Origin of the sequence: Thiothrix unzii (genome assembly GCF_017901175.1) — a bacterium.
Lineage (GTDB): Bacteria > Pseudomonadota > Gammaproteobacteria > Thiotrichales > Thiotrichaceae > Thiothrix > Thiothrix unzii.
This window is the reverse complement of record NZ_CP072793.1, coordinates 1,312,338-1,370,008: the sequence shown is the minus strand read 5'-3', so window position 1 is coordinate 1,370,008 and position 57,671 is coordinate 1,312,338. Positions and strand designations below refer to the sequence as shown.

The 57,671-nt window shown below is 51.8% G+C and carries 55 protein-coding genes (2 of these 55 cut by a window edge); 34 read left to right on the top strand and 21 right to left on the bottom strand.

What is annotated here, in order from left to right:
- The 4 genes from J9260_RS07015 to J9260_RS07000 form a co-directional block, all read left to right on the top strand.
- Window positions 1-1,286: the final stretch of a glycoside hydrolase family 94 protein gene (locus J9260_RS07015; protein ID WP_210220306.1), read on the top strand. It extends 7,300 nt beyond the left edge of the window; the window shows 1,286 of its 8,586 coding nt (coding positions 7,301-8,586); the start codon falls outside the window, past its left edge; its stop codon occupies window positions 1,284-1,286.
- Between the two features lie 134 nt (window positions 1,287-1,420).
- The gene (locus J9260_RS07010; protein ID WP_210220305.1) at window positions 1,421-1,711 is read left to right on the top strand and encodes a sll1863 family stress response protein; all 291 of its coding nucleotides are present in this window, start codon (window positions 1,421-1,423) and stop codon (window positions 1,709-1,711) included.
- A 143-nt stretch (window positions 1,712-1,854) separates the two neighbouring features.
- Entirely contained in the window at window positions 1,855-2,079 is a 225-nt protein-coding gene (locus tag J9260_RS07005) for a CsbD family protein (protein WP_210220304.1), read from the top strand.
- A 17-nt stretch (window positions 2,080-2,096) separates the two neighbouring features.
- Window positions 2,097-2,417 (top strand): hypothetical protein, encoded by a 321-nt coding sequence (locus J9260_RS07000; protein ID WP_210220303.1) that lies wholly within the window; start codon window positions 2,097-2,099, stop codon window positions 2,415-2,417.
- A gap of 84 nt (window positions 2,418-2,501) precedes the next feature.
- On the opposite strand, the gene J9260_RS06995 is transcribed toward J9260_RS07000, so the two are convergent.
- The gene (locus tag J9260_RS06995) at window positions 2,502-2,666 is read right to left on the bottom strand and encodes a hypothetical protein (protein WP_210220302.1); all 165 of its coding nucleotides are present in this window, start codon (window positions 2,664-2,666) and stop codon (window positions 2,502-2,504) included.
- Window positions 2,667-2,755: 89 nt separating this feature from the next.
- Between J9260_RS06995 and J9260_RS06990 the strand changes: the two genes are divergently transcribed.
- The 6 genes from J9260_RS06990 to J9260_RS06965 all read left to right on the top strand — a co-directional run bounded on the left by J9260_RS06990 (window position 2,756) and on the right by J9260_RS06965 (window position 9,608).
- Window positions 2,756-2,968, top strand: a complete 213-nt coding sequence (locus J9260_RS06990; protein ID WP_210220301.1) for a glycine zipper 2TM domain-containing protein — start codon at window positions 2,756-2,758, stop codon at window positions 2,966-2,968.
- 148 nt (window positions 2,969-3,116) lie between these two features.
- Complete coding sequence (locus tag J9260_RS06985; protein ID WP_210220300.1) at window positions 3,117-3,953, top strand: transglutaminase-like domain-containing protein; 837 nt, start codon at window positions 3,117-3,119, stop codon at window positions 3,951-3,953.
- A complete protein-coding gene (locus J9260_RS06980) occupies window positions 3,934-5,163 on the top strand; it encodes an efflux RND transporter periplasmic adaptor subunit (protein WP_210220299.1) in 1,230 nt (409 codons plus the stop codon). Before J9260_RS06985 ends, J9260_RS06980 begins: the two co-directional genes overlap by 20 nt.
- A complete protein-coding gene (locus J9260_RS06975; RefSeq protein WP_210220298.1) occupies window positions 5,160-6,389 on the top strand; it encodes an ABC transporter permease in 1,230 nt (409 codons plus the stop codon). The genes J9260_RS06980 and J9260_RS06975 overlap by 4 nt, the downstream gene beginning before the upstream one ends.
- Window positions 6,382-7,101, top strand: a complete 720-nt coding sequence (locus J9260_RS06970) for an ABC transporter ATP-binding protein (RefSeq protein ID WP_210220297.1) — start codon at window positions 6,382-6,384, stop codon at window positions 7,099-7,101. The genes J9260_RS06975 and J9260_RS06970 overlap by 8 nt, the downstream gene beginning before the upstream one ends.
- Window positions 7,098-9,608, top strand: a complete 2,511-nt coding sequence (locus tag J9260_RS06965; RefSeq protein ID WP_210220296.1) for a cation-translocating P-type ATPase — start codon at window positions 7,098-7,100, stop codon at window positions 9,606-9,608. The genes J9260_RS06970 and J9260_RS06965 overlap by 4 nt, the downstream gene beginning before the upstream one ends.
- Here J9260_RS06965 and J9260_RS06960 read toward each other — a convergent pair.
- From J9260_RS06960 to J9260_RS06945, 4 genes are read right to left on the bottom strand one after another with little or no spacing between them, the layout of a single operon-like run.
- Complete coding sequence (locus tag J9260_RS06960) at window positions 9,574-9,888, bottom strand: chaperone modulator CbpM (RefSeq protein WP_246499675.1); 315 nt, start codon at window positions 9,886-9,888, stop codon at window positions 9,574-9,576. The genes J9260_RS06965 and J9260_RS06960 overlap by 35 nt on opposite strands.
- Window positions 9,889-9,891: 3 nt before the next feature.
- Window positions 9,892-10,776: a DnaJ C-terminal domain-containing protein gene (locus J9260_RS06955; protein ID WP_210220295.1), complete on the bottom strand. Its 885-nt coding sequence runs from the start codon at window positions 10,774-10,776 to the stop codon at window positions 9,892-9,894.
- A gap of 21 nt (window positions 10,777-10,797) precedes the next feature.
- Complete coding sequence (locus J9260_RS06950; protein ID WP_210220294.1) at window positions 10,798-11,238, bottom strand: host attachment protein; 441 nt, start codon at window positions 11,236-11,238, stop codon at window positions 10,798-10,800.
- A gap of 59 nt (window positions 11,239-11,297) precedes the next feature.
- The gene (locus J9260_RS06945) at window positions 11,298-11,864 is read right to left on the bottom strand and encodes a hypothetical protein (RefSeq protein ID WP_210220293.1); all 567 of its coding nucleotides are present in this window, start codon (window positions 11,862-11,864) and stop codon (window positions 11,298-11,300) included.
- Window positions 11,865-12,043: 179 nt separating this feature from the next.
- Between J9260_RS06945 and J9260_RS06940 the strand changes: the two genes are divergently transcribed.
- Complete coding sequence (locus J9260_RS06940) at window positions 12,044-12,595, top strand: DUF1269 domain-containing protein (protein WP_210220292.1); 552 nt, start codon at window positions 12,044-12,046, stop codon at window positions 12,593-12,595.
- Window positions 12,596-12,607: 12 nt separating this feature from the next.
- On the top strand, window positions 12,608-12,973 hold the full coding sequence (locus J9260_RS06935; RefSeq protein ID WP_210220291.1) for a hypothetical protein: 366 nt from the start codon (window positions 12,608-12,610) through the stop codon (window positions 12,971-12,973).
- Between the two features lie 8 nt (window positions 12,974-12,981).
- Here the strand turns inward: J9260_RS06935 and J9260_RS06930 are convergent, their stop codons facing one another.
- Window positions 12,982-15,165: a patatin-like phospholipase family protein gene (locus tag J9260_RS06930; RefSeq protein ID WP_246499673.1), complete on the bottom strand. Its 2,184-nt coding sequence runs from the start codon at window positions 15,163-15,165 to the stop codon at window positions 12,982-12,984.
- Between the two features lie 171 nt (window positions 15,166-15,336).
- On the opposite strand from J9260_RS06930, the gene tal reads away from it, so the two are divergent.
- The 3 genes from tal to J9260_RS06915 are packed head-to-tail and all read left to right on the top strand — an operon-like array spanning window position 15,337 to window position 19,659.
- A complete protein-coding gene (tal, locus tag J9260_RS06925) occupies window positions 15,337-16,428 on the top strand; it encodes a transaldolase (protein ID WP_210220289.1) in 1,092 nt (363 codons plus the stop codon).
- Window positions 16,429-16,442: 14 nt separating this feature from the next.
- Window positions 16,443-18,824, top strand: a complete 2,382-nt coding sequence (locus J9260_RS06920) for a phosphoketolase family protein (RefSeq protein ID WP_210220288.1) — start codon at window positions 16,443-16,445, stop codon at window positions 18,822-18,824.
- The gene (locus J9260_RS06915) at window positions 18,811-19,659 is read left to right on the top strand and encodes a transglutaminase family protein (RefSeq protein WP_210220287.1); all 849 of its coding nucleotides are present in this window, start codon (window positions 18,811-18,813) and stop codon (window positions 19,657-19,659) included. Before J9260_RS06920 ends, J9260_RS06915 begins: the two co-directional genes overlap by 14 nt.
- On the opposite strand, the gene J9260_RS06910 is transcribed toward J9260_RS06915, so the two are convergent.
- Window positions 19,656-20,498, bottom strand: a complete 843-nt coding sequence (locus J9260_RS06910) for an ankyrin repeat domain-containing protein (protein WP_210220286.1) — start codon at window positions 20,496-20,498, stop codon at window positions 19,656-19,658. The genes J9260_RS06915 and J9260_RS06910 overlap by 4 nt on opposite strands.
- A 149-nt stretch (window positions 20,499-20,647) precedes the next feature.
- Here J9260_RS06910 and J9260_RS06905 point away from each other — a divergent pair, with 149 nt between their 5' ends.
- From J9260_RS06905 to J9260_RS06885, 5 genes are all read left to right on the top strand, one after another.
- Window positions 20,648-21,868: an argininosuccinate synthase gene (locus tag J9260_RS06905; protein ID WP_210220285.1), complete on the top strand. Its 1,221-nt coding sequence runs from the start codon at window positions 20,648-20,650 to the stop codon at window positions 21,866-21,868.
- Window positions 21,869-21,874: 6 nt separating this feature from the next.
- On the top strand, window positions 21,875-22,078 hold the full coding sequence (locus J9260_RS06900; protein ID WP_210220284.1) for a SlyX family protein: 204 nt from the start codon (window positions 21,875-21,877) through the stop codon (window positions 22,076-22,078).
- Complete coding sequence (locus J9260_RS06895; RefSeq protein WP_210220283.1) at window positions 22,078-22,761, top strand: class I SAM-dependent methyltransferase; 684 nt, start codon at window positions 22,078-22,080, stop codon at window positions 22,759-22,761. The genes J9260_RS06900 and J9260_RS06895 overlap by 1 nt, the downstream gene beginning before the upstream one ends.
- A 144-nt stretch (window positions 22,762-22,905) precedes the next feature.
- The gene (locus J9260_RS06890) at window positions 22,906-23,235 is read left to right on the top strand and encodes a DUF423 domain-containing protein (RefSeq protein WP_246499671.1); all 330 of its coding nucleotides are present in this window, start codon (window positions 22,906-22,908) and stop codon (window positions 23,233-23,235) included.
- A gap of 16 nt (window positions 23,236-23,251) precedes the next feature.
- The gene (locus J9260_RS06885; protein ID WP_210220281.1) at window positions 23,252-24,004 is read left to right on the top strand and encodes a metallophosphoesterase; all 753 of its coding nucleotides are present in this window, start codon (window positions 23,252-23,254) and stop codon (window positions 24,002-24,004) included.
- A 1-nt stretch (window position 24,005) separates the two neighbouring features.
- On the opposite strand, the gene J9260_RS06880 is transcribed toward J9260_RS06885, so the two are convergent.
- A complete protein-coding gene (locus J9260_RS06880; RefSeq protein WP_210220280.1) occupies window positions 24,006-24,497 on the bottom strand; it encodes a Fe-S cluster assembly transcription factor in 492 nt (163 codons plus the stop codon).
- A gap of 195 nt (window positions 24,498-24,692) precedes the next feature.
- Complete coding sequence (locus J9260_RS06875; RefSeq protein ID WP_210220279.1) at window positions 24,693-25,136, bottom strand: DUF1249 domain-containing protein; 444 nt, start codon at window positions 25,134-25,136, stop codon at window positions 24,693-24,695.
- 60 nt (window positions 25,137-25,196) lie between these two features.
- On the opposite strand from J9260_RS06875, the gene J9260_RS06870 reads away from it, so the two are divergent.
- A complete protein-coding gene (locus tag J9260_RS06870) occupies window positions 25,197-26,834 on the top strand; it encodes an alpha-D-glucose phosphate-specific phosphoglucomutase (protein WP_210220278.1) in 1,638 nt (545 codons plus the stop codon).
- Window positions 26,835-26,962: 128 nt separating this feature from the next.
- On the opposite strand, the gene J9260_RS06865 is transcribed toward J9260_RS06870, so the two are convergent.
- Genes J9260_RS06865 through carA form a run of 5 tightly spaced genes read right to left on the bottom strand, consistent with a single transcriptional unit; the run spans window position 26,963 to window position 33,166 of the window.
- Complete coding sequence (locus tag J9260_RS06865) at window positions 26,963-27,691, bottom strand: adenosylcobinamide-GDP ribazoletransferase (protein WP_210220277.1); 729 nt, start codon at window positions 27,689-27,691, stop codon at window positions 26,963-26,965.
- 17 nt (window positions 27,692-27,708) lie between these two features.
- Window positions 27,709-28,314 carry a histidine phosphatase family protein gene (locus J9260_RS06860; protein ID WP_210220276.1) on the bottom strand — a complete coding sequence of 202 codons (606 nt, stop codon included), beginning with the start codon at window positions 28,312-28,314 and terminating at the stop codon, window positions 27,709-27,711.
- Window positions 28,314-28,799 (bottom strand): transcription elongation factor GreA, encoded by a 486-nt coding sequence (gene greA / locus J9260_RS06855; protein WP_210220275.1) that lies wholly within the window; start codon window positions 28,797-28,799, stop codon window positions 28,314-28,316. The genes J9260_RS06860 and greA overlap by 1 nt, the downstream gene beginning before the upstream one ends.
- Window positions 28,800-28,803: 4 nt before the next feature.
- Window positions 28,804-32,034, bottom strand: coding sequence for a carbamoyl-phosphate synthase large subunit (carB, locus tag J9260_RS06850; RefSeq protein ID WP_210220274.1), 3,231 nt, complete (start codon window positions 32,032-32,034; stop codon window positions 28,804-28,806).
- The gene (carA, locus tag J9260_RS06845; protein ID WP_210220273.1) at window positions 32,027-33,166 is read right to left on the bottom strand and encodes a glutamine-hydrolyzing carbamoyl-phosphate synthase small subunit; all 1,140 of its coding nucleotides are present in this window, start codon (window positions 33,164-33,166) and stop codon (window positions 32,027-32,029) included. The genes carB and carA overlap by 8 nt, the downstream gene beginning before the upstream one ends.
- A 266-nt stretch (window positions 33,167-33,432) precedes the next feature.
- On the opposite strand from carA, the gene J9260_RS06840 reads away from it, so the two are divergent.
- From J9260_RS06840 to J9260_RS06800, 9 genes are all read left to right on the top strand, one after another.
- On the top strand, window positions 33,433-34,152 hold the full coding sequence (locus J9260_RS06840) for a GntR family transcriptional regulator (protein ID WP_210220272.1): 720 nt from the start codon (window positions 33,433-33,435) through the stop codon (window positions 34,150-34,152).
- Window positions 34,100-34,996, top strand: coding sequence for a methylisocitrate lyase (prpB, locus tag J9260_RS06835; RefSeq protein WP_210220271.1), 897 nt, complete (start codon window positions 34,100-34,102; stop codon window positions 34,994-34,996). The genes J9260_RS06840 and prpB overlap by 53 nt, the downstream gene beginning before the upstream one ends.
- Window positions 34,997-35,011: 15 nt before the next feature.
- On the top strand, window positions 35,012-36,160 hold the full coding sequence (prpC, locus tag J9260_RS06830; RefSeq protein WP_210220270.1) for a bifunctional 2-methylcitrate synthase/citrate synthase: 1,149 nt from the start codon (window positions 35,012-35,014) through the stop codon (window positions 36,158-36,160).
- Window positions 36,161-36,299: 139 nt separating this feature from the next.
- On the top strand, window positions 36,300-38,903 hold the full coding sequence (gene acnD / locus J9260_RS06825; RefSeq protein WP_246499670.1) for a Fe/S-dependent 2-methylisocitrate dehydratase AcnD: 2,604 nt from the start codon (window positions 36,300-36,302) through the stop codon (window positions 38,901-38,903).
- Between the two features lie 129 nt (window positions 38,904-39,032).
- Window positions 39,033-40,211 (top strand): 2-methylaconitate cis-trans isomerase PrpF, encoded by a 1,179-nt coding sequence (gene prpF / locus J9260_RS06820; protein ID WP_210220269.1) that lies wholly within the window; start codon window positions 39,033-39,035, stop codon window positions 40,209-40,211.
- Window positions 40,212-40,233: 22 nt separating this feature from the next.
- The gene (locus J9260_RS06815; protein WP_210220268.1) at window positions 40,234-42,123 is read left to right on the top strand and encodes a propionyl-CoA synthetase; all 1,890 of its coding nucleotides are present in this window, start codon (window positions 40,234-40,236) and stop codon (window positions 42,121-42,123) included.
- A 173-nt stretch (window positions 42,124-42,296) separates the two neighbouring features.
- Window positions 42,297-43,793 (top strand): type I restriction-modification system subunit M, encoded by a 1,497-nt coding sequence (locus J9260_RS06810; RefSeq protein ID WP_210220267.1) that lies wholly within the window; start codon window positions 42,297-42,299, stop codon window positions 43,791-43,793.
- Window positions 43,790-44,929: a restriction endonuclease subunit S gene (locus J9260_RS06805; RefSeq protein WP_210220266.1), complete on the top strand. Its 1,140-nt coding sequence runs from the start codon at window positions 43,790-43,792 to the stop codon at window positions 44,927-44,929. Before J9260_RS06810 ends, J9260_RS06805 begins: the two co-directional genes overlap by 4 nt.
- 140 nt (window positions 44,930-45,069) lie before the next feature.
- A complete protein-coding gene (locus J9260_RS06800; protein WP_210220265.1) occupies window positions 45,070-48,528 on the top strand; it encodes a DEAD/DEAH box helicase family protein in 3,459 nt (1,152 codons plus the stop codon).
- Between the two features lie 17 nt (window positions 48,529-48,545).
- Here J9260_RS06800 and folK read toward each other — a convergent pair whose 3' ends face one another.
- The 7 genes from folK to J9260_RS06765 all read right to left on the bottom strand — a co-directional run bounded on the left by folK (window position 48,546) and on the right by J9260_RS06765 (window position 54,584).
- Complete coding sequence (folK, locus tag J9260_RS06795) at window positions 48,546-49,037, bottom strand: 2-amino-4-hydroxy-6-hydroxymethyldihydropteridine diphosphokinase (RefSeq protein ID WP_210220264.1); 492 nt, start codon at window positions 49,035-49,037, stop codon at window positions 48,546-48,548.
- On the bottom strand, window positions 49,034-50,317 hold the full coding sequence (gene pcnB / locus J9260_RS06790) for a polynucleotide adenylyltransferase PcnB (RefSeq protein WP_210220263.1): 1,284 nt from the start codon (window positions 50,315-50,317) through the stop codon (window positions 49,034-49,036). The genes folK and pcnB overlap by 4 nt, the downstream gene beginning before the upstream one ends.
- Window positions 50,318-50,415: 98 nt before the next feature.
- The gene (rimI, locus tag J9260_RS06785) at window positions 50,416-50,877 is read right to left on the bottom strand and encodes a ribosomal protein S18-alanine N-acetyltransferase (protein ID WP_210220262.1); all 462 of its coding nucleotides are present in this window, start codon (window positions 50,875-50,877) and stop codon (window positions 50,416-50,418) included.
- Window positions 50,867-51,352, bottom strand: a complete 486-nt coding sequence (locus J9260_RS18650; protein WP_246499668.1) for a uracil-DNA glycosylase — start codon at window positions 51,350-51,352, stop codon at window positions 50,867-50,869. The genes rimI and J9260_RS18650 overlap by 11 nt, the downstream gene beginning before the upstream one ends.
- A gap of 311 nt (window positions 51,353-51,663) precedes the next feature.
- Complete coding sequence (locus J9260_RS06775) at window positions 51,664-53,214, bottom strand: 2-isopropylmalate synthase (RefSeq protein WP_210220261.1); 1,551 nt, start codon at window positions 53,212-53,214, stop codon at window positions 51,664-51,666.
- A gap of 203 nt (window positions 53,215-53,417) precedes the next feature.
- Window positions 53,418-54,335, bottom strand: a complete 918-nt coding sequence (locus J9260_RS06770) for an SPFH domain-containing protein (RefSeq protein ID WP_210220260.1) — start codon at window positions 54,333-54,335, stop codon at window positions 53,418-53,420.
- Window positions 54,336-54,344: 9 nt separating this feature from the next.
- Window positions 54,345-54,584, bottom strand: a complete 240-nt coding sequence (locus J9260_RS06765) for a helix-turn-helix domain-containing protein (protein WP_210220259.1) — start codon at window positions 54,582-54,584, stop codon at window positions 54,345-54,347.
- A gap of 181 nt (window positions 54,585-54,765) precedes the next feature.
- On the opposite strand from J9260_RS06765, the gene J9260_RS06760 reads away from it, so the two are divergent.
- From J9260_RS06760 to J9260_RS06745, 4 genes are all read left to right on the top strand, one after another.
- Window positions 54,766-55,338: a hypothetical protein gene (locus J9260_RS06760; protein ID WP_210220258.1), complete on the top strand. Its 573-nt coding sequence runs from the start codon at window positions 54,766-54,768 to the stop codon at window positions 55,336-55,338.
- A 67-nt stretch (window positions 55,339-55,405) separates the two neighbouring features.
- Window positions 55,406-55,867, top strand: coding sequence for a hypothetical protein (locus J9260_RS06755; protein WP_210220257.1), 462 nt, complete (start codon window positions 55,406-55,408; stop codon window positions 55,865-55,867).
- Between the two features lie 28 nt (window positions 55,868-55,895).
- Complete coding sequence (locus tag J9260_RS06750; RefSeq protein WP_210220256.1) at window positions 55,896-56,717, top strand: hypothetical protein; 822 nt, start codon at window positions 55,896-55,898, stop codon at window positions 56,715-56,717.
- Window positions 56,718-56,736: 19 nt separating this feature from the next.
- Window positions 56,737-57,671, top strand: partial view of a porin gene (locus J9260_RS06745; protein WP_210220255.1) — the 5' portion only. 1,882 nt of this gene lie beyond the right edge of the window; 935 of the gene's 2,817 nt are visible here — the first part of the coding sequence; its start codon is at window positions 56,737-56,739; its stop codon lies beyond the right edge, outside the window.

Sequence of the window (57,671 nt, the reverse complement as noted above, 5' to 3'; positions counted from 1 at the left end):
GGCATCAGTTTGCAGAAGGCGATGTGCAACACTGGTGGCATCCACCATCCGACCGGGGGGTGCGCACGCAATGTTCCGATGATTATTTGTGGTTGCCGCTGGTGACATGCCGTTACATCCTGACCACGGGCGACTATTCGGTGCTGGATGAGCAACGCGGTTTCCTGAGCGGGCGGGCGGTGAATGCCGGGGAAGATTCGTACTACGACTTGCCGGGGCATTCCACTGAAGCTGCCAGCCTGTACCAGCATTGCGTCCGCGCCATTTTGCACGGCTTGCGCTTTGGCGAACACGGTTTGCCGCTGATGGGTTCAGGCGACTGGAATGACGGCATGAATCTGGTCGGCATCGAAGGCAAGGGCGAAAGCATCTGGCTGGGCTTTTTCCTCTGCGAAGTGTTGGGGCAATTTGCCGAATTGGCAAAGCAACGCAATGACATCCCCTTCGCCGAACGTTGCCAGCAGGAACGTTACCAATTGCACCAGAATCTCGAACGCCACGGCTGGGATGGCGCGTGGTATCGCCGCGCTTACTTCGATGACGGCACGCCGCTGGGTTCGAGCAGCAACCCTGAATGCCAGATTGATTCGATTGCGCAAAGCTGGTCGGTACTCTCTGGCGTGGGTGCGCCCGAACGCACCGCACAGGCGATGCAATCGCTGAATCAGCATCTGGTGCGCCGCGATCACGCGCTGGTGCAATTGTTAGATCCGCCGTTCAATACCTCCGCCTTGAACCCCGGTTATATCCGTGGCTATGTGCCGGGGGTGCGCGAAAACGGTGGGCAATACACCCATGCAGCAATTTGGGCAGCGATGGCGTTTGCCCGTTTGGGCGACAGCGAACGGGCGTGGGAATTGCTGGGGATGATTAACCCGATCAACCACGCCAACTCACCGCAAGCCGTGGCAACGTACAAGGTCGAACCGTATGTGATTGCCGCCGACGTCTACGCCGTGGCTCCGCATACCGGACGCGGCGGCTGGACCTGGTATACCGGCTCGGCAAGCTGGATGTACCGGCTCATTACCGAATCGTTGCTGGGATTGCGGCGCGAAGGTGATAGTTTGCGCTTTGAACCGTGTTTACCGCCAGAGTGGGTAAACTTCAAAATGCTGTATCGTTATCGGGAAACGCTTTACCATATTGTGATTACGCAATTAAACGCGCAGGAATGTGACAATTCCGTGACATTAGACGGCATTAATCAATCTAACTGTATTATTCCTTTGAAGAATGACTGTATTGAGCATTATGTTGAGCTTAAAATAACCTCAAATTATTAAGAATAATAGATTTAAATAATAAAGCAGGATTTTATTTTTACGATTCACCTTGCTATATTAGAAAATAAAGAGCCTAATGGAGATATAGAATTTTTAGAAGAAATTCCCTTCACCACAAATAAAGGAGATATATTATGAATACCAAAGAAGATTACAAACAAAAAATTGAAGCCGAATTAGCTTTGGCGCAAGCTAAATTAGCCGAGTTTCAAGCTCGTGCTAAAGTAGCTTCAGCCGATACTCGCATTAGCTATAACGAACACGTCCATGACATGGGAGAAAAGTTCGATGCGACTAAAGCGAAATTAAAAGAATTTGGCGAAGCCAGTGATGGCGCATGGGAAAACTTGAAGGATGGTGTGGAAAATGCATGGCATTCATTGAGTGATTCCGTTAAAGATGCTACTGCCAAATTCAAAGCCTGATTTTTCTCCACTCTCTCTGTTCAATCAGTTTTGCTAACACACTAGCATCTTAAGGCAGTTCATTAGCTACCTTCGCATTAGTGAGCTGCCTTCTTTTAAATTCCCTTCAATAAAGTCAATACGCGCTTTAGAGAATAAACCTCATGGACACAAACTACCTATCCGCTAACTGGCATCAAGTCAAAGGCAAAATGCGTGAGCAATTTGGCAAGTTGACTGACGATGATTTACTAGAAATCGGCGGCAAAATTGAAGTTCTTGTAGGTAAATTGCAAGAACATTATGACCTAAGCCTTGAAGAAGCTGAAGCTGCCGTTACTGGTTTAAAAATAGATGCCGAAGGCATGAAGCTAGAAACCAACCTTTAACACATACCGGAGTTTTTATGAAAATTACCCCTATTTTATTTTCCCTGTTAATCGCAGCCACTTTATTTGGCTGTGACAGCAGCACAGAAAAGAAAGCAATGGATGCTGCGCATAACGCTAATGAAAAAGCCAAAGATGCAGTAGAAGCAACCCAAGAAAAAGCCAGTGAAGCGGCTGATGCCATGAAAGAGCAAGCTGAAAAAGCCAAAGCGGCAACGGCTAATGCTGTCGAAAACGCAGCAGAAAGTGTTGCAGCCAAAGCAGCGAAAGAAAAGCAGGAAGCTGCGGACGCGCTGAAAAGAGAACAAGCATTGAAAGAAGAAGCCTTGAAAAAATAAGACCCTACGGAATTTTCCGTGATATGGCACAAGCAATCCATTTGGTAGAAGCGTTAACCGAATAAAAAGCGTTTAACCGGCACTTTAACCAAAGCGGAATACAACCAAGTCGCTAATATTATTGCCAGAGAAACCGAATGTCGGATTTATTAGTAATAAATTGGCATTTGATACTGTATTAGCTTTATCTAAAGTCGATGATGATATTGCCAATAATGGCAATGATAAAGTCGACAAATCATTATTCATGGGTGTTACCTATCGCCTGAAATAATATCAGTGCGAAATGAATAATATGTTTTATCGTTCACCCTATTAATGGGCATGAGGTATTTGAAATGAAAACGTTATATAAATTAACTACCAGTGTAGTGACGCTTGCTGTTTTATTGAGTTTGACAGCGTGTTCCGGGATGACAACCCGTGAGAAAAATACTGCCGTTGGCGCGGGTGTTGGTGCTGTTGCCGGGAGCGTCGTGAGTGGTGGATCAACCGCCGGAACCATCGGTGGTGCAGCAGTTGGCGGCGTTATCGGTCACAGCGTGCGCTAAACCCTATGACGGTTGAAGCAAGGAGAAGTGTGCTATGCGTAGCAAAGAAAAAGGCAAAATAGGCTGGATATTGCTTTGGCTGGTGGGAATCCCGATTCCGATCTTGCTGGCACTGTATTTCCTGCGTGGATGTACCTGAGTAACCAGTATGCGCTTATATACGAGCTGTGATTTAGCGTTCGAGATTCCTGCGCCTACGCCGTTTGTGTTGATGTTGCGCCCGCGCAGTGGGGCGCAGCAGTGGATCACCCGCGAGGAATATCGCCTCGTGCCCAGTGTAACCGTGTGTGAATTCACTGATAACTATGGCAACCTTTGTCAGCGGCTGGTGGCTCCACGGGGAATTTTCACCGTGTACACCTCCGCCGAAGTTGTAACCGCAGACCATGTGGACCAAGCACCGGAAGCACCATTTGTTGAGGTGCAAAACCTGCCCGACGTGGAACTCAGTTACTTATTGCCCAGCCGTTACTGCGAATCCGACCGCTTTGGTCAAATGGCAACCGAGATTACCGCAGGGCAACCAGCGGGTTACGCTCAAGTCGCAGCGATTGTGGCTTGGTTACGCGCCAATATTTGTTTTGCACCGGGCAGCAGCAACGTTCCGGTATCGGCAATCGAAGTAAATATCAAGCAATCGGGCGTATGCCGTGATTTTGCGCACCTTGGCATTGCCTTGTGCCGCAGCTTAAGCATTCCCGCACGCATGGTGGTGGGCTATCTCTACCAACTCGACCCGATGGATTTGCACGCTTGGTTTGAAGCCTATGTCGGCGGACGCTGGTACACGTTTGATGCCACGCAAGCCGAACTCAACGGCGGTTATGTGGTGCTGGGCTATGGGCGGGATGCGGCAGATGTCGCGGTTTACAACCAGTTTGGCCCGGCGGTACACCCCACTGCTCAGACCGTTTGCGTGCAGCTTCTCAAAGAACAAGCAAATACCGTCATGGATAAATCACCTAATGTCCGCTGCATTCCTTAACACATTAAAACGCTTTTATCGCCCTGCCATTGCGATCGTTCTTACGCTACTCATCAGCGGCTATTTCGCACGCAATCTGCTTTTCGGCACACCCGTTGAAGCCCACGCCGTCGTTCAGGGCGAATTACGCCAAACCGTGGTTGCCAGCGGGCGCATCACTTGGCCTCAACGTGTCTCCGTCGCGGCGGAAATCACCGGACGGGTTAACAAAGTTCCAGTGAAGGAAGGCCAGCAAGTCAAACGCGACGATTTGTTAATCCAGCTTGCAGACAGCACCGACCGTGCCAGCCTCGCCCAAGCCACCACCGCTGTAGCACTCGCCGAAGCCAAACTGCGCCAACAACGCGAAGTCGGGTTGCCCACCGCGCAAGAAGCACTGCGCCAAGCCCAAGCCGATGTCGAACAAACCGGTCAGCAACTCACCCGCATCCGTTCGCTCAACAACCAAAAATACATTAGCAAAACCGAACTGGACACCGCCCAACGTAATCTGGATGTTGCCAACAGCAAGCTGGAAGCGGCGACATTACAAGTGCAGAGCAACCAACCCAAAGGCAGCGACGCACTCCTTGTCACCACCGCCCTGAACCAAGCCCGCGCCTCTTTGCAACTCGCACAGGTCAAGTTGGCGCAAACCGCCATCCTCGCCCCTGCCGACGGCACACTGATCAGCCGCAGCATTGAACCGGGCGATATTGCCACCGCTGGCAAAGCCCTCATGGTGTTGGCAGCGCAAGGCGAAACCCAAATCGAAGTGCAAATCGACGAAAAAAACCTCGCCAAACTCGCCGTCGGACAAGTCGCGCTGAGTTCCGCCGATGCTTTCCCTCAACAGCGTTTTAATGCCGAAGTCGCCTACATCAACCCCGGCGTGGATGCCACACGCGGCGCGGTGGAGGTGAAATTGCGCGTCAAAGAGCCGCCAGCGTATTTGCGCCAAGACATGACCATTTCGGTCGATATAGAAACTGCCAAAAAGCCGGATGCGCTGGTAATCCCCACGGGTGCATTACACGAACCCAGCAGCGATGCGCCGTGGGTGCTGGTAGTGCGCGATGATCGCACGGTGAAACAAACCGTCACCCTCGGTTTGCGCGGCGACGAAAACGTGGAGGTGTTAAGCGGTCTGACCGCCGGTGAAGCGGTGATTCTGGCAAACCTCGCCCTGATCAAAGCCGACCAGCGCGTGCGGGTGACATTGCCGCCATGAATTCAGCCTTCCCCTTTGAATGGATTTTAGCGATTCGCTTCATGCACCAAGCACGGATGCAAACCTTGCTGATCATGGCAGGTGTCGCACTCGGTGTGTCAGTGATTGTGTTTATTTCCGCCCTGATCAGCGGGCTGCAAACCAATTTATTCAAACGCACGTTGGATTTTCAAGCGCAAATCATTATTCTGCCCCCCAAAGAAATATCTCGCCCACTGCATCAGGCCGGAGATGGGGCGATGCTTGCCACGCTAGTACAACCACGAGCGCAACGCTTGCAGTCGGTCGATCAATGGCAAACCGTCCTCGCGCAAGTGGCCAAAATGGATGGGGTTAGCGTGGCCGCGCCAGTGGTAGCGGGTGCGGGTTTTATCGTGCGCGGCGAAGCTAACAAAGCCGTCGGCTTAACCGGCATCGAACCAGAAACCTACCTGCAACTCATCGCCCTCAATAGCAAAATCATCGCAGGCACAGCCAATATTACTGGCACGGACATGCTGGTCGGCTTGGATTTGGCGAAAGATTTAGGCGTGTGGACGGGCGATAAACTCAATTTGCAAACCGCGTCCGGCGGCACGGCAACCTTGAGCATTCGCGGCATTTTTGATTACGGCAATAGCGGGATGAATTCGCGCTCGGTGTATATCGCGTTACGCACCGCGCAAAGCCTACTCGATTTGGCGGGCGGTGTCACCAGCGTCGAAGTGAATCTGGACGAGCCATTTACTGCCGAAACCGTGGCGCAAACCATTCAGGCGCAAACGGGCTTGAAAGTGGATAGTTGGATTGCCACAAATGCGCAATTCTTTAGCGCGTTGGAAGCACAATCCATGTCCAACACCGTGATCCGTTTTTTCGTGGGGCTGACTGCTGCCTTGGGCATTGCCAGCGTCTTGGTGGTGTCGGTGGTGCAAAAATCCAAAGCAATTGGCATCTTGCGGGCGACGGGTACATCGCGGCAACAGATTCTGCGGCTGTTTTTGCTGCAAGGCGCGTTGACGGGTTTGATCGGTTCGCTGTTGGGTGCGTTCGTCGGTTGGCTGTTTTTAATCGCGTGGCGCAATATCGCCATTAATGCGGATGGCACGCAGCTTTTCCCGATTACGTTTGACCCGATGCTGTTTGTGTATGCAACCGTGGGTGCAACACTGGTGGGGATACTCGCCGCCTTGTTCCCTGCCCTGCAAGCGGCGCGGCTTGACCCAGCGGTGGCGATTCGTGGCTGACTTTAACGCCATTACGCTGCAACTCAAGGGCATCCACAAAGCCTACAATATCGGTTTGCCTGCGGAAACTGAAGTGCTGCACGGGCTGGATTTAACCATTGAACGCGGCGAATTTGTGGCACTGATTGGGCCTTCTGGGTCGGGCAAAAGTACCTTGCTGAACCTGATTGGCTTGCTCGACAAACCGACAGTGGGTGAATTGTTGATTACGGGGCAACCGACGACGCAATTGCAGGATCGGGAACTGACGCTGTTACGTGCCAAAGCTATCGGCTTTGTGTTCCAGTTCCACAATCTGTTGCCCGAATTTACCGCATTGGAAAACGTGATGTTGCCGTTGCTGGCGGCACGGGGTCGCCCGGATGAGGCGATGCGTTTACGTGCTGCCGAATTGATTGAGCAAGTGGGGCTGACCGACGTGGGCAAACACATGAGCAATGATTTATCCGGTGGTCAACAACAGCGCGTTGCCATTGCCCGCGCTTTAGTGATGCAACCCGCGCTGGTGCTGGCGGACGAGCCGACGGGCAACCTCGATACCAAAGCTGCCGACAATGTATTTGATTTGCTGCGCCGCGTGAATGAAGCCAGCGACACCAGTTTTTTAATCGTCACCCACGACCCGCGCTTGGCGCAACGTTGCGACCGCATTATTGAACTGGTGGACGGGCGCATTGATTCTGATAAAGCCAACCGAGTGTCTCCCCCATGATGAAAACCACCCACACTGGTCTTACCCAAGCCGAAGCCGCCCGCCGTTTGGCAGCCGACGGCGAAAACATGCTCCCCGGCAGTATCCCCAAATCCCTGTTTGCCATCGCCTTGAGCGTGTTTACCGAACCCATGTTCCTGATGCTGTTGGGTGCGGGCGGCATCTACCTCGCCTTGGGGGATCGTGCCGAAGCCTCATTCTTGCTCGGTTTCGTCTTCGTCGTGATCGGCATTACTTTGGCGCAAGAACGCAAAACGCAACGTGCGCTGGAATCCTTGCGCGACCTGTCCGCGCCGCGTGCCTTGGTGGTACGTGACGGGCAGGAAATACGCATTCCGGGGCGCGAAGTGGTACGCGGCGATGTACTGGTATTGCACGAAGGCGACCGCATTCCCGCCGATGCCTTGCTGTTGGATGGGCAATTGAGCGTGGATGAATCCTTGCTCACGGGCGAAGCTGTGCCGGTCAATAAATCACCTTCGACCGCTCTGTATGCCAGTACCGTCGTCACCAAAGGCGTGGGTCTGGCGGAAGTCAGCACCATCGGTGTGAATACCGCTGTCGGGCGCATCGGGCAAGCCTTGGCCTCGACGCAGGAAGCCCCCTCCGGTCTGCAACAAGCCTCGCGCAAACTGATTATCGTCCTAACCATCGTGGGTTTGACCTTCGCCACACTGCTAGTATTACTGGGTTGGCTGTGGGACGGACGAGCGTTTCTGGACAGTTTATTGTCGGGCATTGCGCTGGCAATGGCGATTTTGCCGGAAGAAATCCCCGTCATCCTGACCGTGTTTCTGGCCTTGGGTGCATGGCGCATTTCCAAGCAAAAGGTCTTGACGCGGCGCGTGTCAGCGGTCGAAGCCTTGGGCGCAATCACGGTGCTGGCAGTGGACAAAACCGGCACGCTCACCCAAAACCGCATGAAAATGGAAGAACTGGTGGCGGTGGGTGCAACTTTCCGCAATGAAGGCGCAAACGCCCTGCCGGAAACCTTCCACGAACTTGCCGAATTCACCCTGTTAGCCACGCCGCTCGACCCTTTCGACCCAATGGAAAAAGCCATTCAGACCTTTGCGCAACAGTGGTTGAAGGACACGGAGCATTGGCATTCACAAGCCCCCGAATTTCAGTACGATTTGTCGGCGGAAATCCTGGCAATGACGCAGGTATTTTCCAGCAATGACCCCAACACGCATTTGCTGGCGTGCAAAGGTGCGCCCGAAGCGGTGGCGGATTTGTGCCATTTACCCGCTGCTGAACGCGACATTATCCACCAGCAAGTGCTGAGCATGGCAGAGCGTGGCTTGCGCGTATTGGGCGTTGCCAAAGGTCAATGGCAAAGCAAGGAATTGCCGCCCAGCCAGCACGATTTCAGCTTTACGTTTCTGGGATTAGTAGGGTTTGTTGACCCGCCTCGACCGGAAGTACCCGCTGCTATTGCCGAATGCCGTGCCGCTGGGGTGCGCATTATTATGATGACGGGCGATCACCCCGCCACCGCACGGGCGATTGCGCAACAGGTCAACCTGAGCACCCGCACAGCAGTGATGACGGGCGCGGAAGTGGCGGCACTCAGCGATGCTGAATTGCACGAGCAGTTGCAGCAAGTGGATATGTTCACCCGCTTGCAACCCGAACAAAAACTGCGCTTGGTGCAGATACTGCAACAAAACGGTGAAGTGGTCGCCATGACCGGCGATGGGGTCAACGATGCGCCCGCCCTCAAAGCTGCCAATATTGGCATTGCCATGGGCGAACGCGGCACGGATGTTGCCCGCGAAGCCGCTGCGCTGGTGCTGCTGGATGACAGCTTTGCCAGCATTGTCGCGGCGATTCGGCAAGGGCGACGCATTTACGACAATATTACCAAGGCCACCGCATTCACCTTCGCGGTACACATGCCGATTATTGTGTTGGCACTGATTCCGGCATTGTTGCATTGGCCGGTGCTGTTGCTGCCCGTGCATATTGTGTTGCTGGAATTGCTGATCGACCCCGCCTGTTCGATTGTGTTCGAGGCTGAACCGGAAGCCAGCGACATCATGACGCGCCCGCCGCGTAAACTAACGGATTCGCCGTTTGCGTTTAGTGCTCTGCTTTACCCGTTGCTACAAGGCATTGCGGTAGCGGAAGTGTTGCTGTTGGGGTATTGGCTGCTGGATGGGCAAAGCTTTCAGGCGGATGAAATACGCGGAGCCATGTTCATGGGCTTGGTGCTGGGTTTGTGCCTGCTCATCCTTGCCAATCGTGATGCGGCGCGGACGCTGCTGCATGGATTGACGGCAAGTAATCCGTGGATTTGGCGGATGTTTGGGGCGGTCATCTTGCTGCTTGTTGTGGTATTTAGCGTACCCGTGCTGCGCGACGTTATGGGATTTAGCGTCATGGATATTCCCCAACTGGTGGCGGGCATCGCTTTGGTGCTGGGGATTGGTGTGAGTCTGGAAGTTTTGCGCTGGGTCAGTGGCAAGACTAGCCACGGGGCGGATGATTTCGCAAAACTTTAATTTCATCCAGCAAGTCCACCGCCAAAGCCGCGCCTGCCAGATTGACACCTAAATCGCGCTGAAGCCGGATCACGGTACGCACCCGTACCACGCTATTGCCTGCAAACTGCCAACTGGTGGTGGTTTGCTGGTAGTCGATGGGTTCAATAATGCCCTCGTCGACCATTTCCAGCAGTTGTTCGGCGGGTAAAAAGCAAGAGCGGCACAATTCTTCCAAAGAAAAGCGCACGTCTTCATCCAGAATACCCACGACAGTTTCATCTTGTTGCATGATTTTCATGACTTACACTCCCATCCCGGCACGCGGATTAAAAGGTTGTTCCAACGCCAATTCAGCGTACAGGGCTTTGGCTTTATCGCTGAAAGTGGTCGGCATAACGACTTTCAAAGTGACGTAAAAATCGCCGGGTGAATGTGCCGGAATACCGCGCCCTTTCAAGCGTAACTTGCGTCCACTCGAAGAACCTGCGGGAATTTTCATATCCACTGCGCCATCCGGGGTAGGCACTGGAACGCTACCGCCCAACGCAGCTTCCCACGGGGCAATCGGCAATTCCAGATAAACATCAAGCTCTTCAACGCGGTATAGCGGATGCGGGTTGAAAGCAATTTCCAAATACAAATCGCCCGCCGCACCACCGTTAATGCCGGGGTTGCCCTGCCCTTGCAAACGAATGTGCTGGCCTTGCCTGACCCCTTTGGGGATTTTGACATTGAGGGTGCGTTCTTGTTGAAAAGCACGCAAATTCAAGCTGCGCGTCGCCCCCTGATAAGTTTCTTCCAGATCAATCGACACCTTGAAGTGACTGTCTTCACCCTGCATGGCTTGCGTTCGCCCTGCACTACCACGCCCACGTTGCCCAAACAGATTGGCGAGGAAATCATCGAATTCGGCTGACTGCCCCGTTCCCGCAGCACCATTCGGCGGCGGACGAAAATCACGCTGGGCTTTCAAGTCTTCGCCCAACTGGTCATAGGCAGCGCGTTTTTCCGGGTCTTTCAGGACTTCGTAGGCTTCGCCAACTTCCTTAAACTGCTCCTCGGCATTGGCTTCCTTGCTAATGTCGGGGTGGTATTTACGCGCCAGTTTGCGGTAGACACGCTTAATATCATCCTGCGTGGCTGCTTTGGTCAAACCCAGAACTTGGTAATAATCCTTGTATTCCATCGTATTCCCCCCTGCATTTCATTACATAAAATCAGGCAGATGGGCGCGGATTTCTTCTACCGAATGGCGAGTCAGGTCTTTATCCACGGTTTCAGCCAGCAAATCCGTCACCCCTTGCCTGAAATGCCCACGCAATAAACCCAAGAAGTGCGGTGAAGCCATGACATACAACTTGTCATAACGGTTGGCACTGCGCATTTCTTCCAGATAGTTGCTCAATTCAAGCGCAAACGCTTCGGCTTGCTGCTCTTTTATATCGGTGGGTGGCTCTACCGCATGGCGACCAGATCCCTGCGAATCAAAGACACGCGACGGTGAATCGGTTTCCAAATCACGCCCATGCAAACGGGAGCTGGGATGAACCTTATCTTCCAACTCAATAAGCACGGCATTAGCATTTAATGGCGATGCACTAAAAAAACGAGCCAGTGTTGAATTAGCAACAACAATCCAAATTGTCATAATATTAACTCCTTTTGTTGTTAAATATGACGAACCCCATACTAAAAGTATAGTTCATTTCAATAAGACCGTATTTTCCATACCACAAAAATCAAAACCAGTGCGATTAATACAACAGCGGCTAATAAAATAATCCACAGAAATTGACCAACATAAGCAGCCATTAACAGCGTCAACAATAATAGCGCACTCACCACATACAGCTTCCAAGACACTAGCATCCCATCAACAAAGGTAGCAAAAGTTAGCATCAGTAACACTAGCAAGCCGGTCGTATCCACATTGATACGCCCCGCCTCAAGCAATCGGTAAATCACCGCCACGGAAACCAACGCCGCTCCCCACAAAATAATCTGTTGATACAATAGCTTACCGCCTTCGCGCAACCCCAGCTTTTGGGCACGCCAGCTTCCCCAAGCGGTGGTCACTACCGCCAGTACAACCAGCATATAACTCCAGTAGCTGTAAGCACTATCGACCCGATAGTTAGTAATGCCAATGCCTAGCATGGCAAAAAACGTGATTCCAACAAATAAGGCAGCATCAACTTTCAGTACGTGTTTGAAGGTTGCGCCCGCTGTTGCCGCAGGTGGTGATATATGCGGTTCATTAATCGCAGTGTCCATGATTTTTTCCTTTTAGGATTATCCCACTTTAGAAAATTTCAATTTCAAAAACAGGCTTAATTCATATTCATAGTGACAGAAGCTTGCAACACAAGCAAATAGAGAGCCTAATAAAATTGAATATATTTTTTCATTACGAAAATAATTTCATGCCTTACTTAAAATCATAGAGAACTATTATGAAAGACAAACACCATTCAGCCGTTGGGCTTTTTAGCAGCCATCATGACGCTGAAAATGCAGTCAAAGAACTACAAAGCGCGGGTTACAATATGCAAAAACTGTCGGTTATTGGTAAAGGTTATCACACCGAAGAAAGCGTCATCGGTTACTACAACACGGGCGACCGCATGGCATCATGGGGGAAATTTGGCTTATTTTGGGGCTGGCTGTGGGGGCTTTTATTCGGCTCGGCTTTCTTCATTATTCCGGGGCTGGGTGCGGTCATGGTCGGTGGCCCACTGGTAAGTTGGATCATTGGCGCGTTGGAAACGGCTTTCGTCGCCGGAGGCATCACCGCACTCGGTGGCGCACTAGCGAGTATCGGGATTCCCCAAAACAGCATTGTCCAATACGAAACCGCGCTCAAAGCTGACAAGTTTCTCCTCATCGTCAACGGGACTGAGCAGGAAATCGAAAGGGCTAAGGACATTTTGCTGGAAAACAAAGCCGACGAAGCCAACGTACACACAGATGTGATCAGCACATCCCTCGTACCAGTTACCAATTAAGGAGAAGCCGTTATGTCAAATTTTGGGCCAAAAAATGAAAGGCTGCTGTACCACTCGATTGAAGGGGTATCACTAACCGAAATTCACCAACGGGTGCAACAGAATGCCGCATCCCTGAACGTGAAACCCAGCGCGGAACTGCTTGAAGTAGTAGACACCCTATTCAGGCATTATCAGGAAAATACTGAAAATGACCAGTGCCAAGATGTCCACTGTGACGTGCGTTTTCTGGATCAGGCATTTGCCCATAAAGGTGGCGGAAAATATCTGGAAGAACTGTTTCCGACAGGACAAGGCGTGATCCGTACCATCCATGCCTTAGCGGGTTTTCCCCAACTGGAAATGGACATCGACAAGGGCTTTGGCACAGCTTTCTGATCTAAACTTCAGAAATCCCGCCCTAAGATGAAATACGCCTGATGGTCAGCCCCTTGCGTCTTGCGCACCCCGACAAACGCAGGACCAATGGGCGTTTCGCCACCGACAAAAACCGTACCCGAATTCCGCAAGCCACCCAAATCGACCGCATCACGCTGCTGCCAGGCTTGACTGACACCCACTGAAGCCCCTACATGCACTTTGGCTATTTCTGGAATTTCAGCAACTTGGCGCATATAGGTGACAGAACCTGCTACGGTTTCATTGCCAATCAACGGGGCATTATCAGAAAACACCAAATGCCCGGTTTGCAGGGCATGGGTTTCTAAGTTATTGCCGCTATCCAATACCGCCGCCCCATTATTAGCCGTTGCCACTGCCCGCCCACTGGCGATAAAGCGGTGCTTGTCATGCACACTCCAAACCCGGTCGGCTTCCAATTCAATGCGGTTAAAATCGTTGTCACTGCCCATCGCGGTAACGCCACGGGTATAAGCAGCAGTCAACTGACCACCCTTGGTCGGGAAGTTAATCGAATCGAGCGTGTCAGCTTGGTATTGGAGTTTGACCCCAGCTTCTGTCAATGTTTTATCCGCCACAATAGGTGTGCCATCTTTGGGCAGTGGCTTGGTCTTTTGATGAAATACCCCCGCCCTGATTTCGCCGGAATTGCCGACCGGATGCCCAATATCCACCTGCACCCGCGCTTCCCGCGCCCGTATTTTGGCAACCTGCTGGGCATTATCCAAACTATTGGCATCACCCTCTTGATACCATGCACGCGGGGCAACAAACGTACCGTCAATCCCTAACGGATGATAGATTTCCGCCTCAGCTAACAAACGTCGCCCGATCACCGCTTGGGCACGCAATTCAGTACCCGAATCCGTCAAGCCTTTCTGGACATATTTCACCCCAGCCTGATAGCGGGTATCGCCATTAAAATCATCGCCCAGCGAAAATCCTACGCTTACCCGATGTTCACCTTCGGTGGCCTTTTTCGCGATGACTTTCAAGCCATAATCCCCGGATGGAAGTTGAGTCAGCTTGTAATCCACCAAGCTGAAATACCCCAAGGTGTAGACACGGTTCAGACCGTCCTGCAACCGCTGGTTATCCAAAACATCGCCAGGTTTGATATTGAGAGCCTTGCGTAAAATGCTTTCGCGCAGTGACGAGTCGTTTTCGATTTGCACACTGGCAACTTTGACCACCTCATCTATTGGGTGGGCTGGCGTTGCAAACTGGTTGGCATCACTACTCAAACTACCCGCCAGACGTTGCAATGCAACCAATTGGGTACGCGCACCTTTTTCACCGAGTGCCACCGTTTCAGCCACCCGCGTGAAATCAAGCCTGCCAACTTCACCAACGGGCGGCTGGATCAGGATGTCTTGCGGGGTCAGGCTTGCCAATTGCGCTTCGCTGGTTTTACGCACCAACAAATCCATCGACTGCAAGCTAATGTCTAACGCTGTATCCAGTTTGCGGGAATTGTCCGGTGGTATATTCGATACGATGAGAATGTCAGCACCCATCTGGCGGGCAATATCGACAGGGAGATTATTCGACACCAAACCATCCACCAGCAAACGGTTATCAAGGGTGACAGGCGCAAACAAGCCCGGAATCGACATGCTGGCACGCACTGCACTCGCCAAATTCCCCTGTTTCAGCACCACCGCGTCACCCGTATGGATGTCGGTGGCAACTGCACGGAACGGAATCGGTAAACGGTCAAAATTGCTGATTTGCGCCACCGGAGCCAGCAAGCGACGCAGTTCAAAGATCAGTTTTTGCCCGTCAATCAAACCGCTGGATAACTTGATACCGCGCTTGGATACCCCGGATTCAAACACCGTGAAAAAGTCTGCATTTTGCTGTTTTTGCTGGTAAGACTTGAGTTGATGCGAAGTGTCATCACTGAACAGCTTGCCCCAATCCAATGTTTTGGAAACCTGTTCAATTTCAGCAACACTCATGCCAGAAGCATACAGGCTACCAACCACCGCGCCCATGCTGTTACCTGCAATCACATCAACCGGAATGTGGTTGGCCTCCAGCACTTTCAAAACCCCCACATGGGCGATTCCGGCAGCACCGCCGCCGCCCAACACCAGACCAATTTTCGGGCGGGCGAGAGCTTCACTCGTGGGTAATAAAAAACACAGGAGCAGCGAAAAAACAGTCAATATAAGTTTCATCTTTATGAGTATAAGCCTCAATCCAACTATTCACCCAATTACCTGCTGCTCATGCCTCTTCAAAAAATTCAATGACTTGCTATCCCAAGCAATAGAGAGCCTAATGAAAACAGACGCAGCCCTGCTAATGCACGGTGGCGACACCAAGGAAATAAAATCATGAAACATAATCCCCTGCAACGACTGGCAACCTTTGGTCAGTCCATCTGGCTGGATTACATCAGGCGTGACTTGATCAGCAGCGGCGAGCTGCAACGTTTGATTGAGAACGATGACTTGCGCGGCATCACCTCCAATCCCGCCATTTTCGAGAAAGCCATCACCGACAGCCACGCTTACGACACAGCCATTCGCGAGCTGGCACAGCAAGGCAACAATGCCGAAGCCATCTACGAAACCCTCAGTCAGCAAGACGTGCAAAGTGCCGCCGATGCCTTCCGCCCACTTTACGACCGCACCAACGGCAAAGATGGTTACGTTAGTTTGGAAATCAATCCGCACCTCGCACACAATACCGACGGCACATTGCAGGAAGCACGCCGCTTGTGGGCAGCCTTGAACCGCCCGAATGTGTTCATCAAAATCCCCGCGACTACCGCAGGCTTGCCCGCCATCCAGCAACTCATCAGCGAAGGCATTAACGTCAACGTCACCCTGCTGTTTGGCTTGCCGCGCTATCGGCAGGTAGCAGAGGCTTACATAGCTGGCATTGAAGCCCGCCTCGCGCAAGGTGAACCCGTGCAGCAAGTCGCCTCCGTCGCTAGTTTCTTTGTTAGCCGCATTGATGCGCTGCTAGACCCGCTGTTAGAAACCCCAGCGGCACAAGCATTACGCGGGCAAGTCGCGATTGCCAGCGCGAAAATCGCCTACCAAATCTACCAAGAAATCTTCAATGGTGAACGCTTTGAAGCCTTGGAAGCGCAAGGCGCAACCGTCCAACGGCTGTTATGGGCAAGTACCAGCAGCAAAAATCCAGCGTTCAGTGATGTGAAATACGTCGAAGCCCTGATCGGCGCAGATACCGTCAACACCTTGCCGCTAGAAACCCTGAACGCCTACCGCGACCACGGCGAACCGCAAGCGCGGCTCGAACAAGGTATCGCAGAAGCCCGCCAAGTATTGGCACAACTGCCCGCGCTGGGCATCAACCTCGACCAACTCACCCAACAGCTTGAAGACGAAGGTGTAACAAAATTCAACAAGCCATTCGACAAGCTGCTCACCATTTTGGCACAACGCACCGCCGAATAAGGAATCTTTACACCATGACTACCACACTCTCCCCCGAACTGCTAGGTCGGATGGATGCCTACTGGCGTGCCGCTAACTACCTCTCCGTCGGACAGATTTACCTGTTCGACAACCCCTTGCTAAAACGCCCATTGGAACTGACGGATGTAAAGCACACCCTGCTAGGGCATTGGGGCACAACGCCCGGACAAAACTTCATCTACGTACACCTAAACCGCATTATCAAACAATACGACCTCAACATGCTCTACATTTCCGGCCCCGGACACGGCGGGCCTGCGGTAGTAAGCAACACCTACCTCGAAGGCACGTACAGCGAAATCTACCCCGACATCAGTCAGGATGAGGCAGGGCTGCAAAAGCTGTTCCTGCAATTTTCGTTTCCCGGCGGCATCCCCAGTCATGCGTCGCCAGAATGCCCCGGTTCGATCCACGAAGGCGGCGAACTGGGCTATTCGTTGAGCCATGCGTTCGGCGCGGTATTCGACAATCCCGATCTAGTGGTAGCTTGCGTGATCGGCGATGGTGAAGCGGAAACCGGGCCGCTGGCAACGTCGTGGCATTCCAACAAATTCCTTGATCCGGTGACGGATGGCGTGGTGTTGCCAATCCTGCACCTCAACGGCTACAAGATTGCCAACCCAACCGTGCTTGCCCGCATCAGCCGCGAGGAACTGGAACAGTTATTGCGCGGCTACGGCTGGACACCCTATTTCGTGGAAGGTCACGAACCAGCGTTGATGCACGCCGCAATGGCGGCAACGCTCGACACAGTGATGGCGCAAATTCAAGACATCCAGCAAGCGGCACGTGTCCACGGCGATTTGACCCGTCCACGCTGGCCGATGATTGTGCTGGTATCCCCCAAAGGCTGGACAGGGCCAAAAGTGGTTGATGGCGTGCAAATCGAAGGCACATTCCGAGCGCATCAAGTCCCACTTTCCAACCCAGTGGCGCACCCCGAACACCTCCAATTGCTGGAAGACTGGCTCAACAGCTACCGCCCAGAAGAGCTTTTCGATAAACACGGGCGTTTGCAGCCGGAACTCGCGGAACTTGCCCCCACAGGCGAGCGACGCATGGGTGCAAATCCCCACGCCAATGGCGGCATGTTGCTGCGCGATTTGCGGATGCCGGATTTCCAAGATTACGCGGTAGACGTACCCACGCCGGGTGTAAGCGGTATTGGCGATACCCGCGTACTGGGACGTTTTTTGCGCGATGTGGCAACGCTGAACGGTGAGCAGCGCAATTTCCGCATCTTCGCCCCCGATGAAATACTGTCCAACGGCCTCGAAGCCCTGTTTGAAGTGACCCAACGTCAATGGGATGCTGCAACTGTAGCAAATGACGAATTTCTCGCCCCTAGCGGACGGGTACTAGACTCAATGCTCAGCGAACACCAGTGCGAAGGCTGGCTGGAAGGCTATTTGCTGACCGGGCGGCATGGGCTGTTCAATTGCTACGAAGCCTTCATCCACATCATTGATTCGATGTTCAACCAACACGCCAAGTGGCTGAAAGTCACCGCACATCTACCCTGGCGGCGCAAGATTGCCTCGTTGAATTACCTGCTGACTTCGCACGTCTGGCGGCAAACTGCCAACGGTTTTACCCACCAAGACCCCGGTTTCATCGACCATGTGGTGAACAAGAAAGCCGAAGTCGTGCGGGTGTATTTTCCGCCGGATGCCAATTGCTTGCTGTCGGTAATGGATCATTGCCTACGCAGCCGCCACTACGTCAACGTGGTGATTGCGGGCAAACACCCTGCCCCGCAATGGTTGTCGATGGATGCCGCTGTCAAGCATTGCACCCAAGGTATCAGCATCTGGCAATGGGCAAGTAACGACCAAGACGCAGAAACTGATGTGGTGATGGCGTGCTGTGGCGATGTACCAACGCTGGAAACGCTGGCGGCGGTATCAATCTTGCGCGAACACTTACCCGACCTAAAAATCCGCGTGGTCAATGTCGTCGATTTGATGAAACTGCAACCGCAAAGCGAACATCCGCACGGCTTGAGCGATGCCGATTTCGACACAATTTTCACCAAGGATAAGCCGGTGATTTTCGCTTTTCATGCCTACCCGTGGCTGATCCATCGGCTGACGTACCGCCGCACCAACCACGACAATTTCCATGTGCGCGGCTACAAGGAAGAAGGCACGATCAGCACGCCATTTGACATGACGGTGATGAACGATCTCGACCGCTTCCATTTGGTGATGGATGCCATTGACCGTTTGCCGCAAACAGGGGATAAGGGGAGTTACCTGAAGCAGCAACTCAAGGACAAGTTGATTGAACACAAACAATACATCGGCAAATACGGACAAGATATGCCAGAAATTCGCGATTGGATGTGGGGTATAACGGCTGATGCAACGCTATAAAATCCTACATCGCACCTACTACAACTTCCCCGCCACGGTGCGCCTTGAACCGCACACCTTGCGCCTGCGCCCCCGCGAAGGCTATGAATTGCACATCGAATCCTCCACCCTCGACATCACGCCCGCCGCGTCCCTGCGCTGGCATCGTGACGTGGAAGACAATTCCGTCGCTATCGCCACCTTCACCACGCCGACCCAGCAGCTTGCGATCGAAAGCCAAATCATCATCCAGCAATACAACCAGTCGCCGCTTGATTTTTTGGTGGAAGATTACGCGACACACTACCCTTTCGCCTACAAGCCGGAAGACAAAGTGGTACTCGCGCCCTACATGAATACCGTGAGCAACGGTCAGTTGCGCCAATGGGTAGCCAGCGTCTGGCAACCGGGCGAAAAGATTCAAACCTACAGCTTGTTGCAACGCCTTGCCATCCGCATCCAGCAAACCTTGGTGTATCAATTGCGCGAGGAACCGGGGGTGCAATCCACCACCGAAACGCTCACCCGTGGCACAGGCTCATGCCGTGACTCGGCGTATCTGTTCATGGAAGCTGCCCGCAGCTTGGGTTTTGCCGCGCGTTTTGTCAGCGGCTATTTGCACACCCAACTTGCCCCGACCGACTTAGGCTCAACCCATGCGTGGGCAGAAGTCTTTCTCCCCGGTGCAGGCTGGAAAGGTTTTGACCCCACCATCGGCGCAATCGTCGGCACCGACCACATCGCCGTAGCCGTCGCCCGCTTGCCCGAATCCGTGCCTCCCGTGGCAGGCGCATTCGTCGGACCACCGGGGGCAACACTTACCGTGGGCGTTTGGGTAACAGCGTTACCAGCTTAACGTGGCTGGCACTCTGCGTAAGTTTGCGCTCCAGCCTTACGCAATGCCGCCACAATCGCAGGTGTGCCGTGCTTGATAGCGTAATCGAGTAGCGTATTGTTCTGGCATTCGTCCATCATTTCATCCACCTGCACCCGTGCACCATGCTTGATGAGAATTTGCACCGCTTTCACATCTTTACTAAGAATCGCCGAAATGATGGGTAATTGCAGAAAATCGTAAAGCTCGCCGGTATTATTAGCATCACCGCCGTTACTCAGGATGTATTCCAACAATTCGTGATTATCGGTAATCATCCCAATCGGACTAAAACCGCCGTTAAATGTACCGTTCGGGTCTAAACCCAGCCCGATGAAAAACTTGATCATCGCCATGTCCTCACGCCCCATTGCGACAAACAATATTTTCCCATCATTGCCCTGCATTCCCTCGAAGCTCAGATCTGCTCCCGCAGCCAGCAATTGCTTGACCCGTTTTAACCCGCCTTCGCGCACCGCTCCGATCATGGACTCCCCCAACGTATTCGGAGTCAATGCTAAATCTGCGTCATTCAACGACACATTGCCACCGAAGCACGCCAATAAGGCTTGCGCACGGGCTTGGGTTTCGGCCTGAGCAACCGCCTCGCTGACGGTTTCGCACCAGCGTTTTTGCCCGTCAAGGTCACTGCTCCAGCGCAACCCAGACACGTCACAATGCGCAGCACCCGCCGTATTATGTTGGCTCACTGCCTTGGTTGCGTAAGCATCACAAAAACTGGGCTCAGGGTCATAAATACTCGCGAGAGCCGGAGACAGCCAGCCACTTAGCCACAAAATAACAATCCATCCGCGTAACATCGTTTCACTCCTTGATAACTGCCTGACTTTATAGAACAGTTTGCTGTGAAAAGGTTGCAAGGCGATTGGTTTTACCGATAACGCATTTATTTGACCAGACAACAGGCATATAATCCCCCGTTTCGATTTACCTACGGGAACACACAGACATGGCACAGTCAGTCAATAAAGTCGTGCTGGCCTACTCCGGCGGCTTGGATACCTCCATCATCGTTCGGTGGCTACAAGAAAATTACGGGTGCGAAATTGTCACCTTTACCGCCGATATTGGTCAGGGCGAAGAAGTCGAGCCAGCCCGCTCCAAAGCCTTGGCAATGGGCATTAAACCGGAAGAAATCTTCATCGAAGACCTGCGCGAAGAATTCGTGCGTGACTACGTGTTCCCAATGTTCCGCGCCAACACCATTTATGAAGGCGAATACCTGCTGGGCACATCCATCGCCCGTCCGCTGATCGCTAAACGTTTGATTGAAATCGCTAATGAAACCGGCGCGGATGCGATTTCCCACGGCGCAACCGGCAAAGGCAACGACCAAGTACGTTTTGAACTCGGTGCATACGCGCTAAAACCGGGCGTAAAAGTGATTGCTCCTTGGCGCGAATGGGACATGAATTCCCGCGCTGATTTGATGGCGTATGCTGAAAAGCACAATATCCCCGTCGACTTCAAAAAGGCTGGCAAAAAATCTCCATACTCGATGGATGCTAACCTGCTGCACATTTCTTACGAAGGCGGCCCGTTGGAAGATCCGTGGTTTGAAGCGGAAGAAGACATGTGGCGTTGGAGCGTTTCCCCTGAAACTGCCCCCGACAAGCCAACCTACGTCGAAATCACTTTCAAGGGCGGTGATGCAGTAGCGTTAGACGGTCAAGAAATGTCAGCATCTGCCATTCTCGAAACGTTGAACAAATTGGGTGGTGCAAACGGTATCGGTCGTTTGGATTTAGTGGAAAACCGCTACGTCGGCATGAAATCACGTGGCTGCTACGAAACCCCCGGCGGTACGATTTTGTTGCCTGCGCACCGTGCGATTGAATCCCTGACTCTCGACCGCGAAGTGGCGCACCTGAAAGACAGCCTGATGCCGAAATATGCCGAGCTGGTTTACAACGGTTACTGGTGGAGTCCTGAACGCAAGATGATGCAAACCATGATCGACGCATCGCAAGCCTTCGTCAACGGCACAGTGCGCATGAAGTTGTACAAAGGTGCTGCAACCGTTGCCGGTCGTAAATCTGACGACAGCTTGTTCGACGCACGCATTGCCACGTTTGACGATGACGGCGGCGCGTACAACCAAAAAGACGCAGAAGGTTTCATCAAACTGAATGCGCTGCGGATGCGGATTGCTGCGGTCAAGGGTCGTTAATTCCTGATGGAAGCACGCTTGGAAAAATTGGAACTCCTGTTCATGGAACAGGAGCAAACCCTTGAAGCCTTAAGTCGCCAGATTTACCTGCAACAACAAGACATTCGTACTGCCTTGCTGGAAATCGAACGCCTGAATGACAAGCTTAAATCCCTCACCCCGTCGGCTGTCGGTAGCCAAGCTGACGAAACACCGCCGCCCCATTATTGATGCCTGAACGCTATCAGTTAGTGCAAACCCCCGCACGACTAGAATTACACGACACCCACGACCCTAAAGTGGGTGCAGTGTACGTCGATTTTGTCGAAGGCAAAGCCCAGCACCGGCGTTTATTCGGTGGCGGCAAAGGTCAAGACATTGCAAAAGCGATTGGCTTACACAAACTCAAAAATCCGCACGTTATTGATGCAACCGCAGGGCTTGGGCGCGAATCGTTCGTACTCGCCACCTTGGGTTGTCGCGTCACGTTGCTGGAGCGTTCCCCCATTGTCCACGCGCTGTTAGCAGACGGCCTGCAACGCGCTCAAGCCAGCGATGATGAAATCGTGCGCACCATCGCGCAACGCATGGCGTTACACCATGCCGATGCCCACACCGGACTGGCACACTGTTGCGCACGTGAACCCGCCGATGTGATTTACCTTGATCCCATGTTTCCAGAGCGGCAAAAAACCGCATTGGTACAAAAAGAAATGCGTTTTTTCCACGAAGTCGTCGGCGATGATCATGATGATGAGGATTTGCTGGAAATTGCCTGCCAGTACGCCAAACACCGCGTCACGGTCAAACGTCCGCGTCACGCACCAACCTTAGGTGGCGGCAAACCCGCATTTGTCATCAGCGGCAAAGCCGTGCGCTATGATATTTATTTAGGCAAAGCAACTGCGCAATAACACCAAAAGCAAAAACAGCAGGCCAAGCCATGCCATGACTTTTAGAATGATGCGGTATATTTGGCGTTTTTCGTGGGTATTCATGTTCAATAGGATTCAATAATGCGAAGTAACCATTTTCTTATAATTGCAGCCCTACTGGGAATGCTTGCAGTCATTTTAGGTGCATTTGGCGCACACGGGTTGGAAAAACTCTTGGATGCGCACATGCTAAAACGCTTTCATACCGGCGTGGAATACCAGTTTTACCACTGCGCCGCCCTACTCGCGGTCGGTTTACTCTGGGAACGTCAGCAAAATCGCTGGTTAGCCGTCTCAGGTTACGCTTTCAGCATTGGCGTGCTATTGTTTTCAGGGAGTTTGTATGTTTACGCTATCACCGGGATTACTGCTATCGCCATGATCACACCGTTTGGGGGAATGGCTTTTATCATCGGCTGGTTGTGCCTGTTACGCTACCTGCTCAAGCACTGAATGCTACGGACAAAACATGCCCTATACCCCGTTTAAATTTTTCGCTAAAAATCAACAAGGCAAAGATTTTGTCGTGGGGGATATTCACGGCTCGTTCACCGCGTTGGAACATCTGTTAAAGCAAGCTGCGTTCCAACCCGCAACCGACCGGCTATTTGCAGTAGGCGATTTAATCGACAGAGGCGCGGAATCGCCGCGTGTCACCGAGTTTCTCAACTACCCGTGGTTTTATTCCATTATGGGTAATCATGAAAGGATGTTACTGGATTCAGCAGATGACCCTAACTTATACAAAAGCTGGACAAGTTACAATGGCGGAGCTTGGTGGAACAGCGTATCGGAGCAACAGCGCGACACGATTCGGCAAGCAGTCGTTGAATTACCTATAGCGTTTGAAGTTGCCACAGGTATCGGGCGTGTAGGTATTGTTCATGCTGACATACCTAATACAATGAGTTGGACGCAGTTTGTTCAAGAGATGCAAAGCAACCCAGAGTGTACAGAATACGCTTTGTGGTCACGCAACCGCTTTCGCAGAATACGCACATTAGGCTGCGGAAGTCCGATTCAAGGAATTGATCATGTAGTGTTTGGACATTCCCCTACACCACAGGTGCTACAAGCGGGAAATGTCCATTTCATTGATACGGGCGCAGCGTTACAAGAAGAAGCAGAGTTGGGCACATTAACATTGCTGCAAATACACCCTAAACTGAGCACGCATCAACTGAATACACGCACGCTCAACCTTCCAAACACCGCTGAATAAGTTACATCCGTGCGCTTAACGTAGCTCGCGGCGGAAACATGGTCGCGATACGGCTGGCAATCGTGTCTTGACGATAAGCCACTTCACGAATCTCCGGGCGGTTAATGAAATTAGCCAATGTCAGGTTATCTAAAAACTCGTATAAGCGACTGCTTAAATCTTCCCACAATTGATGGGTCAGGCACTTCTCACCACCGTGGCAATCTTTATTTCCTAAACAACGGGTTACGTCAATATTCTCATCTACTGCATTAATAATTTCAGCAATACTGATTTGACTGGATGGACGACCTAAACGGTAGCCACCACCGGGGCCGCGTACCCCTTCAACCAAACCTTCTTTACGCAACCGCGCAAACAACTGTTCGAGGTATGACAGGGAAATACCTTGGCATTGAGAAATGTCCGCTAACGTCACCGGCCCTTCATGGTCGTGAATCGCCAGATCCATCATGGCTGTGACTGCGTAGCGGCCTTTTGTAGAAAGCTTCATGTGGATACTCCTTGACAGCCTAGCTGTGTATTAATTCCTGAGTGGAATGCTAGGTATATTAGAGAAACCTACTAGCCTAGTCAAGAATATTTTTGCAGATAGTTATACAAAATATTAAAATACCCCAATTTCTTCAGTATAACTTGTACAGATAATCATAAACAAGTGCTTCAAACTGCCTAACACAGCCAGTATCTAGTGAAAACCATGACCCTGACGGCGTAAATAATTCGTCCACTTATACAAAAAGCGGTTCATGCGCCAACGACACAGCAACATCGTGTCTAAGTCTTTCCCCCAATACCTGATCGGCTCGTCCACCAAGCGGCAACGGTGACTCACCACTTCTGCCTGCCGCGAATCATGATAAACCCGAATCAACATATCCGGGCGGCTATCGCGTTGCTGATCTTCAAACAAATACGTCATTAATAAGGTGGTGGTGTGTGTTGAACTATCCACCACCTGCAACAACACCGGGATTCCCCCAGCAATGTAGGAACGTGACTCTAGCGGCAAAATACGCAAGTCACCGCACAGCAAACGCAATTGCAGGTAATTGGTTTCATACATCTCCATTAATGCCGCAAAAGATTTTGGACGCGGAGAGAATAACGCGGGTTGTTCTTTGGTTAACATAAATCCATAATACGTGAAAACTGATCTGATCCTAACAAAAATAGCCTGTGAAGGTGTCTTATGACTATCCAAACTGTAACGACCACGCCCTATAATGACCAAAAGCCTGGCACATCAGGATTACGCAAAAGTGTGAAGCACTTCAAGAAACCTGATTACCTGCAAACTTTTGTACAAGCCATTTTCAATACTGTACAAGGTATCGAAGGTAGCACCTTAATACTCGGTGGTGACGGGCGTTACTTTAACCGCGAAGCCATTCAAATCATCTTACGCATGGCTGCCGCAGCGGGCTTTGGACGGGTTATTTTAGGGCAAAGTGGCATACTTTCAACACCCGCAGCCTCGCACCTGATTCGTCAATACCAAGCCATCGGCGGCATTATCCTTTCTGCCAGCCATAACGCGGGGGGGCCAGAAGGCGATTTTGGGATTAAATTCAATATTAGTAACGGTGGCCCCGCGCCAGAACAGCTCACTGAAGCTATTTACGAAGCTTCAAAAGGCATTCACTCCTATCAAATTGCCCCGATTCAACCCATTCCCTTGGACAAACTTGGCACTTATGAATTACACGGAATGCCGATTGAAATCATCGACTCCGTAACCGATTACATGGCTTTGATGGAAAGCCTGTTTGATTTCGATAAAATCGCCGCCCTACTCCAAGCCGATCACTTCAAAATGCGCTTTGACGCAATGCACGCCGTCACTGGCCCTTACGCTCATCGCATTTTGGAAGAACGCCTTGGCGCACCCAAAGGCACGGTGATGCACGGGCAGCCGTTAGCCAACTTTGGTGGCGGTCATCCCGACCCTAACCAAGCACACGCCAAAGAATTGATGGCATTACTGTTTGCACGCAAAAGTGAATTTGATTTTGGTGCGGCATCCGACGGTGACGGCGACCGCAATATGATATTGGGCAAGCAATTTTTCGTCACACCCAGTGATAGCCTTGCAGTGCTTGCAGCCAATGCGACATTAATTCCCGGCTATCGTAACGGTATTGCAGGGATTGCGCGTTCCATGCCCACCAGCCAAGCACCTGACCGCGTTGCCATAAAATTAGGTTTACCCTATTTTGAAACCCCGACAGGCTGGAAATTCTTCGGTAACTTACTTGATGCGGGACGAATTACCTTATGTGGCGAAGAAAGTTTCGGCACCAGTTCCAGCCACGTTCGTGAAAAAGACGGCTTGTGGGCAGTATTATTCTGGCTGAATTTACTCGCGGAAAAACAGGATTCTGTCGAAAACATTGTGCGCAAACACTGGGCAGAATACGGGCGCAATTACTATTCACGCCACGATTACGAAGAAATAGACCTCAAAGCCGCGAACGAACTGATAGCCGCTTTACTCGATAAACTACCCAGCCTAACCGGTCAAACCTTCGGCGCACTCACCGTGGGCAGCGCAGATAATTTTGCCTATACCGACCCAGTTGATGGTTCCGTCAGCCAAAATCAAGGCATCCGCATTCTATTTACCGATGGCTCGCGCATTATTTTCCGTTTATCCGGCACGGGCACACAAGGCGCAACCTTACGGGTCTATTTAGAAAAGTACGAAGCCGACACCAATAAACACGATCAAGACGTACAAGAAGCACTAGCAGATTTGCTAACGATCGCCGAACAAGTAGCTCAAATCCAAGCCTTCACCGGTCGCGAAGCCGCCGACGTAATCACCTAACAGTGAGCTGAGCAAGTACCAGAGGGTAAGGTGTCTTAATTTTTAAGCGAAGAAAACTCGCTGCGCTCAGACAAAACTTCGCTTAAAAATTAAGACACCTTACCCTCATTCCCAACACTTGCACCAAGTTAAGCCAACACCGCTGCCGCAAACAACCCCACTGCCTCCAACAACACAATACTAGCCCCAATCGCCGACCAAGTGACCCCACCCGAATAACGCATCATCCGAAACCGCAACAACAACAACGCTACAAACACCACAAACATCGGCATTCCGACCACTAAAGCCGCAGGAACCGCCATAAGTAGCCACAAAAACAACGCAACATAAGGGAATTCAATATGAAATTCGTGAGCCAGCGACTCATTGCGAGCAACCGGTGTAAAACCAATCAAAGCGATTACTAAAAAACGCGCAATCACAGGTGCTAATAAAATGTAAATCCAGTTCCCGTATTCCAACAACACAGCCAATGCGGAAAACTTCATCATCATGACCAGCGCGACCACACCAACCACACCCAAATGATTAGCGGGTGTTGTATCAACATGAGCATCAACGGGTTTACCAAATAACCAGCCACTAACGCATTGCGCCAGCGCATCCAAATGGTGCAATTCACTCACGAACAGCCACAGCGTTAGTAAAATCACCGAAGCTAAAATAGGCTCAACGCCCGGTAAAACCCATACCGCAGCAGCGGCTAACACCCCGCCCATTAATGCACCGATAATGGGCAGCCAAATTAACCCACGTCCTTTTTCTTCCGCCGTAAAGCTTTCGATGGGCGGTGCTGGCAAGCGTGTTAACATCGCCACAGCAACCTGAAACGAACGCCAAAATGCTTTCAGCATAAAATGCCCCTTATATGTCAACAACCGTGCGTCAATAGGCTTGCCCATTCCCCGCTACGATCATGCAATACCCGTAAACGGGTCAATGTACCGTACTCCACGTTCAATGAGAGTAAACGTTCGTTAGGAATATGCAAAACATGCGCCACCACCAAACGAATCACACCAGCATGAGTTACCACTAAAACCCGCTGATCGCGCCACTCCAAACAAAGATCTGACCATGCTTGCAGGACACGCTCCCGAAAAACGCTAAAATCTTCACCACCTTCAGGTGCGGCTAACGCAGGGTTAACCCACCATTGTGCCAGTTGTTCTGGCTGGGTTTGCATCAATTGACTGGGTTGGCAACCTTCCCAAACCCCTAAATGAATTTCGCGCAAACGCTCATCGGTTATCAACGGTAGCTTGTGTTTTGCTGCATACCACTGCGCGAAAGCGGTGCATTGGGCTTTAGGCGATGTTATCACCGCATCCCAAGCAGGTTTTTGACTGCCAAAAGCCTGCTTAAGTTGTTTCCAGCCCGATGTGCTGAGTTGAGTTTCCAGCTCACCGCAAAAAACACCGCCTGCTTCTACTTCACCGTGTTGCAGCAGGCCAATGTGAGTTGTGTTATTTGGCACTACTGATAGCTAACCGCAACGATTTCGTATTCACGCACACCGCCTGGAGCTTGTACCACCGCAACATCTCCTTCTTCTTTACCGATCATGGCTCGCGCAATCGGCGAAGAAATAGCAATACGGTTGTGCTTAATGTCCGCTTCAATATCACCTACGATTTGGTAGGTAATGCTGTTACCCGATTCGACATCTTCCAGCTCAACCGTTGCGCCAAACACCACTTTTCCGGGGTTTGCTGCACCAACAATAGCAACATCAATGATTTGCGCCATCGATAAGTTACTTTCCAGCTCCTTGATGCGCCCTTCACAGAAACTTTGCTGCTCACGCGCTGCATGGTATTCAGCGTTTTCCTTCAAGTCGCCGTGTTCCCGCGCTGTAGCAATCGCCTGAATAATTTGCGGACGGTCTTCAGTTTTCAAACGCTGCAATTCAGCCTTCAAACGCTCTGAACCTTTCAATGTTAGCGGTGGTCTAGTACTCATCGCTTCAAACCCCTTGTTCTGTTATTTCCTGATGTAAATCTTGCAAGCAATAAACCTGCTCACTGTCAGTGTAGGCCATCGCTTTGCACAATGCCCGCGCACCTTCAATCGTGGTGGTGTAGGTAATTTTGTGCTGCAAGGCTTCACGGCGAATCTCAAACGAGTCGCGGGTCGACTGTTCGCCTTCGGTCGTGTTCACGATCAGGTCGATTTCCTCGTTCTTGATCATATCGACGATATTGGGGCGACCTTCACGCATCTTATTAACGATTTCGCAAGCAACACCGACGTTCTGCAATTCGCGTGCCGTACCACGGGTAGCAACGATCTTGAAGCCTTGTGCAGTCAACATTCCGCCCACTTCTTTCAAGTGGCGACGGTCTGCTTCGCGCACACTGATGAACGCCACACCAGAGGTCGGGTAAACTTCACCCGCTGCGTATTGCGCTTTCCCGAAGGCTTCAGCAAAGGTTCTGCCCACGCCCATAACTTCGCCCGTGGATTTCATTTCCGGGCTAAGGATAGGGTCAACGCCGGGGAATTTGATGAACGGGAATACCGCTTCTTTCACCGCGTAGTAGGATGGAATGATTTCGTTCAACGCGTTCTGGCTTGCCAAGCTTTGACCAGCCATGCAACGTGCCGCGACTTTTGCCAGCGGACGGCCAATCGCTTTGGACACGAATGGCACAGTACGCGAGGCACGCGGGTTCACTTCCAGCACGTATACGTCGTCGCCTTTGATGGCAAATTGTGCGTTCATTAAGCCGATAACGTTGAGGGCTTTGCCCATGCGTACCATTTGCTCGCGCAATTGATCCTGGATGTCCGCACGCAACGAGTATGGCGGCAAGGAACACGCCGAGTCACCGGAGTGGATACCCGCTTGTTCAATGTGCTGCATAATGCCGCCGATCAGCACGGTTTCACCGTCGCAAATTGCATCCACATCCACTTCAATCGCGTCATCCAGATAACGGTCGAGCAATACCGGGGAATCGTTGGACACAGAAACCGCCGTTGTCATGTAACGGCGCAATTCGTTTTCGTGGTAAACGATTTCCATCGCCCGCCCACCCAGCACGTAAGACGGACGCACTACCAAGGGGTAGCCGATTTCGTCTGCCAAGCGTACCGCTTCGTCAATGCTTCTGGCGGTGCGGTTCGGCGGCTGTTTCAAGCCGAGTTTGTGGATCAATTGTTGGAAACGTTCGCGGTCTTCCGCCAAGTCGATGGAATCGGGCGAGGTACCGATGATTGGCGCACCCAATGCTTCCAAATCACGTGCCAATTTCAGCGGGGTTTGTCCACCGTATTGCACGATCACACCGTAAGGCTTTTCCAAATCGACGATTTCCATCACGTCTTCGAGTGTTAACGGCTCGAAATACAGACGGTCGGAGGTGTCGTAATCGGTGGAAACAGTTTCAGGGTTGCAGTTGACCATGATGGTTTCAAAGCCATCATCGCGCAACGCCAACGCGGCATGGACGCAACAGTAGTCAAATTCGATACCTTGTCCGATACGGTTAGGACCACCACCCAACACCATGATTTTCTTACGGTCGGTCGGATTGGATTCGCACTCTTCTTCGTAAGTGGAATACATGTACGCGGTATTGGTGGCAAATTCTGCCGCGCAGGTATCCACACGCTTATAAACCGGACGCACATTGAGTTTGTGACGTGCTACCCGTACCGTTTTTTCGGTTTCGTGCAACAGTTTAGCCAAACGACGGTCGGAGAAACCTTTACGTTTCAATGCCCGCATTTCGTCAACGCTAATGCTGTTCAGCAAACGGTCTTTCAAACCATTTTCCATATCAACCAGTTCTTTGATTTGCACCAAGAACCAGGGATCAATGCTGGTTTGCGCGAACAATTCTTCGATGCTCAAGCCCAATCGGAACGCATCCGCGACGTACAAAATACGTTCGGAACTGGCTTCGGTCAGTTGACGACGCAGCGTGTCTTTTGCATCAGGGTCTTGCGGATCAATACGTTCGCTCAAGCCGTCGATACCGGTTTCCAAACCACGCAGGGCTTTCTGGAACGACTCTTGGAAGGTGCGCCCCATTGCCATGACTTCGCCCACGGACTTCATTTGCGTGGTCAAACGCGAGTCGGCTTGCGGGAATTTCTCGAAGGTGAAACGCGGGATTTTGGTGACAACGTAGTCGATGGACGGCTCGAATGACGCAGGCGTTGCCCCACCGGTAATCTCGTTGCGCAACTCATCCAGCGTGTAACCAACCGCCAATTTCGCCGCCACTTTCGCAATCGGGAAGCCGGTGGCTTTGGAAGCGAGTGCGGAAGAGCGCGACACACGTGGGTTCATTTCGATCACGATAATGCGCCCGTTTTTCGGGTTAACCGAGAACTGTACGTTAGAGCCGCCAGTATCAACACCGATTTTGCGCAGAACTGCAATCGACGCATTCCGCAGCAATTGGTATTCCTTGTCGGTCAAGGTTTGCGCAGGCGCTACCGTAATCGAGTCGCCCGTGTGGATGCCCATTGGGTCAAGGTTTTCGATGGAACAGATGATAATGCAGTTGTCATTGCGGTCACGCACGACTTCCATTTCATACTCTTTCCAACCGAGCAGGGATTCTTCCAGCAAGACTTCGGTGGTCGGCGACATATCCAAGCCACGCGCCACGATGGTTTCAAATTCCTGCTTGTTGTAGGCGATACCACCACCACTGCCGCCCATCGTGAACGAGGGACGAATGACTACCGGGAAGCCGAGGGTGGCTTGCACGGCGCGGGCTTCGTCCATCGAATGGGCTACGCCGGAACGGGCGGATTCCAGACCGATTTCATCCATCGCTACTTTGAATTTCTGGCGGTCTTCGGCCATATCGATGGAAACTTCGTTCGCGCCGATCATGTCCACACCGAACTTTTCCAGCACGCCGTGGCGGGAAAGGTCGAGCGCACAATTGAGCGCAGTTTGCCCACCCATGGTTGGTAATAGCGCGTCAGGGCGTTCTTTTTCAATGATTTTGGCGACGGTTTCCCAGCGGATTGGTTCGATGTAAATCGCATCCGCCATGTTCGGGTCGGTCATAATGGTCGCGGGGTTGGAATTGACCAGAATGACGCGGTAGCCTTCCTCACGCAGCGCCTTACACGCTTGCGCCCCGGAGTAGTCGAATTCGCACGCCTGACCGATAATGATCGGGCCTGCACCAATAATCAGAATGCTTTTAATGTCAGTGCGTTTAGGCATGTGCAGCTCTCATCATCTCAATGAAACGGTCGAATACAGGGGCTACGTCGTGCGGGCCGGGGCTGGCTTCGGGGTGTCCTTGGAAACTTAACGCGGGGCAGTCGGTACGTTCAATACCTTGCAATGTGCCGTCGAACAGGGAGCGGTGCGTAGCACGCACGTTGGCTGGCAGCGTGGTTTCATCAACCGCAAAACCGTGGTTCTGGCTGCTGATCATCACGCGCTTGCTGTCCAAATCTTGCACTGGATGGTTTGCGCCGTGATGTCCAAATTTCATCTTGACGGTTTTCGCACCACTGGCAAGACCGAGCAATTGATGGCCTAAGCAAATACCAAACGTTGGAACTTTTTGTTCCAGCACTTCACGAATGGCGGTAATCGCGTAATCGCACGGTTCTGGATCGCCGGGGCCGTTGGAGAGGAATACGCCGTCTGGTTTCATCGCCAGTACATCTGCCGCTGGGGTTTGCGCAGGCACGACAGTAACGTGGCAACCACGATCCACCAACATGCGCAGGATATTGGTTTTGATGCCGTAATCGTAAGCGACGATGTTGAATTCAGCCGTTGTTGCGGTAGAGGGGCGCGGTGTGGCGGGGTTTAACTGCCAACTGCCTTCTGTCCACACATAGCTAGACTTGACGGTGACTTCTTTCGCCAAATCCATGCCCTTTAAGCCGGGGAAGGAACGTGCTGCGTCCAGTGCTACGTCTACAGAAAGGTTTTCACCCGCCATAACGCAGCCACGCTGTGCACCTTTTTCACGCAAAATGCGCGTTAAACGGCGCGTGTCGATGTCGGCAATCGCGACAACGTTATTGCGGGCTAAATAGTCAGGCAGGGATTCTTCCGCACGCCAGCTACTGTAAACCGCAGGCACATCGCGCACGATCAAGCCAGCCGCGTGGACTTGGGTGGACTCGCAATCTTCCTGATTGACACCGACGTTACCAATGTGGGGATAAGTCAAGGTAACGATTTGGCGTGAATACGACGGGTCAGTCAGGATTTCCTGATAGCCTGTCAATGCGGTATTAAAGACCACTTCACCCGTGGTTTGGCCATCACAGCCGATGGAACGCCCGTGGAAAACACTCCCGTCTTCCAGCACCAGCAGTGCTTGCTTGTTCAAAAGAACCTCCGAAGTCTACATACGAAACGGGATGAGGCATGGCTCATCCCGTCGAAAGAATTTAGTAGAAGCGCATTTTACGCGCTGCCTGACAGAGTGTCTACGCAAGGATTGCGCATGATGTGCGTTGCAGCATCGAAAACCACGCAGTTAAGTAAACATTTAAACACTTTTGTTAACAAAAATACAAAAATAGTTCATTTTTTCGGGGAAATAGTTATAATGAACCTAGAGATTGTCAACAATCCACCTTAAGGAACAACACCATGTTAGCACTACACACACCGGAAGGGACACTGGCTGATGTGGCTTCAACGCGCTTGACGCAAGCCATTATCACAGGTGAACTCCTCCAAGGACAAAAACTAAACGAAGCGGAGTTGGCAGAACGCTACGGCATCGGGCGCGGCCCTTTACGTGAAGCATTACGTCAACTCGAAGGAATGCGCCTCGTCAAGCGTATACCCCATGCCGGGGCGCGTGTCGTTACGCTGGATCGCGAGATAATGGCGGATTTGTATGCCGTGCGCGAAGCCTTGGAAGGCATGGCGTGCCGTACTGCCGCCTTACGCATGACGGATGCAGAAATTGAAACGCTGCGGGTACTGCTCGAAAAACACGCCGAGCAAATCGAAGCCACAGACGGACAGATTTATATCCAAAGCGAAGGCGATTTCGACTTTCATTACCAGATCGCACTGGGTAGCCGTAACCAGATGTTGATCGACCTGTTGGCAGGCGAGTTGTACCAATTGTTGCGCATGTGCCGTTACCGCACCAGCCGACTTTCAAGCCGTACTCGCCCAGCCTTGCAGCAGCACCGCCATATCGTCGACGCACTGACTGCGCGTGACGGCGAATTGGCGGAAATCCTCATGCGTCGCCATATCAGCGGCGCGTGGAAAAGTATTAGCCAAATGATGGATGAGGAAAATGACAGCAAAACAATCACTTACTCCCGGTCAAAAACTGCGTCAGGCAGTTAAAGACCACGTTCCCCTGCAAGTCGTCGGGGCCGTCACTGCCAACAGTGCCATCATTGCCGAAAAGGTCGGGCACAAAGCCCTGTACCTGTCGGGCGGTGGCGTGGCTGCTTCCTCACTGGGCATTCCTGATCTTGGTATCACTACCCTGCACGACGTGCTGGAAGATGCTAAACGCATTACTGCCGTTGCATCTGCACCGCTATTGGTTGACGTTGACACTGGTTGGGGTGGCACTTTCAATATTGCCCGTGCGACTCGTGAAATGATTCAGGCTGGCGTTGCCGGTTTCCACATCGAAGATCAGGTCATGCAAAAGCGTTGCGGTCATCGCCCCAACAAAGCGATTGTTTCGTTGCAAGAAATGGTCGACCGGGTGAAATCCGCTGTGGATGCCCGTACTGATGACAGCTTCGTGATCATGGCACGTACCGATGCCCTTGCAGTAGAAGGGATGCAATCCGCTATCGACCGCGCAATGGCGTGTGTGGAAGCCGGTGCTGACATGATTTTCCCCGAAGCGATGAACAAACTGGAACAGTACGCGGAATTCACCAAGGTGATTAAAGTGCCGGTACTGGCAAACATTACTGAATTCGGTGCTACCCCACTGTACACCACGGCTGAACTGTCAGCGGTGGGCGTGCAATTGGTGCTGTACCCACTGAGTGCGTTCCGTGCCATGTGTAAAGCGGCTGAAAACGTTTACACCCACCTGCTGACCGAAGGCACGCAAAAGAACGTGATCGACACCATGCAGACCCGCATGGAACTGTACGACACCATCGGCTATCACGCTTTCGAGCAGAAACTGGATCAATTGTTTGCCGAGAAAGGCGCGGAATAAAAGAGGAGAGAAAGTATGTCAGAGCAAGTTTTACCTAAAGCCAAAAAATCCGTCGCCCTGTCCGGCACAGCCGCAGGCAATACCGCCATCTGCACTGTCGGTCGCACTGGCAATGACCTGCACTATCGCGGCTATGACATTCTCGACTTCGCCGAACAAGCCGAGTTTGAGGAAATTGCCCACTTGATCGTGCATGGCAAACTGCCGAATGCGTCTGAACTGAAAGCCTACAAGCGCAAACTGAAATCACTGCGCGGCCTGCCGATGCCCGTCAAGCAAGCACTCGAAGCACTACCGCCATCCACTCACCCGATGGATGTGATGCGCACCGGCTGTTCCGTGCTCGGCGCATGTATGCCGGAAAAGGAACACCACCCTGCCGCTGATGCCCGCAATATCATCGACCGCATGATTGCCAGCTTCGGTTCCATGCTGCTGTACTGGTATCACTACGCCATCAACGGCAATATGATTGAAGTCGAAACTGACGATGAAACCGTCGGCGGGCATTTCCTGCACCTGCTGCACGGCGAAAAGCCTAGCGAGTCGTGGGTACGTGCCATGCACACCTCACTGATCCTGTACGCAGAGCACGAATTTAACGCTTCCACCTTTGCTGCACGGGTGATTGCGGGGACGAACTCTGACATGCATTCCTGCATTACGGGTGCAATCGGTGCATTGCGTGGCCCCAAACACGGCGGCGCAAACGAAGAAGCGCAACGTATCCAAACCCGCTACAACAGTGCTGACGAAGCCGAAGCGGACATCCGCGAGCGCGTTGCCAAGAAAGAAATCGTCATCGGTTTCGGGCATCCGGTGTACACCATTGCTGATCCGCGCAACGTAGTGATCAAGCGCGTTGCCAAACAGCTTGCTGAAGAAAATGGCGACATGAAGATGTACGACATCGCTGATCGTTTGGAATCCGTGATGTGGGAACTGAAGAAGATGTTCCCGAATCTGGACTGGTTCTCCGCAGTTTCCTACGGGCAAATGGGCGTACCGACCGATATGTTCACACCGATTTTCGTCATCTCCCGCGTGACTGGCTGGGGTGCGCATGTGATTGAGCAGCGCGAAGACGGCAAGATTATTCGCCCTAGTGCCAACTACGTGGGGCCAGAGAATCTGGTGTTTGCGCCGCTGGCAGAACGAGGTTGAAGAACCCCTCACCCCCTAGCCCCCTCTCCCTCAAGGGGCGAGGGGGAACAAGAAAAAAGCCACTCTTAGCCCCTCTCCCCTTGAGGGAGAGGGGTTGGGGTGAGGGGTATCCCGTAGGGACAAAACAAGGATTAACTAAATGATGAACACCGAATACCGTAAACCGTTACCCGGTACCAATCTGGACTACTTCGACACCCGTGCGGCGATCGAAGCGATCCATCCCGGTAGCTACGAAACATTGCCTTACACCTCGCGTGTACTGGCAGAACAACTGGTACGCCGCTGCGAACCAGCAAGCTTGACTGACTCACTCAAGCAGCTCATCGAAGGCAAACAAGACCTCGATTTCCCTTGGTATCCCGCCCGCGTAGTCTGCCACGACATCCTCGGTCAAACCGCACTGGTCGACCTTGCAGGCTTGCGTGACGCAATTGCTGACCAAGGCGGCGACCCTGCGAAAGTTAACCCCGTCGTGCCAACGCAATTAATCGTTGACCACTCGCTGGCTGTGGAATGCGGTGGTTTCGACCCCGATGCATTCGCGAAAAACCGCGCTATCGAAGACCGTCGTAACGAAGACCGTTTCCACTTCATCGAGTGGACGAAGACTGCCTTCAAAAACGTCGACGTGATCCCAGCGGGCAACGGCATCATGCACCAAATCAACTTGGAGAAAATGTCTCCGGTGATTCAATCGCGTGAAGGCGTGGCGTTCCCTGATACCTGCGTCGGCACAGACAGCCACACCCCACACGTTGATGCACTCGGCGTTATCGCGATTGGCGTAGGTGGTCTGGAAGCCGAAACCGTCATGTTGGGTCTGCCTTCCATGATGCGCCTGCCAGACATTATCGGCGTGAAACTGACCGGCAAACGTCAACCCGGCATCACCGCCACCGACATCGTGCTGGCCATCACCGAATTCCTGCGCAAGGAACGTGTGGTTTCTGCTTGGCTGGAATTCTTTGGCGAAGGCGCGAAAAACCTCACCATCGGCGACCGTGCGACCATCTCCAACATGACCCCGGAATTCGGCGCGTCTGCGGGCATGTTCTACATCGACGAACAAACCATCGACTACCTGAAACTGACGGGGCGTGAACCTGAGCAAGTCGCGCTGGTTGAAAACTACGCCAAAGCCACCGGCTTGTGGGCGGATGCACTGGTTAACGCCAAATACCCGCGCGTACTGGAATTCGACCTGTCTACTGTCGTGCGCAATATGGCTGGCCCTTCCAACCCGCACCGCCGCTTGCCAACCTCTGACCTAGCAGAACGCGGTATTGCGGTGAATTTGGCAGCAGCGCAAGCCGAAGAAGCTGAAGGCAAAATGCCAGACGGCGCAGTAATCATCGCCGCGATCACCTCTTGCACCAACACTTCCAACCCACGTAACGTGGTTGCCGCTGCTTTGCTGGCACGCAACGCCAACAAACTGGGTCTGGTACGTAAACCGTGGGTCAAATCTTCGTTCGCACCGGGTTCTAAAGTTGCTGAGCTGTATCTGAAAGAAGCGGGTTTGCTGACGGAACTGGAACAACTGGGCTTCGGTATCGTCGCGTTTGCTTGCACTACCTGTAACGGTATGTCGGGCGCACTCGACCCGGTTATCCAGCAAGAAATCATCGACCGCGACTTGTACGCGACCGCTGTATTGTCGGGCAACCGTAACTTTGACGGGCGTATCCACCCGTATGCCAAGCAAGCGTTCCTCGCGTCCCCGCCGCTGGTAGTGGCTTACGCAATTGCCGGTACGATCCGTTTCGACATCGAAAAAGATGTGCTAGGCACGGACAAAGATGGCAACCCCATCACGCTGAAAGACATCTGGCCTGCTGACGAAGAAATCGACGCAATCGTTGCCGCCTCCGTTAAGCCAGAACAGTTCAAACAAATCTACATCCCGATGTTTGATTTGGGTGTGATTGAACAGGCAAAAAGCCCGTTGTATGACTGGCGTCCCATGTCCACCTACATCCGTCGCCCCCCGTATTGGGAAGGTGCATTGGCAGGTGAGCGCGCCCTGAAAGGAATGCTGCCTCTGGCTGTATTACCAGACAACATCACCACTGACCACTTGTCGCCTTCCAACGCGATTATGCTGAACAGTGCGGCGGGTGAATACCTGCACAAAAAGGGCTTGCCGGAAGAAGACTTCAACTCTTACGCCACCCACCGTGGTGACCATTTGACCGCGCAACGTGCCACCTTCGCCAACCCCAAGCTGATCAATGAAATGGCAGTGGTGGATGGCAACGTGAAGCAAGGTTCATTGGCACGTGTCGAGCCGGAAGGCACTGTCATGCGCATGTGGGAAGCCATCGAAACCTACATGGAACGCAAGCAACCGCTGATCATTGTCGCGGGTGCGGATTACGGTCAAGGTTCAAGCCGTGACTGGGCGGCTAAGGGCGTGCGTTTGGCAGGTGTTGAAGCCATCGTTGCCGAAGGTTTCGAGCGCATCCACCGCACCAACTTGGTCGGTATGGGCGTATTACCGCTGGAATTCAAAGCGGGCGAAACGCGCAAGACTTACGCTATCGACGGTACGGAAAGCTATGATGTGGAAGGCGACATTTCCCCGCGTGCAACCCTAACCGTGGTCATGCACCGTCGTAATGGCGAAACCGTGCGGATTCCGGTGACTTGCCGTTTGGATACTGCTGCGGAAGTGCGCGTGTACAACGCTGGCGGTGTGTTGCAACGCTTTGCGCAGGATTTTTTGGAAGGAGCGGCTTAAAGACCCTCACCCCCCAGCCCCCTCTCCCAGAGGTAGAGGGGGAGCAAGATAATGACCTCTTCTCTTAGCCCCTCTACCTCTGGGAGAGGGGTTGGGGTGAGGGAAAACGATTAACAGGAAAGGATAATTATGTCCCATGTCCCCCAAATCAAAATCCCCGCTACGTACATGCGTGGCGGCACATCGAAAGGTGTGTTTTTCAACCTGACCGACTTGCCCGAAGCGGCGCAAGTCCCCGGTGCTGCACGTGACGCAATCCTGTTGCGCGTGATCGGCAGCCCCGACCCGTATGGCAAGCAAACCGATGGCATGGGTGGTGCGACTTCCAGCACCAGCAAAACCGTGATTCTGGCGAAAAGTGAGCAGCCCGACCATGACGTGGATTACCTGTTTGGGCAGGTTGCCATCGACAAGGCGTTCGTGGACTGGAGTGGTAACTGCGGCAACCTGACTGCTGCGGTTGGCTCTTTCGCCATCAATAACGGCTTGGTCGATGCCGAACGCTTACCGCAAAACGGCATTGCCGTGGTACGCATCTGGCAGAAAAACATCCAGAAAACCATTATTGCTAACGTGCCGATGACCAATGGCGAAGTGCAGGAAACCGGCGATTTCGAGCTGGATGGCGTGACCTTCCCGGCGGCTGAAGTACAGGTGGAATTCATCAGCCCGGTGGATGCCACTGACGCGATGTTCCCCACTGGCAATCTGGTGGACGAGCTGGAAGTACCGGGTGTTGGCACGTTCCAGGCTACCATGATCAATGCGGGCATCCCGACCGTATTTTTGAACGCGGCAGACATTGGTTATACCGGCTGCGAATTGCAGGAAGCCATCAACGGCGATGCCAAAGTGCTGGCGATGTTTGAAACCATCCGCGCTTACGGTGCAGTGAAAATGGGCTTGATTACGGATGTCGCGGAAGCGGCAGGTCGTCAGCACACGCCTAAAGTCGCGTTTGTTGGCAAGCCCGAAGCTTATGTTTCATCCAGTGGCAAACAGATCAACGCAACCGACATTGATTTGAACGTTCGCGCCTTGTCGATGGGCAAACTGCACCACGCGATGATGGGTACGGCAGCGGTAGCGATTGGTACAGCCGCTGCGATTCCCGGTACCTTGGTGAACCTCGCCGCTGGCGGTGGTGATCGCAGTGTCGTGACCTTCGGACACCCTTCCGGTACGTTGAAAGTGGGTGCGGCTGCTAGCGCAACCAACGGCGAATGGAAAGTGGAAAAAGTCGTGATGAGCCGCAGTGCGCGGGTGTTGATGGAAGGCTGGGTACGCATTCCGGGCGACAGTTTTTAATAGTTAGGAGGAGGAGATTACAATGAGTTACCAAGCAGAATACGACCGCTCGATGAACGATCCAGAAGGTTTCTGGAAAGAAAAGTCTGAAGCCCTGAAGTGGTTCAAAGCCCCTGAGAAAATCCTGTCGCAAGACGAACACGGCATTTTCCATTGGTTTGCCGATGGTGAAATGAACACTGCGTACATGGCGCTGGATTATCACGTTGAAAACGGGCGTGGCGATCAAGTAGCGATCATTTACGACTCGCCGGTTACTGACACCAAGAAAACCTACACCTATACCGAATTGCGCGATGCAGTCGCTAAAGCGGCGGGTATGTTGGCTGGGTTGGGCGTGGAAAAAGGCGACCGCGTTATCATTTACATGCCGATGATCCCCGAAGCGGTGATCAGCATGTTGGCAACTGCGCGTTTGGGCGCAATCCATTCCGTGGTGTTTGGTGGGTTTGCTGCGCCGGAATTAGCACAGCGGATTGAAGATGCACAACCGAAAGTGATGATTTCTGCCTCTTGCGGGATCGAAATCAAGCGTGTAATTGAGTACAAACCACTGCTCGACAAAGCGATTGATTTGTCTGCACACAAACCGCAAAGCTGCATTATTTTCCAACGTCCGCAAGCCACTTCCCCACTGATTGCAGGGCGTGACTACGAGTGGGATGCGTTGATGGCAACGGCTACTCCGGCGGATTGCGTATCCGTGAAAGGCACTGACCCGCTGTACATTCTTTACACCTCCGGCACAACCGGCAAACCTAAGGGCGTGGTGCGTGAGAATGGCGGTCATGCCGTCGCACTGAACTACAGTATGCAGGCGATTTACAATATGAACCCCGGTGATGTGTTCTGGGCTGCGTCTGACGTGGGCTGGGTAGTCGGTCACTCGTATATCGTGTATGCGCCATTGCTGCGCGGTTGCACCACGATTGTGTACGAAGGCAAGCCGGTCATGACTCCTGACGCGGGTGCATTCTGGCGCATTACCGAAGAGTACGGCGTGAAAGGCTTGTTCTCTGCCCCAACCGCGTTCCGTGCCATCAAAAAAGATGACCCGAATGCGGATCTGATCAAGCAATACGATACCAGCAGCTTGCTGACCATCTTCTCGGCGGGCGAACGCCTTGACCCACCGACCCAAGAGTGGATGATGGAAAAAACCGGCAAGCCAGTAATTGACCATTGGTGGCAAACCGAAACGGGTTGGGGCATTACGGCCAACCTGCAAGGTGTTGAGCCAATGCCGGTCAAGCTCGGTTCTTCCACCATGCCGACCCCCGGTTTCAATGTGCAGATTCTGGACGAAAACGGGCAGGTGTTGGGCAGAAATGAACAGGGTTTCATTGCGCTGAAACTGCCATTGCCACCAAGCTGCCTTTGCACTATTTGGGGCGATGTCGAGAAGTTCAAATCCAGCTATCTGCAAACCTTTGATGGTTATTATGCCAGCGGCGACGGCGGCTACATCGACGAAGACGGCTATGTATTCGTCATGGGTCGCGTGGACGACGTAATGAATGTGGCGGGGCATCGTTTGTCTACTGGCGAGATGGAAGAAGTCGTGGGCGGGCATCCATCTGTTGCCGAGTGTGCCGTTATTGCACGCGATGATGACCTGAAAGGGCAAGTGCCAATGGGTCTGGTCGTACTGAAAACGGGTGCGGACATCGACGAGGAAACCTTGTCGAAGGAACTGACGCAGATGATCCGCAGCAGCATTGGTGCGATTGCTTGCTACAAAGAAACCCACATCGTGAAGCGTTTGCCGAAAACCCGTTCGGGCAAGACCTTGCGCAAGAGCTTGCGGCAGATGGTGAATGGGCAGCCGTATGTGGTGCCTTCCACCATTGATGACGTGACGATTATGCCGGAGATTGAAGCGTTGTTGCGTGAGAAAGGTGTGATTGGGTAAGACCCTCACCCCCTGCCCCCTCTCCCGCCAAGCGGTAGAGGGGGAACAAGAATTAGCGTTCCCTGAGCATCGTCGAAGGGAACATCAAGGAAACCTGCCTTTTATCCCCTCTCTAACGCTATAATCCCGTCCCTCTCTTCATTTCGGCACAGGCCAACAAGGACGCTTACCCTATGATCACGGGCGAACTCAAATCCAAAATCGACAAAATCTGGGACACGATGTGGTCAGGCGGTATTTCCAACCCGCTGGTGGTGATTGAACAGCTTACCTATCTGCTGTTTATTAAGCGGTTGGATGAGTTGCACACCCTCAAGGAAAAACAGGCAAACCGTACCCGCAAGCCGCTGGAAAACCCGATTTTCAGTGAGGAACAAACCGCGTTGCGCTGGTCACGTTTCAAGGAAATGAATCCTGATGTGATGTTCGCTACCGTGCGTGATCAGGTGTTCCCGTTCATCAAAACGCTGGGGCAGAACACGGCGGATGCGGAAGCCACGCAAAACACTTACAGCCAGCACATGAAGGATGCCATGTTTACCATGCCGTCGCCGCGTGTGTTGTCGAACGTGGTGGATCAGTTGGATAGCATCGACATGAGTGATGCCGATACCAAGGGCGATTTGTACGAATACATGCTGGGCAAGATTGCCAGTGCGGGGCAAAACGGGCAGTTCCGCACGCCGCGCCATATCATCAAGCTGATGGTGGATATGACCGCGCCTACGCCACAAGATGCGATTTGTGACCCAGCGTGTGGGACGGCGGGGTTTCTGGTGGCGGCGGCGGAATATATGCAAGCACATCACCGCACTGAGATTTACCGCGATGCGGCAAGCCGCAAGCAGTATGTGGAAGAAACCTTTTTCGGCTTTGATTTTGATAACACCATGTTGCGGATTGGGAGCATGAATATGCTGCTGCATGGGGTGGATAACCCGGATATTCGTTATAAGGATTCACTGGCGGAACGCGGCGATAATGAAGGCGATGATAGCGAAACCTATTCGCTGATTCTGGCGAATCCGCCGTTTGCGGGCAGTCTGGATTACGAGTCCACCGCGAAAGATTTACAGCGAATGGTGAAAACCAAAAAGACCGAATTGCTGTTTATTGCGTTGTTTTTACGGTTGTTGCAAACCGGCGGGCGGGCGGCGGTGATTGTGCCGGATGGCGTGCTGTTTGGTTCGAGCAATGCACATAAGGCATTGCGCGAAATGATCGTGGAAAAGCACAAGCTGGATGGGATTGTGTCGATGCCTTCGGGCGTTTTTAAGCCGTATGCGGGGGTATCGACCGCGATTCTGTTCTTTACCAAAACCAACAAGGGCGGCACGGATAAGGTTTGGTTTTACGATATGCAGGCGGATGGGTTCTCGCTGGATGACAAGCGCAATCCGCAACCGGACAAGTCCGATTTGCCGGATATTTTGCAACGGTGGAAAGAACGCGATGGGGAGACGGAAAGCCAACGCAAACGTACCGACAAAAGTTTCCTCGTTCCCAAGGCAGAAATCGCCGCGAATGACTACGACCTCTCCATCAACCGCTACAAAGAAGTGAAACACGAAAAAGTCACGTATGACGCGCCGAAAGTCATACTCGAACGCTTGGCAAAACTCGAAGAAGAAATTACCAAAGGTCAGAAAGCCTTAGAGGGCTTGTTATGAATTGGTTTGGAAATGCCAAATCATGGCCTTTAGTTCCTCTCAAAGATATTTCAACACTGAAAAGAGGTTATGATTTACCTGTCAGTCAACGAAACTCTGGCAATGTACCGATCTATGCAGCCAATGGTAAAAATGGCTCGCATGACGATGTAAAAATAAAAGCTCCTGGTGTTATAACTGGCAGATCTGGAACAATTGGAAAAGTCCATTATACAGAAGAAGATTATTGGCCTTTAAATACAGCATTATACGTAACTAATTTTCACGGAAATAACCCAAGATGGGTTTATTACATGCTACAGTCATTTAAACTTGATCGATTTGTAGAAGGTGCGGGTGTTCCAACACTTAACCGAAACTTGGTACATGGTGAGTTAGTCCCTCTCCCACCTCTCCCCGAACAAAAACGCATCGCCGCTATTCTCGATGCTGCCGATGCTTTGCGTACTCAACGCCGCCAGTCCATTGCGGAACTGGATTTGCTGCTGCAATCGACGTTTTTGGAAATGTTTGGCGATCCGGTGGAGAATCCGAAGGGGTGGGAAGTAAAAAAACTAACCGAAACTGCACAAGTAAAAGGTGGGTTTGCTTTTAAAAGTGATGACTATTTACCTGAAAAAAATGGAGTTCCTTTGATAAGAATTGGAGAGGTTAATAGGCAAGATTTTGATGGCGACAAAATCATGCATTTGCCTATTGAGTTTATTGAAAAATATGATCGATTTATCATAAAAGATGGTGCATTATTGATGAGTCTAACTGGAACCATTGGAAAAAATGATTATGGAAATGTCACACTATTAAAGGGGCGGTCAGAAAAATATTTTTTAAATCAAAGGGTTGCCGAAATAAAACCAAACAAAAGTATTGATAAGAACTTTCTTTTTCATTATCTGAGAAATAAAGATGTTAAAAATATGTTGGTCAAGAATGATCGTGGAGTTCGTCAAGCAAATATAAGCAATAAAGACATCCAAGAACTATCTCTTATAGTTCCGCCCCAATATCTTCAAAATCAATACGCCATGATTTCAAAGTCCATCGAACTACAGAAATTACGCTTAAATAAACACCTATTAGAGTTGGATACGCTATTCGCCTCGCTTCAGCAACGCGCATTCAACGGCGAACTGTAACTACCGCCTTCGACTCCGCTCAGGCAACGGGCGTAACTCCGTAACCTGAGCGGAGTCGAAGCCAAGCTCAATCTTTCATCTAAGAAAATAAGTGTTATTATCGGCTCATCATTCATTTTGCTTGCTGTAAGGGCTATCGCATGAGCAACTTCGCCTTTGTGCCGAATCAGTTTCAGGAACTTAAACAGGCCGCACAAAAAGCCGAAAGCCACATCCACGGCGACCCACGCGCCGCCTGTTTCCATGCGCGCTTTGCCCTCGAAGCCGCTGTGCATTGGCTCTACCGCTACGACAACACCCTGCGGATGCCCTACGATCACTCGCTCAATAGCCTGTTACACGAGCCGGATTTTCAAAACCTCATTCCGCAGCAACTCTTCCACAAAGCCAAAGCAATCCAGCGGATTGGCAACCAGGCCGTGCATAACCCCGCTCCAGTCCGTCAACTCGACGCGCTGCAACTGGTCAAAGAGTTGCACCATATCGCCTACTGGCTAACCCGCAACTACACCCGCCCCCTGCCCCCAGCCATCGACTGGGATGATGCACTCGTCCCGCGCCCCCTTTCCCCCGATGCAGTTGTGCCACGCAAGCAACTCGAAGCACTCGAAAAACAGCTTGCCGCAGAAAGTGAAAAAGCCCTCAAACAACAACAAGCCGCCGATGCACTCAATCAAGAGTTGCAAACCCTACGCCAGCAACTCGCCGAACTGCACCAACAAGCCGCGCAACAAACCGATACCCACGACTATTCCGAAGCCGACACCCGCGCTTACCTGATCGACGTGGAAATTCGCCGCGCGGGTTGGTCATTGAACCAAAAGCGTGACCGTGAGTATGAAGTTACCGGAATGCCCAATAATCAAGGCATCGGCTACGCTGACTATGTATTGTGGGGCGACGATGGCAAACCCTTGGCAGTAATTGAAGCCAAACGCACCACCGTTGACCCTGCAAAAGGGCAACAGCAAGCCAAGCTCTACGCCGATTGTTTGGAGCAAATGCACGCTCAACGCCCGATCATTTACTACACCAACGGTTATGACACATGGCTATGGGATGACACCCAATATCCGCCGCGTCAGGTCAGTGGTTTCTACAACAAAGCCGCCCTGGGCAGCCTGATCTTACGCCGCAGCAACCGCCAGCCACTCGATTCCAAGCTGGTTAATGCAGAAATTGCCGGGCGTTATTACCAAAAACGCGCCATCGGCAGCATCTGCAAACAATTTTCCCAATCGCGCCGTAAAGCCTTGCTGGTCATGGCAACCGGCACGGGCAAAACCCGCACCGCGATTGCGCTGGTCGACGCGTTACAACGTGCCAACTGGATCAAACGTGTGCTGTTTCTGGCAGACCGCGTATCACTGGTGAAACAAACCGCGAATGCCTTCAAAAAGCACTTACCCGATTCCAGCCCGGTCAATCTGGTCACAGAAAAAGACACCGAAGGGCGCGTGTACGTTTGCACCTACCCCACCATGATGGGGCTGATTAACGAAACCCAAGGCAAGAGTGGCGAGGCACGTTTCGGGGTGGGCTATTTCGACCTGATTATCATCGACGAAGCCCACCGCTCGGTGTATCAGAAATACCGTTCCATTTTCAGTTACTTCGATAGCTTGCTGGTCGGTTTGACCGCCACCCCGCGTGAACAGGTGGATAAAAACACCTATGAGCTGTTCGAGTTGGAACCGGGTGTGCCGACTGATGCGTATGAACTGGAAAAGGCGATACGGGACGAGTTTTTAGTGCGCCCCAAAGTGGAGCAAGTGAATCTGCGTTTCCCGCGTGACGGCATTGATTACGACTCGCTGTCAGATGAAGAAAAAGAAGAATGGGAGAGTACCGACTGGGGCGATAATGCAGATGGCAGTGAGCGTATGCCCAAAAAAGTGAATGCCACCGCCATCAATCAGTGGTTGTTCAATATCGACACCGCCGACAAGGTACTCAAACACCTGATGGAACATGGGCATAAAGTTGCAGGCAATGATCGTCTCGGTAAGACCATCATTTTTGCCCGCTCCCACAAACACGCGCAATTCATTGAATCACGCTTCAATCACCATTACCCGGAACATGCAGGCCATTTTGCCCGCATTATCGACAATGAAGTGAAATACGCGCAAAGCCTGATAGATGATTTCTCGGTAGCCGATAAAGCCCCGCACATTGCCATTTCGGTGGATATGCTCGACACCGGCATTGATGTACCTGAAGTGCTGAATCTGGTGTTTTTCAAACCCGTTTACTCACGCATCAAATTCTGGCAAATGATCGGACGCGGCACACGCCTATGCCCTGATCTATTCGCGCCGGGTGAAGACAAACAGAATTTCCGCATTTTTGATTTCTGTTTCAACTTCGATTTCTTCCGCGAAAAACCGCAAGGCATTGAAGCGGGGACGAGTGCTTCATTAGGTTCGCGCCTATTCCAAACACGGGTGCAATTGCTGGCAGCGTTACAGGCTTCGGCTGGCTTCGACTCCGCTCAGCCAACGAATACGCCCCGTCGTTCCCTGAGCGGAGTCGAAGGGAACATCGCCGAAGGGAACACCTCGCTGCTAAACACCTTGAAAAACGGTCTATTCAACGCCGTTGCCGCCATGAACCGCGAGAATTTCATCGTGCGCCAACACACCCGTGCAGTAGAACGTTTTCAGGAACGCGCCAATTGGGACAAACTCAGCGAGGAAGATTGCCAAACCTTGCACCAACAAGTGGCGCAGTTACCTTTCCAGCCAGAAGCCGATGACGTTGAATCACGCATGTTCGATCTCAACGTATTGCGGATGCAAGTCGCCCTGCTGCAAGGCGATGCCAGAACCTTTGAAACGCACCGCCGCAAAGTGTTGGACATTGCCACACGACTGGAAGAAAAAACCAACATCCCCGCTGTCAAAACACAAATCAGTTATTTACAAGCGTTACAGGAGCCAACGTTTTGGGAGGACATTAACGCTGACATTTTGGAAGATTTACGCATTCGCCTACGTGCGCTCGTGCCATTCATTGACAAACGAGAGCGCAAGATTGTCTACACCAACTTCAAAGACGAGATTCTGGACATCAAAAAGGATGCGCCCTTTGACATGCCAAAAATGACCAGTACCCAATACGATAAAAAGGTCAAAGATTACTTGCGTTCCCATCTGGATAGCCTTGTGATTCATCGGCTGCGCACCAACAAGGCACTGACCGAAACCGATTTGCAAGGCTTGGAAACCACTTTGATCCAGATCGGTGAAGATGAAGGCAATGCCTTGTTTTCGGATTTATTAGCCCGCCATGAAGCCCCTTCGCTCCCGCATTTCGTGCGTAGTATGGTGGGAATGGATCACAGCGCAGCACACGAAGCCTTTTCACAATTCCTGCATGATAAAAGCCTGACCCCAGCACAAATACGCTTCATTGAAATGATCATCGAACAACTGACCGCTCGCGGGATTATGGAGTCCAGCGCACTGTATGAAGCACCTTTTACCAGCTTGCACGCGGGCGGCCCCGATGCACTGTTTGCGGGTAAGGATAACGTGATCGACGGCTTGTTTGATGCGCTGGAGAATACCAGCCCGAAAATTCAGAAAGCTGCTTGATCCATTAAAATGCAATCTTACCTCAACGGATAAAGATCATCGCACGCCAACGCTTCCCGGCAATCGCGCACCGCTTTGCCATTCGGCAATACCCCACCCGGCATCAGTTCAAGCAGCGGTAACACCACAAACGAGCGTTCGCAGATACCCGGATGCGGCACGCACAAATCCGCGTCCGCAATCCTAGCATTACCGTACAGCAGCAAGTCTAAATCTAAGGTTCGCGCCCCCCAGCGTAATGCCGCATCACGCACCCGCCCATGAGCACGTTCCACGCTAAACAGCACTTGCAATACGGCGTGCGCACCCAGCTCGGTGTCGAGTGCCGCGACTGCATTGACGTAATCGGGCTGATCTTGCGGCCCCATCGGTTTGCTGGTGTAAAAACGTGATACGCCGCGCAGGGTGATTCCCGGACTTGCGGCGAGGTGGGCAATGGCAGAATGCAGGTTAGCCAGCGGATCACCAAGATTGCTGCCTAACCCTATGTAACAACGCACCGCACTCATTCCGGCGCAACACTCACCTTGATGGTATTACTTTTGCGACGGCGTTTTTTGCGGCGGGGTTGCCCTTTCGGTGGCTGCATCGCTTTACACAAATCAATGCGCTCATCCGGGGTCGCGTGCTGAAAGGTTGTCCACCATTCGCATTCGTCTTGCAGGTCTTCACCGGATTGCGCCCGCAGGCACAGAAAATCATACGCTGCCCGAAAACGCGGATTCCCCAACAAAGCATTAGCACGGCGTAAATCGTGATAACGGAAACGGGTCTGCAATGCCCAAATTTCACGGGTAATATTGCTATAACGGCGCGGCACAGCAGTAAAATCAACCTGATCACGCAACGCATCTGTCGCCGCAATCTGCAATGCCTGCATTTCCGGGCAACCTTGGCTTTGCTCTAATTCAGACGCTTGATAAACCTTGTACCACAGCAACACTGCGTACAAAAACGCAGGCATAACCGAACGCCCTTCAGTAATGCGCTCGTCAGTATTGGTCAATGATAACTCAACCATCCGCGCAAAATTACCCGTGGTATCTTCCTCAAGGCTTTCCGCTGTCAACGGTAATAAATGCGGCAATACCCCGTATTCACGCAACAAACGGTAAGTCGCCAAACCGTGACCGCTGTGCAATAACTTAATGATTTCGTCAAATAAACGTGCGGAAGAAATACCCTCAAGCAAAATTGCCAGCGGCGCAATCAAATCGCGTATACTCGGTTCCAGCTTGAAATTGAGTTTCGCCGCAAAGCGCAACGCCCGCAGCAAACGCACCGGATCTTCGCGGAAACGCTGTTCGGGATCACCTAGCAAGCGAATTCTGCCATGACGCAAATCGTCCAAACCACCCTCGCAATCCAATAACTCACCGTTGGATGGATTATAAAACAAAGCGTTAATGGTGAAATCGCGCCGCCACACATCCTCTTCCAGCGTACCATAAACGTTATCGTGAATAATGCGCCCAGCATCGTTCACTTTACCGCCATCGTCGCTATCATCATGCGGAGCGCGGAAAGTAGCCACTTCCAAATAATCGCGCCCAAAGTAAATGTGTGCCAGCCGGAAACGCCGCCCGATTAAACGGCATGAGCTGAATAATTTACGGATTTCTTCCGGGCGGGCACTGGTGGCAATGTCAAAGTCTTTAGGGGTCAAATTCAGCAGGAGGTCACGCACGCAACCGCCCACCAAGTACGCTTCATAGCCTGCTTTTTGCAAACGCCGAATCACGTCTTTAGCGCGACCACAAACTTTATCGGGATGAATTACAAATTCCATTTCAGACACGGTTATGCCGTAACTCCGGGAAGAAAAGTGGTAATAATACCACTACACAAGCTCAACACATACCCTACATGCAACTTTTTTACAACACTTCACAACAAGGTTTTTGCCATGACAATCGCATCTTCGCGCCCCACTAAGGCTGGGTAATAACCTTTGCGCACCCCGATCTCATTAAAACCGGTATTGAGGTACAAACGGATTGCAGAAAAATTACTTTGACGCACTTCCAAAAAACACATTGTCGCGTTGGCAGCGCGGGCAATACGTTCTAAAGTGCTTAATAAACGGCTCCCCAAACCCTTGCCTTGACGTTCAGGATCGATGCAAATATTCAGCAAATGCATTTCATCCATCACGAACATCATCGCTGCATAACCCGTCAACACGCCGTTTTCTTCATAAATCCAGCACGAATAATGGTGTTTGAGGCAATCCGCAAAAATACGTGCTGTCCAAGGAAACGGGAACGCACGCGCCTCAATCGCCATAATCGCCGCGAGGTCGGCTTCCGTCATCGGACGTAACGGCAAAAAATCAGGATCAGTTAACATGAGTAGCCAATATTTCGCGGGCAAACTGCAAATCTTCCCACGCCTTGCGCTTATCGGCGGGTTGGCGCAGTAAATACGCAGGGTGATAAGTAACCACAACGGGTGTACCGCTGACGGGTGCTCGGTGTTGTTTGCCGCGTAACCGCGCTAACGGCGCATCGGTGTGTAACAGATTTTGCGCAGCAATCCGCCCGACAACCAAAATCAGGGTGGGATTCACCAATTCAATCTGACGTTCTAAATAGCCCCGGCAATTCGCGGCTTCGTCGACTTTCGGATCGCGGTTATTCGGTGGGCGGCATTTCAGCACATTAGCGATGTACACCGATTCACGCGGCAAACCGATAGCTGCCAGCATATTATTCAGTAACTGCCCTGCCCGCCCGACAAAAGGCTCACCGCGCCGGTCTTCATCCGCACCGGGAGCCTCACCAATAATCATCCAACGCGCTTGCACATCGCCCGTACCAAACACTGCTTGGGTGCGGGTTTTGGCTAGAGCACAGCGGGTGCAGGATTGGACGGCGGCGCGGAGGTCTTGCCATGAGAGATGGGAGCAAGAACCCCTCCCCCCCTGCCCCGCACCCAACCCCTCATCGGGTCGTCCCTCAAGGGGAGAGGGGAGCGAAGAAGGATAAAGAGATGTTAAGTTAGTGAGCACAGCCTCTTGCCCCTCCTCTCCCCTTGAGGGAGAGGGGGATGGGGGGTGAGGGGCATCTTTAGGCATCCATACCGGAATCCCCATCACCTGCATATACCGCTGGCGTAGCCCCGCATCCACCTTAGTTACACCCCTTGATGGTGTTGCGGATGATCACGCAGGCTTTGGCTGGCGAGTTTATTCCAAGCATCCACGTAAGCTTTCGCGGAAGCCACCACAATGTCGGTGTCCGCACCATGCCCGTGGATAATGCGTCCGGCTTTTTCCAAACGCACCGTGACTTCGCCTTGTGCATCTGTACCGCTGGTGATGTTATTTACCGAATACAGGGTCAAATTTGCTGACTCGCCGACCACGGATTCAATGCATTTAAACACCGCATCCACTGGGCCGCCGCCGATGGCAGTAACGGTATTTTCCACGCCATTGGCTCTTAACGTCACCCGCGCCTCTGGAGCTTCGCCAGTGGTCGAACACACGTGGGAAGACACCAATTCGTAAATCGCATCGGCCTGACCTGAACGTGCATCCATCATCAACACCATCAAATCTTCGTCGAAAATGTCGTGTTTACGGTCAGCCAAATCCTTAAAGCGCGTGAACGCAAGATTGAGTTCCGCCTCGGAAGCCAATTCAATCCCCAAATCCTGTAAGCGGGTTTTCAAGGCATTACGCCCAGAATGCTTACCGAGGACGATTTTGTTATCGCTCCAACCCACGTCTTGCGCACGCATAATTTCGTAAGTTTCGCGATGCTTTAATACGCCATCCTGGTGAATCCCGGATTCGTGGGCAAACGCATTCGCGCCCACAATCGCTTTATTAGGTTGCACCGGAAAGCCCGTAACGCTGGAAACCAAGCGTGAAGTCGGCACAATATGCGTCGCGTCAATGCGCGTTTCAACCGGGAATACGTCGGCACGAGTGCGCACCGCCATCACGATTTCTTCCAACGAGGCATTGCCCGCACGTTCGCCCAAGCCATTGATAGTACATTCCACCTGACGTGCGCCTTGCATCACCGCTGCCAAGGAATTACCCACTGCCAAGCCGAGGTCATTATGGCAATGCACCGAGAAAATCGCTTTGTCGGCATTCGGGATGGTTTGAATTAATCTGCCTACAATATCACCAAACACCGATGGAATCTGATACCCAACCGTGTCTGGAATATTGATGGTTCGCGCCCCCGCATCAATCGCGGCTTCAATCACGCGGCATAAAAACTCGAATTCAGAACGCCCGGCATCTTCGCAGGAAAATTCCACATCATCGGTGTAGTTACGCGCCCGTTTCACTGCATAAACAGCCTGCTCCACCACCTGATCGGGGGTCATGCGCAATTTGTTTTGCATGTGAATCGGTGAAGTCGCAATGAACGTGTGAATACGCCCGGAATTGGCGGCTTTAATCGCTTCCGCCGCACGGTCAATATCCTTATCCAAAGCGCGGGCAAGACCGCACACGGTACTGTCTTTGACAATCCCGGCAATGGCTTTCACCGACTCAAAATCGCCGGGGCTGGCAATCGGAAAACCGGCTTCGATAACATCCACACGCATTTTTTCCAACATCAAGGCGATGCGGATTTTTTCTTCCTGCGTCATGGAAGCACCCGGACTTTGTTCGCCATCGCGCAAAGTGGTGTCGAAAATGATTAAACGTTGTTTTGACATGAGTTTGCTCCAAACGGCTGCCTGCGTGCGTTAGTGTTGACAGGCAACCTATCTACGAAATATCTGGTGGGTAATGATAGCGCGTGTTGCCCCGCCGGGCGTAGGAATTTATGCCGCCCAGCAGGGCAGTCGCAGGTAGGAGAGCAGGAATGGGTAACGTGTCGTATTCATGGTGCTGACGCTACACCAAATGTGGGTTGAGTTCAAGTAATGCTAAATTGATATGCCGAACGCGCCGCAGCCAATTCCTGCTGTGTTTGCAAACGTGTTAACGTCACATCACGCTGAATCATTTCAGATGCTAATACTTTAGCCACGTAAATTTCCTCCAGCTCCTGATCAGCTTTCGCATCAGCTTCAGCTTTAAAACGCACGTGCTGCAAACGCGCCACGAATTCCCCGCGCTCCCACTCCATGCACTGCAAGGCACTTTCAAAATCGGTGCGACGTACCATCAACTCCGTCTCACGACGTTGCAGGTGGCATTGTTTACGGTAATCACAACGCAGTTGTTCCAACAACGCCAAGCCTTTAGCATCCATCCAATTAGCTGTGTCGTAATAGCGGCTCTCGGTTTCGGCTAACATTGGTATCGTCAACGCAATCAACTGCAAACCGTCAATCTGCAAACGTGACTCTAAAATAGGTGTTAAACGCTCAAGCATCGACTGGCGTTGTTGATGCAAATGTTCCAACGTTGTCGCCGCAACCAACGTCGCCACCACACCTTTGCATTCAGTTTCCCACCACAAAATCAAATTTTGCCATCCGTCTTTTTGCAACAAACTACCCGCTTTCAAAAGCTGTTCGGGGGTTGCCTCAATACGCACACTAGCAATCAGGCTCATGTCTACTCGTAGCAAATCTTTAGTGCGCAAGGAATCCTCACCCGACAAGATCAATTCCAAACTGCGGGTTTGCAGATCAAGTTGCGTTAAACGGTGTAAACCGGGAATCACAAATGCGCCTTGCTGTAATAGCAATACCGGTTTTCCCAAGCCTGTTCGCAAATAAGCAGCACCCACTGACGGACGAAAATACAGCACGTACACCAAGAGCATCAATACGCCTGCTGCCGCCACAAACAACCCTTCATAATAAAATTGATTAATAGTAGTCATGGGATTAGGTCACGCAGCCAAGCCAGAAACACGTCCACCAAAATAGACATCCAACAACTGCAATGGGCGCACTTCAAGTACCTCAGCCACCCGAATCAAGGTTGAAATTTTGGTTTCTTTTATACCTGAATTCAATAAGTTATACCATGTTTGCCGAGAAATTCCCGCCTGTTGTGCTACTTGTGTATTAGACAGACCCTGCTTGCGCATCTGTTGAAGCAAAAATAAAGACAATGCCTGTGCCGACATAAAGAAGCCCCCCTGCTAAAAACTCATTATCAATCTTTTATATGGCTATATTTTTATCAGTAATAGCAACAGATCGTCAAGCCCATTTGACACTTTTTTGTGTATGATTCGCTCAGGTTAACTTTTGACCTCTAAAAACAAAACAACTTCCAATAATTCAACAACAATTTAGGGTTTGATTATGAACAAGAAACTACTCGTGCTATCACTCGCAGCAATCCTCGCCGCACCCGCTGCTTTCGCTGCTTACGATGCGAATAGTGACCTCAACAATGGTGCTAACGACGACGCTGTAGACAAACAAACTGTTAATATCATTGTTCCAGAAGTCGCACTGCTACAAGTTACGGATGCTGATGTTGCTCTCACTATGCCAGTACCCGCCAATGCTGGTGACGGTTTCAAAACGGCTGATGCGCAAACATCAACACCCCAAGCATTAAAAATTAGCTCCAATAGCGAAGCAGGTAGTAGTGCCGCACGGAAATTAACAGCAAGTATCGCAACAGAATTACCTACAAACTGGAAGTTAACGATAACGCCCATAACCAGTGCAGGTACACCTGTGGCAAGCGATCTAGTTGATGCAATCAAATCCGTCGATATAGTCACGGGTATTCTTAACAAAAAAGATGCATCAGGAACATTCACCTACACACTTGGTCCGAAAGCAGATGGTGATATGATGGCATTCTCCGGTGCTGCTGACGTGGCCAAAGCGGTTGTCATTACTTACACATTATCTGATGTATAAGTAAGCATATCAGTCTGGGGGGGCGGCTTCCCAGACGTTGGGGGCTAGAGGAAACTGGGGCGATAATATGCAGTTTTGGCAACATTTTTTGCTAGGGGTAGCCTTGGCAATAACGGCGTTACCCGCGAATGCTATTTCCGTGATAGCTGACGATTGGTCTCATTCATTACCCGATAACATCACCAATGCTGGCACTTATTACAATGACAGTTTCACAACAACTACTAGCATAACCATTAGTGATACCAGCAGCAGTTCCCAAGCATGGACGCTCTCTGTACGCCTAATCAATTTGGTGAATGGCTTAACGATTGCTACCAAACGCACCGGACGTGGTACAGACGGCAACGAACCCAATGGCGGCGACAGTATTTACCAAACATTAGGCACAGTATTCCTACCATTGTTCACAGGTAGCGGTAACGTCAGCAACATTCCATTGGAATTTGAAATCAGCAATTTCGATGTTACTGACGGGAACGGCATTAAAGACATTCAAATCGAATACGAAGTAACCATAATCCCGTAAGGGTTTGCAGACAACAGGGGCTAATTAGATGAAACACTATGCTTTTAAAATGGCAGCATTGGCTTGCCTATTCTCTTTACATTCCGCACATGCTGCGGTGATGCTGTCTGGCGGGCTTTCCCACGAATACACGGTTAACCCCGGTGGCACTGTCAGTGGTGTACTGGAGTTGAAAAATACCAGCAATGAACCTGCTGAAGTCAAAATCTACCAAGAAGATGTCAAAGTCAAAGCCGATGGCAGCACTGAATATGCCCCCGGCACTGGCAGTCACGCCCGCTCTAACGCGAATTGGATTAGTCTCGGCACAGATCGCGTGATGCTCGCCCCCGGCGCAAGCCAAACGGTAGCCTATACCCTGCAAGTTCCCGGTGGTAATGTGAGTGGCTCCTATTGGAGCATGTTAATGCTTGAACCTGTATCCAATAAATCGCCTGAATCACAACTTGCCCCGGCAACCAACGACAAGCCAACCCTGACGATTCATCAAAAAGTGCGCTACGCCGTGCAAGTATTGACCAACGTGGGCAACCAAGCCGCAGCGAATTTGGTATTTGATGCGCCACAAGTCGCCAAAGATTCCCAAGGCGGACGTGCTTTCCATGTCAATGTGAAAAACACTGGTACGCGCCATAGCCGTCCGAAAGTATGGCTCGATGTCTTCAGCACCGATGGTAATAATGTTGGCAAATTTGAAGCAGACACCCACGGTCTTTACGCGAATGAGCGCGAAGCGTTCAGCATTGCATTGAACAACTTACAACCGGGCAATTACAAGGCTCTGCTTGCAGCTGAAGATAACAACGGCGGGCAAGTATTTGGTTCTGATGTCAATTTGACCATTCAATAAGTTACACAGGTAACACCCCGTGCAAACATCCGTGCCAATCACCACCACTCAGCGAGCTGTGCGTCTGACCTTAGCCGCCAGCTTGTTGGTGTTGGCACAAACGGCAACAGCAGCCGATGACATTAGTATTACGCCGGGGCAACGCCAAATCATCGCCAACAAACCAGGCATTATCACTTTACGTTTTGAGATAGAAAACCGCTCAGGTCAAGCACAACAACTGGAAGAAAGCCTTAACCTGCCTGAAGGTTGGGAGTTAGTCACCAATACCGCCTCCTTTTTATTAGCCAGTGGCGCACGCGAAGTACGTTTAATTCACGTGGTTGCACCGCGCGGCACAGCTTCCGGTGCGTATAACATTGGTTATCAGGTTGCATCACAAAACAACGGCGGTTTAATCAGTGCGCAAACCGTTACGGTGCAAATGGCGGCTCAAGCAGGTGTCAAATTAGCCGCGATTGCGCCCCCCAGTAGCTTGCTTGGCGGCGAAGACTTTGCGGTCGATTTCATTTTAGAAAATACCGGCAATCGGGCTGTGACTTATCAACTTGATGGCAGTGATGAAGAAAATTACATTACGGCAGTTGAACCCAAAGCCCTGACACTGGCTGCTGGTGCATCCGGCAATATCCGTATTAAGGGTAAAATTCCACGTGAAATTGAGGAAACCAGCAGTTATCGCGTTACCTTAGAAGCGCGTGGAGGTGGTAAATTAGCCGAAGAATCTGTGAGCATTCCACTGATTGCCCGTACTCCCAAAGGCTTGGGGAAATATCAAAAATTGCCGGGGAAACTTACCACGCGTTACACCCAGCAACAGCGTAATAATGCCGACGGTGGCTCAAGCAGCGAATATCAAGCACAAGTAGAATACTACGCACGCGGTGCAATTGATCAAGCAGGTCAACATAATATTGAAATGCGCCTACGTAATGGTAAAGACAGTACCGCGAA

Coding starts and splice junctions, on each gene's coding strand:
- J9260_RS06890 (WP_246499671.1), top strand. CDS start 22,906: ATGCTTGCAGTCATTTTAGGTGCATTTGGCGCACACGGGTTGGAAAAA.
- folK (WP_210220264.1), bottom strand. CDS start 49,037: ATGAGTGCGGTGCGTTGTTACATAGGGTTAGGCAGCAATCTTGGTGAT.
- J9260_RS06800 (WP_210220265.1), top strand. CDS start 45,070: ATGAGCAACTTCGCCTTTGTGCCGAATCAGTTTCAGGAACTTAAACAG.
- J9260_RS06815 (WP_210220268.1), top strand. CDS start 40,234: ATGAGTTACCAAGCAGAATACGACCGCTCGATGAACGATCCAGAAGGT.
- J9260_RS06900 (WP_210220284.1), top strand. CDS start 21,875: ATGGAAGCACGCTTGGAAAAATTGGAACTCCTGTTCATGGAACAGGAG.
- J9260_RS06840 (WP_210220272.1), top strand. CDS start 33,433: ATGTTAGCACTACACACACCGGAAGGGACACTGGCTGATGTGGCTTCA.
- J9260_RS06885 (WP_210220281.1), top strand. CDS start 23,252: ATGCCCTATACCCCGTTTAAATTTTTCGCTAAAAATCAACAAGGCAAA.
- J9260_RS06995 (WP_210220302.1), bottom strand. CDS start 2,666: ATGAATAATGATTTGTCGACTTTATCATTGCCATTATTGGCAATATCA.
- J9260_RS06775 (WP_210220261.1), bottom strand. CDS start 53,214: ATGTCAAAACAACGTTTAATCATTTTCGACACCACTTTGCGCGATGGC.
- J9260_RS06915 (WP_210220287.1), top strand. CDS start 18,811: ATGCAACGCTATAAAATCCTACATCGCACCTACTACAACTTCCCCGCC.
- J9260_RS06990 (WP_210220301.1), top strand. CDS start 2,756: ATGAAAACGTTATATAAATTAACTACCAGTGTAGTGACGCTTGCTGTT.
- J9260_RS06940 (WP_210220292.1), top strand. CDS start 12,044: ATGAAAGACAAACACCATTCAGCCGTTGGGCTTTTTAGCAGCCATCAT.
- J9260_RS06975 (WP_210220298.1), top strand. CDS start 5,160: ATGAATTCAGCCTTCCCCTTTGAATGGATTTTAGCGATTCGCTTCATG.
- prpB (WP_210220271.1), top strand. CDS start 34,100: ATGACAGCAAAACAATCACTTACTCCCGGTCAAAAACTGCGTCAGGCA.
- rimI (WP_210220262.1), bottom strand. CDS start 50,877: ATGTTAACTGATCCTGATTTTTTGCCGTTACGTCCGATGACGGAAGCC.
- J9260_RS06950 (WP_210220294.1), bottom strand. CDS start 11,238: ATGACAATTTGGATTGTTGTTGCTAATTCAACACTGGCTCGTTTTTTT.
- J9260_RS06960 (WP_246499675.1), bottom strand. CDS start 9,888: ATGAAAATCATGCAACAAGATGAAACTGTCGTGGGTATTCTGGATGAA.
- greA (WP_210220275.1), bottom strand. CDS start 28,799: ATGAGTACTAGACCACCGCTAACATTGAAAGGTTCAGAGCGTTTGAAG.
- J9260_RS06935 (WP_210220291.1), top strand. CDS start 12,608: ATGTCAAATTTTGGGCCAAAAAATGAAAGGCTGCTGTACCACTCGATT.
- J9260_RS06920 (WP_210220288.1), top strand. CDS start 16,443: ATGACTACCACACTCTCCCCCGAACTGCTAGGTCGGATGGATGCCTAC.
- J9260_RS07010 (WP_210220305.1), top strand. CDS start 1,421: ATGAATACCAAAGAAGATTACAAACAAAAAATTGAAGCCGAATTAGCT.
- acnD (WP_246499670.1), top strand. CDS start 36,300: ATGATGAACACCGAATACCGTAAACCGTTACCCGGTACCAATCTGGAC.
- J9260_RS06965 (WP_210220296.1), top strand. CDS start 7,098: ATGATGAAAACCACCCACACTGGTCTTACCCAAGCCGAAGCCGCCCGC.
- J9260_RS07005 (WP_210220304.1), top strand. CDS start 1,855: ATGGACACAAACTACCTATCCGCTAACTGGCATCAAGTCAAAGGCAAA.
- J9260_RS06945 (WP_210220293.1), bottom strand. CDS start 11,864: ATGGACACTGCGATTAATGAACCGCATATATCACCACCTGCGGCAACA.
- J9260_RS06805 (WP_210220266.1), top strand. CDS start 43,790: ATGAATTGGTTTGGAAATGCCAAATCATGGCCTTTAGTTCCTCTCAAA.
- prpC (WP_210220270.1), top strand. CDS start 35,012: ATGTCAGAGCAAGTTTTACCTAAAGCCAAAAAATCCGTCGCCCTGTCC.
- J9260_RS06765 (WP_210220259.1), bottom strand. CDS start 54,584: ATGTCGGCACAGGCATTGTCTTTATTTTTGCTTCAACAGATGCGCAAG.
- J9260_RS06895 (WP_210220283.1), top strand. CDS start 22,078: ATGCCTGAACGCTATCAGTTAGTGCAAACCCCCGCACGACTAGAATTA.
- J9260_RS06760 (WP_210220258.1), top strand. CDS start 54,766: ATGAACAAGAAACTACTCGTGCTATCACTCGCAGCAATCCTCGCCGCA.
- J9260_RS06910 (WP_210220286.1), bottom strand. CDS start 20,498: ATGTTACGCGGATGGATTGTTATTTTGTGGCTAAGTGGCTGGCTGTCT.
- J9260_RS06905 (WP_210220285.1), top strand. CDS start 20,648: ATGGCACAGTCAGTCAATAAAGTCGTGCTGGCCTACTCCGGCGGCTTG.
- J9260_RS06880 (WP_210220280.1), bottom strand. CDS start 24,497: ATGAAGCTTTCTACAAAAGGCCGCTACGCAGTCACAGCCATGATGGAT.
- J9260_RS06870 (WP_210220278.1), top strand. CDS start 25,197: ATGACTATCCAAACTGTAACGACCACGCCCTATAATGACCAAAAGCCT.
- J9260_RS06875 (WP_210220279.1), bottom strand. CDS start 25,136: ATGTTAACCAAAGAACAACCCGCGTTATTCTCTCCGCGTCCAAAATCT.
- prpF (WP_210220269.1), top strand. CDS start 39,033: ATGTCCCATGTCCCCCAAATCAAAATCCCCGCTACGTACATGCGTGGC.
- J9260_RS06985 (WP_210220300.1), top strand. CDS start 3,117: ATGCGCTTATATACGAGCTGTGATTTAGCGTTCGAGATTCCTGCGCCT.
- J9260_RS06770 (WP_210220260.1), bottom strand. CDS start 54,335: ATGACTACTATTAATCAATTTTATTATGAAGGGTTGTTTGTGGCGGCA.
- carB (WP_210220274.1), bottom strand. CDS start 32,034: ATGCCTAAACGCACTGACATTAAAAGCATTCTGATTATTGGTGCAGGC.
- J9260_RS06865 (WP_210220277.1), bottom strand. CDS start 27,691: ATGCTGAAAGCATTTTGGCGTTCGTTTCAGGTTGCTGTGGCGATGTTA.
- J9260_RS07000 (WP_210220303.1), top strand. CDS start 2,097: ATGAAAATTACCCCTATTTTATTTTCCCTGTTAATCGCAGCCACTTTA.
- J9260_RS06980 (WP_210220299.1), top strand. CDS start 3,934: ATGTCCGCTGCATTCCTTAACACATTAAAACGCTTTTATCGCCCTGCC.
- pcnB (WP_210220263.1), bottom strand. CDS start 50,317: ATGGAATTTGTAATTCATCCCGATAAAGTTTGTGGTCGCGCTAAAGAC.
- J9260_RS06955 (WP_210220295.1), bottom strand. CDS start 10,776: ATGGAATACAAGGATTATTACCAAGTTCTGGGTTTGACCAAAGCAGCC.
- J9260_RS06755 (WP_210220257.1), top strand. CDS start 55,406: ATGCAGTTTTGGCAACATTTTTTGCTAGGGGTAGCCTTGGCAATAACG.
- J9260_RS06750 (WP_210220256.1), top strand. CDS start 55,896: ATGAAACACTATGCTTTTAAAATGGCAGCATTGGCTTGCCTATTCTCT.
- J9260_RS06810 (WP_210220267.1), top strand. CDS start 42,297: ATGATCACGGGCGAACTCAAATCCAAAATCGACAAAATCTGGGACACG.
- tal (WP_210220289.1), top strand. CDS start 15,337: ATGAAACATAATCCCCTGCAACGACTGGCAACCTTTGGTCAGTCCATC.